Here is a 57,022-nt window from a genome sequence, read left to right as displayed (position 1 = left end):
AACATCGGGCCGATACCGCCCATCTGGAACATCACCCACTGAATGGTCTCGTAACGTCCAGCCGCGTCAAGCGGCAGGAACTGGCCGGTTTTCTCGGCCAGGTAGATCAGGATCGCGCCAGATTCGAACAGCGCCAGTGGTTTGCCGTCCGGGCCATTCGGATCGATGATCGCCGGGATCTTGTTGTTCGGGTTGAGCGACATGAATTCGGGCGTGAGCTGATCGTTGTGATCGAAGCGCACCAGGTGCGGCTCGTACGCCAGCGCGGTTTCTTCGAGCATGATCGATACCTTCACGCCATTCGGCGTTGGCAGCGAATACAGCTGGATACGCTCGGGATGGGCGGCAGGCCATTTTTTGGTAATCGGGAAGGTCGACAGGTCGTTCATAGCTCACTCCTTGAAAGCGGGTCTGGTGACGTCCCTCGTGGGGACATCCGGCCCGACAACATAGCAGAAAATTTATGTTTGCTGTTTTTGCTCCCTCCCCGCTTGCGCCCTCTCCGCACGCCAGGCGATCACCAGCGCCGTCGCCAGCAACGCGCAAGCGAGCGCGAACGTCCTGTGCATGCCCGCCGCCACCGCCTCTAACGGCGCCGCAACCGTGTCCGTCCCGGCGCCGAACGCGAACACGGCCCCCATCAGCGACGCGCCGGTGACCAGCCCCAGGTTGCGCGCCAGGTTCAGCATGCTCGCAACCACCCCGCGCTGGTTGGCGCCCGCCGTGTCCATCAGCGCCGTGTTGTTCGCCGCCTGGAACAGCGCATAGCCGATCGTCAGCACCACCAACGGCGCAACATAGCCCGGCACGCCGCTCGAAACAGGCAGCAGCGCGAACGGCACGCTCGCGCCCAGCATCAGCGCCAGGCCGGCGATGGCGACGCCCGCCGTGCCGGCGCGCTCGACCAGGCGCCCGGCCGGCACGCCCGACAAGGCCGCCACCAGCGGCCCCGCCGACAGCACCAGGCCGACGGCGGCCGGCGCCAGCCCCAGTGCGCGCGACAGATAGAACGGCCCCACCACCAGGGTCGCCATCATCACCGTCGACATCAGCGCCGTCGTGCCCAGGCGCGCGCCGAGCAGCCGGTCGCGCAGCAGCGCCAGCGGGATCAGTGGCGACGCCGCTTTCGCACCGGCCCGCACGAACAGGCAAGCCCCCACGGCTGCGGCCAGCAACAAGGCCAGGTTCGGCGCGCCGAAGCCGCCCCCGACCGTCATGGCCAGCGCATACGCGCCCAGCGTCAGCGTCAGCAACAGCGTGCCGATGGCGTCAAAACCGGTCCGCTCGCCGTCCAGGCGCGCCACATCGGCCGGCAAGCCCCGGTACGCCAGCAGCCACGTCACGATCCCGAGCGGCGTGGTGATGAAGAACAAGGCGCGCCAGCCGGCGGCCCCGATCAGCACCCCGCCCAAGGTCGGCCCCAGTGCGGTGCCGACGGCGGACATGGTTCCCAGCAGGCCCATGGCGCTGCCGCTGCCCCCTTTCGACGCGGCGCCGGCGGCAAAGCTCATGGTCAGCCCCATCATCGCCGCCGCGCCGAGTCCCTGCAACGCGCGCGCGGCGATCAACCACGGCAGCGTCGGCGCCAGCCCGCACAGGATGGACGCCGCCGTGAACAGCGCAATGCCGGCCAACAGCAGCCGGCGCCGTCCGGTCAGGTCGCCTAGCCGGCCAACCCCGACGATCAGCGTGGTAATGGCCAGCAGGTACGCCAGCACGATCCACTGCACCTGCCCGAAGCGCACGCCGAAGGCCTGCGCCAGCGCCGGCAAGCCGACGTTGGCGATGCTGGTGCCGAGCGACGAGAGCAGCATCGACAGCGCCAGCGCCCCCGCCAGCGCGCGCGGCCGGTTCACGTGAGCAGCCATACCGCTTCGCACGCCGCAAAGCGGCCTTTGAAGCCGCCCGCCACCTCGGCCTTGTCCAGCAGCGTGACCGCATACGCATGGCCGTAGCGCTGCCGCACTTCGTCGTTGCCGACCGAAAACGGTGGCCCGGCCATGAGCGCCTGGTCGTACTGGTAGCAGATCAGCAGTTGCGGCGCCCGCGCCGCCAGTGCGCCGACGTGGACCACATAGCGCGCACGCATCGCTTCCGGCAGCGCCACCAGCGCCGCCCGGTCGTAGACCGCGTCGACCTCGCCGAGCATGCTGGCCGACAGCGCAAACAGGTCGCCCACGAAGATATCGATGTGCGGCGCGCGATAGTGCAGCAGCTCCGCGGCAACGCTGACTTCCGGCGTGACGCCCAGGTCGGCAAACAGCTGGTCGACGGCGAGCTGGCTCAGTTCGACGCCTGCCACGCGATAACCTTGGGCAAGCAGCCAGTGCACGTCCAGCGACTTGCCGCACAAGGGCACGAACACCCGGCTGCCCGGCGCCAGCTCCAGCCTTCCGACATGCGCCACCATCAGCGGATTGGCGGCGCCCTCATGGAAACCGATCTCGTTGCTTGCCCACTTGCGATGCCAGAAGTCCCTGTCCATATCGATCATCCTCGGTTAAAGGCGCCGACGGCCGGCACCCAAACCCAGTCTAACCGGCCGTCACCCATGGCGGAAGACGCACCGTTTGCACTATATTGCTGCACCAGACGCCACATCACGGCCGAACTGCGCTATCGTAAGCGCATGTCCCTGCCCGACCTGAACCTGTTGATTACCCTCGACGCGCTGCTGGCCGAAGGCAGCGTGGCCCGTGCCGCCCGCCGTTTGCACCTGAGCCCCTCGGCCATGAGCCGCGCGCTGGCGCGCCTGCGCGAAGCCACCGGCGACCCCTTGTTGGTGCGCGCCGGGCGCGCTCTGGTGCCCACGCCACGCGCCATCGCCCTGCGCCAGCAGGTCAGCGATCTGGTACACGACAGCGTGGCCGTGCTGCGTCCTGTCGACAAGCTCGACCTGGCGCAGCTTGCGCGCACGTTCACCATCCGCACCAGGGAAGGGTTTGTGGAAAATTTTGGCGCACAACTCATCGAGCGCGTGCGCGCCGAAGCGCCCGGCGTGCGCCTGCGTTTCGTGCCCAAGCCCGACAAGGACAGCACGGGCCTGCGCGACGGCAGCGTCGACCTGGAAACCGGCGTCATCGGCAAGTCGACCGGCCCGGAAGTGCGCACGCAAGCCCTGTTCCGCGACCGTTTCGTGGCCGTCATGCGCGCCGGCCATGCGCTGGCCGCGGGCGCAATTACGCCCGCCAGCTATGCCGCCGGCGAGCACATCGGCGTATCGCGCCAGGGCGGCGAGAAAGGCCCGCTCGATGACGCCTTGCTCGCGCTCGGCCTGGAACGCGCGATCGTGGTCACGGTGGCCGGCTTCGCGCCCGCGCTGGCCCTGGCCCGCGAAAGCGATCTGATCGCCACCGTCCCGGAACGCCACACCGGCCTGCTGCGCGATGGCATGCACAGTGTCGCCCTGCCCTTTCCCATGCCCGAATTTACCGTGTCGATGCTGTGGCATCCCCGGCTCGATGCCGATCCGGCCCACCGCTGGCTACGCGGGCACCTGCGTGCGGTTTGCGGCGCGGACCGGGGGTAAGTGGATTACGGGATCAGGTCGCACTCGACCAGCGTGCTGCCTTTTTTCCTGGCCTCCAGATAGCTCACCTTGCCGTGCGAATCAAGGCCGATCGAAAAACTCCGGTCATCCGGGGTCGTTCCGGAATAGGAAAAACTCTTCTCAGGCTTGATGATCAGGTCTTCGTTTTCCAGCGTGCTTAAATCATAGCTTGTCGCGCCGATCGTTAATACGCCGTTTGCGATGGCATAGTCAGTCGTGTCGGACTTGCGGGTTTTCCGGTTCTGGCACGTCATCCTGGCCTTTGCATCGAGCAAACCGGCATATTGGGCATAGATGCTCCGGGTGCCGGGCCGAACCTTGGTGGCCAGCCTGCACTCGATGTCGGCAACCCCGGCGCGCTTGACACCGTCGTGAAACTCGGCGATGCCAAACATGTAGCTGTCAACGTGGACACTGACCGACAGCAACGGCTCACCGCTGACTTCGCGCGACAGGCCGATCGAGGCCACCGTGCCCCGCCTCAAATCGGCGGTGACACTACCGGCGCGCAGCGTGCCGTCCGCAGTGACGATCAACGGCCCGAGTTTTTTCGGGACCGGGTCGGGCGGGATCTTCATCGACTCGCACTGGGTGTCGTAGTTTCCTGCCGCGGCGGCCAGGATCGGCGCCCAGAGATCAATGTCCGGCAAGCCTGGCTTGCCAGCCCGCGCTGTCGGGACAGCAGGCGCTGCGCTGGCCTGGATTGCCGGCGCCATTTCCCTGGCCTTGTCACTGCATGCGGACGCTACCAACATGATGAGTAAAAACGACAGCGCACGGCGCTGACGGGGCTTGGTCATCGATTATCTCCGGAGAATCTGAAAAACGAACAAAATGACATGTGCGCCTGCCGGAATTGTAAGGGATGCCGATCGTATGATGATTTAATTAAGACTGCTATTTTGTACCTTGGGCCGGTCTCGCCGCGCCCAACTATAATGCCGCTCACGATCCGCTTTCGCCCGCATTTGCCAGCCATGCCCCTCAAACAGTACATCAACACACTCGCGGACGGCCAACCGTACCGTCACGCCTTGTTTTACAAGCTTCCCGGCGGCCTGCGTTTTTGCATGGCCGAAGGGGAACACTTTGCCCGCGTCCTGACGGCTGTGCGCAAGGGCAGCATTGTCTGTGAAGACGTGTTCGCCGACGCCGACACCATCCTCGTGCACCTGCAAAACTACGCCACGCCCAACCGGTTCGACATGCGCTTCACGCTCAGGCAGCTCGCCATGGCCGGCATCGCCATTCCGCGTGCGCGCGAAATCTGGGCCGAGCCGGTCCCGCGCCAGGATCCGGACGATGATGAAAGCTGGTGCCTCAATGCGCTGTTCGAACTGCCCAAGTCGTGCCTGGCGAGCCTGCTGTGGTGCGCGTTTGCCGCCGACTTCGGGGAATTGCGTCCCAACCCCCATTGCCAGGTCTACCTGATCAACCCGGCATCGGGGCTCATGGCCCACCCCTACGACGACCGGGGAATGGACGTGGTCGGGACCAACCGCGAGGCGCTGCGGCAGCTGTACAGCACGCATTACGCCTGGCTGCTCGAGTACGATCTCGACACGATGGACCGCACCTTCGCCCAACCCTAACGCCTGACCGCCTGCTTTTACCTCGCAAAACAACAACGCGAAAATATACATAAGCGCTTATATAATTGCTGCTAAGATAACGACATGAAACAAGGACTCGGAACGCAATTGCGACACCTGATCGAACTGCTCGATGGCGCCGTCCTGCAGGCGTACGTGGACGCCGGCCTCGATTACCGGCCGCGCTACACGCCCGTGATGCGGGTTTTGGCCCAGCAGCCCAGCGCGACCATCGGCGAACTGGCCGAACTGGCCGGCATCACCCAGCCGGCGGCGACGCAGACAGTGGCGCTGATGAAGAAGGAAGGCATCCTGCTGGTCGTTGCTGGTGGCGAAGATGGGCGGCAACGCGTGGTGCGCCTGAGCCCGCAGGGCGAGCAACTGCTGCCGCGCCTGCAGGCGTGCTGGCAGGCGACCAGGAGCGCCGCCGACAGCCTCGATGCGGAACTTGACTTTCCCTTGTCCGACTGCCTGGCGCAAGCCATCGCCGTGCTCGGGCAGCGCTCCTTCGGCGCGCGGATTGAGGAAGCCAGCAAAAACACACGTTCACCCACCTGACGAAAGCGATGATGGAACATTCCCTGAGCATGGCGACCGACAAACCAACCCTGGCAGCGCGCCTGATGGCGCATCCCCTGATCCGCATCGTGCTGGGCATCGTACTGACCTTCGCCGCGGTCCCCGTGGTGATGATCGTCGCCTCCAAACTGGTCGATAAGCCGTACCGCATTGTGTGGCCGCAATTGCTGGCGGCCGTGCTGGTGTGGTTCGGATACCGCTTCTATGTGCGCCGCATCGAACAGCGCCAGCCCGGCGAACTGGCGCTGCCCGGCATGGCGAAGGAACTCGGCATCGGCCTGCTGATCGGCGCCGCCCTGGTCGCCCTCACGTTCGCCACGCTGGCGGCGCTGGGCGTGTATCGCGTCGGCGGCGTCAATTCGCCCGGCCTGATGCCGATGCTAGTGCCGCTGGCCGAGTTGGTGCTGGTCGGCATGGCCGAAGAGATGGTATTTCGGGGCATCATCTTCGGCGTGACCGAGCGTTCGCTGGGCAGCAAGGCCGCCATCGTGATCTCGGCGCTGGTGTTCAGCCTGGCTCACCTGCCCAATGACGGCGTGTCGGTGCTGGCGATTGCGGTGATTGCCGCGTATGCCGTCATGCAGGCCGCCCTGTACATGACAACGCGGCGCCTGTGGGTGTGCATCGGCACGCATGTGGCATGGAATTATTGCGTCAGCCAGGTGTTCTCGTCGACGGTATCCGGGCACGCCGCCAGCGCCGGCTTGCTGCGCGGCGAGCTTGCGGGCAATGTGATGCTGACCGGCGGCGCTTTCGGTGTCGAAGCCTCGCTGGTGTCGCTGGCGCTCATTGCCACTGTTGCGGCGTTCTGCCTGTATTACCATGCCAAACAGCCAGGCTCGCTTCCAGCAAGCCAAACAGTTTAATCCGGGCGGCCTTGCTGGGATACCATCGTCATCGCCTGGTCGAGTTCACTCGTCAACTGCTGAGCCGTGGCTTTGTTGACCGAAACATCCTTGGGAATGACGAGCGGGGTCCCGAACGTAATACGGATGAGCGGCCTGCGGAACAGGTGGATCCAGCGAAACCGGTCTGGTCCATCGTAATGGGCTGGGACGATTTCCCCTTTGGCACGCAATGCGATCGTGGCCGCGCCCCGCTTCGCGTCGGCATTGTCTTGATTTCGCGTGCCCACAGGAAAAATCAGGACGAGCCCGCCCTGTTCGACCAGCGAAACCGCGTGTTTGATGGTCGCGGTCGACGGGCTGGCCCGGTCCACCGGAAAACCGCCGCCGGAGCGAACAAACCAGGCGCTGATCGGATTGTCGAAGAGTTCCTTTTTGGCCATTTGATGCAAGGTGCGTGGCAAAACCGCGTAGCCAACCCATAAAGGATCGACATAGCCCACGTGATTGCAGACGACGACTTTGCCGAGCGGGCCGTTGAGGTGCTCGGAACCAGTGACCGTCACTTTGCCAAGCCGCGACATCAAGCGCCTCAATACGCGAATGAAGATGGGCGGTTTTTGAGCGGCTAAAGATTTGTTGTTCATCATCGGGGAAACAGAGCAGTGGTTGCCGGGCGAACGTCAGAACGCCAACGCGATCAAGTAATCATGCCGGTCAACCCGGCGCAGATAGGACGCTTGGCTCGATTACCGCAGGGGGCTGCATTCTATCAGGTTGCGTCCCTTTTTCATCAGCTTGAGATGTTTCGGCTTGCCATGCATATCCAGATCAAGATCGAAACTGCTGTCATTATCGGTGTTTCCACTATAAGAAAAACCTTCCTCCGGCCACATAATGAGATTTTCGTCTTTTAGCGTATTCAGATCAAAACGCGTTGTTCCAATCGTCAAGACGCCTTTGGCCATCTCGTAATCGGCCTTGTCGACTTTTCGCGTCCTGACATGCCGGCACGTCATCTTGCTTGCCGCATCAAAGAAACCGGCGAATTGGACGTAAATGCTCTGCGTGCCGGGTTGGACCTTCTCGGCAAGCCGGCACTCGAACATGTTGGGCGTCCTTCCAAACGCGGCCTGCTTGGTGCCGTCATCCTGTTCTACCGCGCCGAACGATCCTGCTTTTGAAGCGATGCTCACCGACAGCAGCGGCTTACCGCTGATGTCCCGTGAACGGTTCAGCGAGGCCGTCCTGGCCGGCTTCAGGTTGCCGACCACGCTGCCAGCATGCAGCGTGCCGTCCGCAGCGATGATCAGCGGTCCGTTTTGCTTCGCTGCCGGTTGAGGCGGAATACTCAGCGATTTGCATTGCGCCGTGTAGTTTCCTGCTGCGACGGCGAGAAACGGCGCCCACAAATCGATGTCAGGCGCATCTGACGTGCCGCCGGGTGCGCTCTTGACCGCAGCCGGGGCAACGCCCTGGTCGACCGGTACAGTATTATTGGATGTAGCATTGCAGGCGGCCGAGACCAGTGCGATTGCTAAAAACGTCAACAGCGCGCGGCGTTGAGGGGGCATGGTCATCGAATATCTCCGAAAAATCTGACAGCGTGGAAGAGTGTTAAATGCAACGCTCTAACCGTATCTTGACCATGCGGATCGAGTCTTCCACCTTTTTCGCATAGCCGTCGGTTCCGCCATTGCTCGACTTCCCGCTATTGAAACCGATTGTCACGAGGGCTCTGCTGAAATCGCCCGCATCCGATATGCCGTGCAATTTTTCACCATAGCTCTCGTCAAAAGAATTACACGCTATTTTAAAGTTTGGAAACACGGCCATTTTCACCTTGGGATCGCGTAATGCCGTAATCGTGCCGATCTGAAAAGGTGCAGGCGCGTGCATCGAAAAGAAATTATTGCCTTTGTCAGCAAATCGGCCTTCCCCATGCTTGCACTCGTGCGCAGCGAGCCCAAGAATATTCTCGGTCGGCATTTTAAGTTTCCGAGCCAAGGCGCCAGCCTCGCGAGCGTGCAGGGATACGAACAAAACCGCATTATGAACATTGCACGCTTTTTCCATATTATTCCTGGTTCGAGATTATTTGTAGATGCTATTTTACCATTATAAGAAGATTAATAACGTTAGACATCGGGGATTTCCTGGTATTTTGTTTCGGACCCCGACCGCGCCGTTTTGCGAGCAATTCTGTACGACACTATACAGGACAAGGAATTCCAGTATAATGACAAGATGGATATCAATCACATCATCGCAAGCCGCATCAGTGCCCTGCGCGCCACGCACAAACTGTCGCTGGACGCGCTGGCGGCGCTCAGCGGCGTCAGCCGCTCCAACATATCGCTGATCGAACGCGGCCAAAGCAGCGCGTCGGCTACCGTTCTCGACAAACTGGCCGGCGCCCTGGGCGTCACCGTCTCCTCGCTGCTCGAGGACGGCGCTGCGCACGCTGACCCTCCATCACCCGTATCGCGCGGGTCCGACCAGCGCGTGTGGACCGATCCCGCGTCAGGATATCTACGGCGCACCCTTTCCCCGGCCGCGCCGTCGTCGCTTCAACTGGTAGAAGTTGTTTTTCCGCCCGGTCAACGCGTTATCTACGATGCCGCCCTGCGCAATGAGGGAACCGATCAACAGATCTGGATGATGGATGGTGTCATGGAAATCAGCGTCGATGAACAACACTGGCGCCTGGAAGCGGGCGATTGTCTTGTCATGCAATCGGATCAGTCGTTTGTCTATTTCAATCCGATGCAATCGGCTGCGCGTTATCTTGTCGCTTTGGCGACGCTTCCCTCCAAACCCATCAGGAGAAATGAAGCCGGGTAACGGCACCCAACTGCCCGCGATTCACAGAATGTTTTTTCAATATCGTTCTCACGCATCCAGGTAAAACAAGGACAAACGATGTTTTCTTCTTCCACCATAACGATCGGCGTTGAATCACCAGACCAGCCCGACGTGATCGCCCTTATTGCCGAGCTAGACGCTTACCAGGACAGTCTGTATCCGCCGGAAAGCAGGCATGCCCTGGACTTGGCGTCGTTAAAGCAACCCAATGTCTTGTTTGCCGTCGCGAGGGATGAGATCGGCCAGGCAATCGGCTGCGGCGCGCTGGTTTTCTTTCCCGAATTTGGTGAAATCAAACGCCTGTATGTCCATCCTCGCGGTCGAGGGAAAGGCATCGCCAGGAAACTACTGATGACGCTCGAATCACGCGCAGTGCACGCCGAGTGTAAATTACTCAAGCTCGAAACCGGCCCGTATCAAGCTGCGGCATTGGCCCTGTATGCTTCAGCCGGCTATGAGCGCCGTGGGCCGTTTGCCGATTACACCAACGACCCGCTGAGTGTCTTTATGCAGAAACATATCGCAGCATGAAAAGTGGCTTCGTCACTAAAATTGAAGGCTGATCACGATGACAGACGGGCAAAACTAATCTAACTGGCATCTTTGCGCGAACGAAAAGCGGCTACCTTCATCCTGTTTCCGCAAACCGGGAGATTGTGCAAACGCTGGCAAACCTGCCGCCACGCCGATGACAACCCCGATTACTTGCCGCGTGCAACTGTATCGCATGTCATTCTCGGCTCACGGTGCATTCGCTTGGTTAGATTGATTCAGCGAGACAGCCAAGTTCGCTGCGCGCATCCTCATCGCTTGGGAGTGGCTTGCCAGTCCGCTCCGTAACGTCTCGCACAGCCATCCCTGTCACCATTGCGCCCGCCCTGTTCCGTCATCGTGCCCATCTGATGGTCGATGGTTGCTTAAAGATGACATTTTTATCACTATGCCATCGTAAACAAGCCTATCCATTCACGGTTTTCGTGACCCTGAGGCGCTATCGCTTAACGCAGGTTGAGCGCCTCGGACAGCGACCACTTGAGCGGCGCGCCGCTGGCGTCGGTGATCGTCGTCAGGTCGCCGAAAATGCGGCCCTGCATGCTGTCCGGCAGGCGCACGAAGTTGGCGTTGCCGACAATCGCGTCACCGTGCGCAAAACCCCAGGCGAAGAATTTCAGGGTGGCGATGGTCTTTTCCGGATTGTTGCTCGCTTGCGAGGCAACAATGAAAGTACCCGACGTGATCGGCCAAGTGGTCGGGCCGACACGGTCGGTCAGCATTTCTTCGTATTTGGCCTGGGTAACCCACGGGCTGTTCTGCAGTGCGGCCGTGAAACCTTCGGCGCCCGGCGCGACGACCTTGCCATCATGGTTTTTCAGGCGCGTGAACGCCAGTTTGTCTTGCACCACGTATTGATAATCAACGTAGGCAATCGCCCCCGGTGTCTGCTTGAGCGCGCTGACAGCGCCGTTGCTGCCGTTGACCTGCGTAACGCCGTTCGCCCAGGCGACCGTAAAGTTGCGGCCGTAGGCTTGCTTCCAGGCCGGGCTGACTTTGCTCAGGTAATCACTGAAGTTATAGGTCGTACCCGAGCCATCCTGGCGCGCGATGACGCTGATGCCCAGGTCCGGCAATGCCACGCCCGGATTGGCTGCCGTCAGCTTCGGATCGTTCCATTTGGTGATCTTGCGTGAAAAGATATCGGCCAGCAGTTCGCCGGTCAGTTGCACTTCACCGCGCTTGAGACCTGGCAGATTGACCACAGGCACCACGCCCGAGACGGCGCTCGGGAAACAAATCATCTTGCCAGCCTTGAGATCGGCCTGTGATGGCGCGATGTCGGTCGCGCCGAACTCGACGGTTTTAGCCTTGACCTGCTTGATGCCTTCGCTCGAGCCGTTGGCCTGGTAGTTCAGTTTGAGGTTTTGCGACTTGCCGTACACATCGGCAAGCTTGACGTACAGCGGCTGCGCTGCGGACGAACCAGCGCCGCTGATATCGATGGCGTGGGCCGCAAAAGTGGATAAAAGTAATGACAGCGTGACAGTAGTTTTTACAGCAGAGAACATAAATTCCAGGGGTCTTAAAGTAATCGGAACCGCGCCGGCTGCAAGGCAGCCAGGAAACGAGCAACCGAAGAGAATAACAGATGTACAACACCCCGACAATCCGTGCAAATACTTAGTTTTGCTTAAAAATAGGGAAAATTCCCAAGTAAACAGTCACTTATGAGTATTGCATAAAGAATATCCCGTCCGCATGGCTAGCGGCCTCCCCCGAGCGCGCCGGCGTCGCTGCTGTTACAATCGCCCCATGCGACGTTTGTTCATTATTTTCATGCTGCTGATCTTCCCGCTCCAGGTGAGCTGGGCGGTTGCGAGCGCGTATTGCGCGCATGAACCTTCGTCGACCATATCGCATCCCGGCCATCATGAGCATGGCGGCGACGATCATGCCAGCCATGACGAATCGCCGTTCGGTATCGACCAGGATTGTGGCGACTGCCACTTCACCAGCGTCGGCATCACCACCTCCACCAGCGGCGCCATCGCGCCACCGCCCACGGCGTACGCCCACGCGGCCGACGCCGCGCGCCCTGGCACCTTGCGCCCCACCCGTCCTGAACGTCCCAAGTGGCAAGGCCCTGCCTGATCCGGCTGCCGCTGCCGCACTTCTGATACCAGCTCATCGCTAGACGTCACTGCCGTAATCGACACATGCACCGCTGGCGCGCCCGGCCGGATTCCCTTGTCTTTTCAACCAGGAGAATTCGATGTACAAACTCGTCTTGCCGTTAGCAATTGCTGCGGCATTGCCCTGCCATGCGCAGGCTCAAACTACAATGAATGCCAAGGCGCCGGCCGTCGCGGCGCCAGTCCCCGAAAAGGCCGGCTCGCCCGTCCTACCGTTGGGCGCGAAAACCACTGCGGCAAGTCCGCCCGTTGCGGCGCACGTCAATCCCGACATGCAAGCCGCTCCGCTCAGTGCGGTGATGCGTCCGGCAACCGATGCGGCCCCTACTCTGGCGCCGCTGTTGCTGGCCGGCGCGTTGGCGCGCGTGCTGCAAGCGAACCCGGACCTGCGCGCCGGCGCGCATGAAATCGGGGCCCAGTCCGGCGCCGTCATGCAGGCTGGCGTCGCCCCCAACCCGGAGCTGTCCACCTTGGTCGAAGACGCGCGCGAACCGGCCAGGACCACCACCGTCCAGCTCAACGTTCCGATCGAACTGGGCGGCAAACGCACGGCGCGCGTCAATGCCGCGCAGCTCGGGCAAGACGCCGCCGGCGCCGAACTGGCCGTCAAACGCAATGCGGTCCTGGCCTCGGCACGCGCCGCCTTCTACGACTTGCTCGCCGCGCAGCAACACCTGCGCATCGCCAACGATTCGCTGGCCCTGGCCGATGGCGCGCTCGCCGCAGCGTCCAAACGCGTCCTCGCCGGCAAGAATTCGCCGGTCGACGAAACGCGCGCCCGCATCGCCGCCGCCAGCGTCAAAGTCGACCTGGCGCAAGCCGGCGGCGAACTGGCCGGTGCGAAAAACCGCCTCGCCGCGCTCTGGGGCGGAACCGGGCGCGACATCGGCCCGGTCGCGGGACAGCTGGACCGCCTGCCGCCCCAACCCACCCTGCCCCATCTGATGGAACGACTCGGCGCGGCGCCCGCATTACAGTTGGCGCAGGTCGAACTGGCGCGCCGGCAAGCCCTGTCGCAAGTCGAACGCGCCGGTCGCGTGCCCGACCTGACCGTCAGCATCGGTGCCAAGCGCGACGGGCAAGCGGGCCGCAACCAGGCGGTGTTTGGCCTCGCCATTCCCCTGCCCCTGTTCGACCGCAACCAGGGCAAGCTGCACGAGGCGCTGCAACGCAGCGAAAAAGCACGGGTCGAACTTGACGGCGCCCGCGCGCGCCTGACCAACGAACTGGCTCAGGCGCACGAAGCTCTCGCCGTCGCCCGCGAACAAGCCCAACTACTGGGCGACGACATCTTGCCCGGTGCGCAAAGCGCCTACGAGGCCGCCCGCACCGGTTTCGAGTACGGCAAGTTCAATTTGCTCGATGTAATCGACGCCCAGCGCACCTTGTTGCAAGCGCGCACCCAGCACCTGCGCGCCCTGGCGGACGCCCATCGCGCCGCCGCCGACATCGACAGCATCCTCGGCGCCCAAGGCGCCACCCAGACAGTGGAGTAATGCATGAAAACCCCTTTGAACAGAAAACAAGTTATCGTCATCATCGTCGCCCTGCTGATCGGCGCCCTGCTCGCGGCGCTGATCGTGACGCGCAAAAGCGCACAGCCGCAGCACGACGACCATGAGGAGCACGGCGGCCATGCCGAAACAGGCCAGGTCGACCACGGCGGCAAGCCGCACCAGGAAGACGCAGTCCCGGCACGCGGCCCCCACGGCGGCAAGCTGTTCGTCAGCCAGGGCTACGGCCTGGAAGCTACTATCTTCGACCACAGCGCCGGCCCGCAGTTCCGTATTTATACTTACCAGGACGGCAAAGCGCTCGATCCCACGGCCAGCAAGGTCCAGGTGACGCTCGAACGCCTGGGGCGGCCAGCCCAGACCATGCGTTTCGCACGCGAAGAAGACTACCTGCGCGGCGACGCCGTGGTCGGCGAGCCGCACTCGTTCAAGGTTGGCGTGCTGGCGGAGCACGGCGGCAAGACTTACCGCTTCGCCTACGACCAGGTCGAGGCGCGGGTGACGATGTCGGAAACCCAGGTCGCCCAGAACGGCATCGACATCCACACCGCCGGTCCGGCGCGCATCAAGAGCGTGCTTAAACTCAATGGCGAGATCGCCCTCAACGCCGATCGCACGGTGCACGTGGCCCCGCGCCTGGCCGGCATGGTCGAGTCGGTCAGCGCCAATGCGGGCCAGACGGTGCGCAAGGGCCAGGTGCTGGCGGTGCTGTCGAGCCAGGCCCTGGCCGGCGAGCGCAGCGCCTTGCTGGCCGCGCAACAGCGCCTGGTGCTGGCGCGCAGCGTGTTCGAGCGCGAGCGCACCTTGTGGCAACAAAAAATCACAGCGGAACAGGATTATCAGCAAGCCCGCGCCGCCATGCAGGAAGCCGAGATCGCCACCCAGGGCGCGCGCCAGAAACTCGACGCGCTCGGCGTCGGCGCCGGCAGCCTCGGGCAGCTGGCGCGCTATGAAGTACGGGCCCCGATCGATGGCGTGATCACGCAAAAAACCGTGGCCGCGGGCGAATCGGTGAAGGAAGAAGCCAGCTTGTTCGTGGTGGCCGACATGTCCACCGTCTGGGCCGAGCTCTCCGTGAGCGCGCGCGACCTGGAAACCATCCGCCAGGGCCAGAACGCCACCGTGCGCGCGGCCGACGCCAGCGCCAGCGGCACCATTTCCTATGTCAGCCCCCTGGTCGGCGAGCAAACCCGGGCCGCCAAGGCGCGCGTGGTCTTGCCCAACCTCAAGGGTGTATGGCGTCCCGGACTGCCGGTGACGGTGGACGTGGTTGCCGCCGAGGTCACCGTGCCGGTCGCGGTGCTGCTCGAAGCGGTGCAGAACGTCAATGAATTGCCCTCGGTATTCGGCCGTTACGGCGACCATTTCGAAGCGCGCCCGCTGGTGCTTGGGCGCAGCGATGGCGAGTCGGTCGAGGTGCTCAGTGGCCTGCTGGCGGGCGAGAAATATGCCGCCAAGAACAGCTTTTTGATCAAGGCCGACCTCGGCAAAGCCGGCGCCAGCCACGACCATTAAGGACCGCCATGTTCGATACTCTTATCCGTTTTTCCATCGAACGCCGGTGGCTGGTGCTGATGCTGGCCGCTTTCATGGCCGCGCTCGGCATCTATAGTTATCGCCAGTTGCCGATCGATGCCGTGCCCGACATCACCAACGTCCAGGTCCAGGTCAACACGTCCCTGCCCGGCTATTCGCCGCTGGAAGCCGAGCAGCGCATCACCTTCCCGGTCGAAACGGCGATGGCCGGCCTGCCCGGCCTGGAACAGACCCGTTCGCTCTCGCGTTACGGCCTGTCGCAAGTGACCGTGATTTTCAAGGATGGCACCGACATCTATTTCGCCCGTCAACTGGTCAACGAACGCCTGCAACAGGCGCGCGCCGGCTTGCCCGCCGGCGCCTCGCCGGAGATGGGGCCGATGTCCACCGGCCTGGGCGAGATCTATATGTGGACCGTGGAAGCCAAGCCCGGCGCGCTGAAAACCGACGGCACGCCATTCAATTCCACCGACCTGCGCCAGATCCAGGACTGGATCGTCAAGCCGCAACTGCGCAATGTGCCGGGGGTAACTGAAATCAACACCATCGGCGGCTACGCCCGCGAAATGCACGTGGCCCCGAATCCCGGCCAGATGGTGGCGCACGGGCTGGCCCTGTCCGACATCGTCGAAGCGCTGGAACGCAACAACAGCAACGTCGGCGCCGGCTATATCGAACGTGGCGGCGAGCAATACCTGGTGCGCGTGCCGGGCCAGGTCGGATCGAGCGAGGATATCGGCGGCATCATTTTGCGCTCGTCGCAGGGCGTGCCGCTGTACATCCGCGACGTGGCCGAGGTGGGCGTGGGCAAGGAATTGCGCACCGGCGCCGCCTCCGAGAATGGCCAGGAAGTCGTGCTCGGCACGGTCTTCATGCTGATCGGCGAAAACAGCCGGGCCGTCTCGGCCGCGGTGGACAAGAAACTCGGCGAGATCAACAAAACCTTGCCGGCCGGCGTGATCGCGCGCACCGTCTACGACCGTACCGACCTGGTCGACAAGGCGATCGGCACCGTGCGCCAGAACCTGCTCGAAGGCGCGGCGCTGGTGATCATCGTGCTGTTCCTGTTCCTCGGGAACATCCGCGCCGCGCTGATCACCGCGCTGGTCATTCCCCTGGCCATGCTGGCCACCTTCAGCGGCATGGTTGCCAATGGCGTCAGCGCCAACCTGATGAGCCTGGGCGCGCTTGACTTCGGCATCATCATCGACGGCGCCGTGGTAATCGTGGAAAACTGCGTGCGCCGCCTGGCCCACGCCCAGGCCGCCGCCGGCCGCCCCCTCACGCGCGAAGAGCGCCTGCGCGAAGTATTCGCCGCCGCAGGCGAAGCGCGCCGCCCGCTACTGTTCGGCCAGCTCATCATCCTGGTGGTGTACCTGCCGATCTTCGCCCTGACTGGCGTCGAGGGCAAGATGTTCCATCCGATGGCGTTCACGGTCGTGGCCGCGCTGGTGGCGGCGATGGTGCTATCGGTCACCTTCATTCCGGCCGCCGTGGCGCTCATGATCGGCAACAAGGTCAGCGAGCACGACAGTCGCCTGATGGCCTGGGCACGCCGCGCCTACCTGCCCCTGCTGCGCCGCTCGAGCGCCAACAAGGCGCCGGTGCTGGTCATCGTCGGCGTGGTCATCGGCCTGTCGGCGCTGCTGGCCACGCGCCTGGGCAGCGAATTCGTGCCCAGCCTGAACGAAGGCGACATCACCATGCACGCGCTGCGCATTCCCGGCACCAGCCTGACCCAGGCGGTCGAGATGCAACTGGCGCTGGAACGCACGATCAAGCAACTGCCCGAGGTCGATACCGTGTTTTCCAAGATGGGCACGGCGGAAGTGGCGACCGATCCCATGCCGCCCAGCGTGGCCGACACCTTCATCATGCTCAAACCCGAGTCCGAGTGGCCCAGGCCGAAACGCAGCAAGGAAGAGTTACTTGCTGCGCTGGAACAGGCGGTTGGCAAGGTTCCGGGCAACAACTACGAGTTCACCCAGCCGATCCAGATGCGCTTCAACGAGTTGCTGTCCGGGGTGCGCAGCGACGTGGCGATCAAGGTGTTCGGCGACGACAGCGCCGTCATGGGGCGCAGCGCCGAACAGATCGCCGCCGTGCTCGAAACCATCCCCGGCGCGGCCGATGTGAAGGTCGAGCAGACTACCGGCCTGCCGATGCTCACCATCCGCATCGACCGCGCCCGCACCGCGCGCGTGGGCGTGAACGTGGGCGACGTGCAGCAGGCGATCGCCACCGCCATCGGCGGGACCGGCGCCGGTTCGCTGTTCGAAGGCGACCGCCGGGTCGACATCGTGGTGCGCCTGCCCGAGAACCTGCGCGCCGACCTGGACGCCATCCGGCGCCTGCCGATCCGCGTGGCGGCGCGCGAGGGCGACCGGGCGGCCGCCTATGTGCCGCTAGGCGACGTAGCGCAGCTGGACATGGCGCCCGGGCCGAACCAGATCAGCCGCGAAAATGGCAAGCGCCTGGTGGTCGTCACCGCCAACGTGCGCGGGCGCGACATCGGCTCGTTCGTGGCGGACGCGGGCGCGGCCATCGGCCAGCAGGTCAAGATTCCGCCAGGGTACTGGATTACCTGGGGCGGCACCTTCGAGCAGTTGCAATCGGCCACCAGCCGCCTGCAGTTGGTGGTGCCGGCCACCCTGGCGCTGGTGTTCATGCTGCTGTTCGTCATGTTCGGCAATATGCGCGATGGCTTGCTGGTGTTTACCGGCGTGCCGTTTGCGCTGACCGGCGGCATCGTGGCGCTGTGGATGCGTGGCATTCCGATGTCGATCTCGGCGGCGGTCGGGTTTATCGCATTGTCCGGCGTGGCGGTGCTCAATGGACTGGTGATGATTTCGTTCATTCGCGGCTTGCGGGCGGAAGGCATGCCCTTGGCGCAAGCGGTCGAAACCGGGGCGATGACGCGCTTGCGGCCGGTGCTGATGACGGCGCTGGTGGCCTCGCTCGGCTTCGTGCCGATGGCGCTGGCGACCGGCACCGGGGCGGAAGTGCAGCGACCGCTGGCGACCGTGGTGATCGGCGGGGTGCTGTCATCGACCTTGCTGACACTGCTGGTGCTGCCGCTGCTGTATCAGTGGGCGCACCGGCGCGATGCCTGAGCCGAGATGCGGGCGGCGACGCCGCCCGCATTCACTCCCTCATTCATGCCGGCGCATATACTATGGCGATATAGGAAGCGCAACTGGAAATTGAATGCCTTACGATATTACATGCTGGGTTGAAGTGGGCACGGAGCCGATGAAATCGGCCTCGCCCAGGGTGGCGCCGGCATCATGGGTGGCTATAAAGGAGTTGAGTCATATCAATTTTCGTCCAGACTGTTTTTCCGCGGACGTGTTTGCACTTGCCAAACATGCCGACGAGGGAATGGGTATCTTCGCTGATCGCGGGATACCCGACAATCCCAGTGGGGCGGTGGCTGATTTTTTGGCCGCAATCGAGCTGGAAACAATAGCCGACGGGTGCGACCTGGGTTTTATGGGACACACCTACGTCACCCTGCTTGAGCTGAAACGGATTGCGTTGCCGTCGAGTGGTCAATGGCATGTACTGCAGCAAAAAGTTGCGGCGTTTCAGCGAGAATCAGGGCATGCCGATTCCGAGGTGAGGCTTGTATTGATCGGCGATTGGTGAGAACGTCAAATCGGGCCCATGGGCTAACACCGGGACGCATTGACAAGCCGCCCGCAACGACAAGTCCCGGACAGTCGCACATCACGGAGCTGGCCCGGTTCAGAACCGACAACGTCCTGCGGAAAACGCGATGAACAAAGAACGAATGAAAATCGACCTGACCTATGCCCGCTCGCCACTTTACGTGCGGCAGACCGTTGCACTTGCGTTTGGCATCCCCCTCGGCCAGGAATTCACCTGGCACATCCTGCGCGACCGCATTTGCGCACTGCCCGCATCGGAGCTGCCGAAGAGCATTACATTCACAGGCTTGAGTCAAATGAGCATGATCATCCGGGAGGAGTCGGAAAACCTGAGCGCCTTCTTACGTGAGCTTCGGCGATATCATCCTCATATTGAAGTCTGGATTACCATTCTTGATTGACGTTGCAACGACGGTCGAAAAACCCACATTGCACGCTTATGGTGGCGAATCTGGTGATCACGGCAAGGGCGTGCATTCGATCAGCCCGCCTTTTTTTGCTCAGCTCGAGAAGTTTCCGCTTGCCATGGGCATTTAGGCGAAGATTGAAACTGCGGTCGTCTTCGGTGTTTCCGCTATAAAAACTGGACCATGCGGGTTGGGCCTTCCACAAGTTTTGCATAGCCGTCGGCCCCGCCATTGCGTTTCTTCCCGGTATTGAAACATGCGAGCAGCGTGATGCTGCGCGGCTTTTCCTTTTTGGGATGCCAAAATACGACAACCCAATTATCTTTTTTCAGTCATATTCCTGCCCTGATTATGTTCCACCATCAACGTTGATTGCTCGTGACATCATATGCATTGCATGGTGAAACTATCTATGCAATTTAGAGCAACAAGTAATTTCGCATTACCAAGTTTGCGATTGAAATTGAAACTATAGTATCCTAGAAACAATTCTCAGTTCGCCATTGTATTGATAAATGAAAGTTAATCAATTTTATCAATGTATTAATAAGTTCATTTCCCTCCATACTTGGATCGCCATTTGGCCTACATCTTTGGAGATCGTCATGACGTCGTACATGAACAAGCTATTGACCGCACTCACCGTTGCAGCACTCAGTTTGCCTCTCTCTGCGGCAGCGGCCACCTTTACGCTCAGCGCCTCCCAGACCGACCAATCCTGGATGTCCAGCCCGGGAAATTTTGAAATCGGTCGTTTTTCCCTCCAGTCGAATGTGGGCGACATCATCAGCCTCAACTCATCTGTCACGCTGATCGACCAGGGCTGGGGCGGCGAGAATCCGGACAACGGCGTCTCCGTCCGCCTGTTTGCCGGAGAAACGTCAATCTACACGCTGCATGTGGCCGGCGCCAACCACAGCTGGAAGACCGACACGTACTCCCTGGCCTCGAACGCCGCCGACTTTGCCGGCATCAATGCCGCTCTCGACAATGCCGATTGGGGCGCCGGCGTCACCGTGCGCATGTACACCAACGCATGGGGATATCCGGGATGGGAGTTGCACACGCGCAATTCCAGCCTCGACATGACCACGGGCGTCATCGCCGTTCCGGAGCCGTCGAGCTATGCCATGCTGCTGGGCGGCCTGACCCTGCTCGGCGGGGCCGCGTGGCGCCGCCGGGACAAAACGACGACGTGATACCGTCGCGCCGCCGCATGGGCCCTACCGTGGCGGCACTGGCACCCCGGAATGGCGACGGGCCGCTACCAAGTCGGTAAGGTTCCATCCGCACTGCCCGGCGCGGTGAGCGGCTATGTCGATAGCCCGGACAAGGCCGCCACCAAATCCCGCCACCGCACCAATGCGAGACCTGGAAGTCACGCGTGTCGAAGCTTGCCTCAATACCCTGGACAAACGCAGCATCGACGCATGCCGCGCATCCCGGAGCCAGCGCGCAAGCGTATCAGGCAACAGCATCTTCCCACCGAGCCGATTAGGTAAGATGGGGCCCGACAACTCACGCCCGATGTTTCCACCATGCCGACCCTGATCCTCACGCCCCGCTACACCGACGACGCCCAAGCCCTGTGGAAAGCCGCCGCCGGCCTCGGCTGGCAAGTCGAACGCCTGACCAGCTGGCGCGTGCCGGCCCCTTTGCAGGCATTGCCCGATCCGGTGCTGTACGGCGAAGCGCTGTTCGGCCCCACGCTGGCGGCGGAACTGGGCCTGGAGCTGCTCAACCCGGCCGAAGACTGGCTGGTGCGGCTGCCGTTCGACTACCGCAAGCGCGCCATTTCCTTGAGCACGCTGGGCCAGGCGCGCCAGCTGGCGGCGCCAGCCTTCGTCAAGCCGCCCAACGACAAGAGCTTTCCGGCCGCCGTCTACCGCGGCGCCGACCTGCCCGCGGAGTATGACGAGGACATGCCGGTGCTGGTGTCCGAGGTCGTTACCTGGGAAAAGGAATTTCGCTGCTTCATCCTCGATCGCACCCTGCGCACCTGGTCGGTCTATTCGCGCGCGGGCCACTTGCAGCGCGACGCCGGTTTCCACAGCACCCTTGAAGAAGATACGCAAGTTCAAGAGTTCATCGCGCGCCTGCTGGCCGACCCGGCCATCGACCTGCCGGCCGCCACCGTGGTCGACATCGGCACGATTGCCGGCTTGGGCTGGGCCTGCGTGGAGCAAAATGCGGCCTGGGGCGCGGGCATCTATGGCTGCGACCCCGGCCAGGTGCTGGCGGTGTTGCAGCGTGCCTCGATCCGGACGAGCACCGTCAAAAACATATGAAGTGTCGCGAATCAAAGACGTTCCGCACTGGCCTTTGATGCCGCGCAAAGTCGGTGCACTTGATGCAAGGCGCGTGAAAGGTGCTGCCTATACTTCCAACAACAGCCAGCCTCAGCATTAGCGCCGAGGCCGTGCTGTCGGGGAAATGCGCCGCATTTTCGAGGGGACAATCACACATCACACAGGAGCGTCACATCATGGATACCAACGCCGTCGATCTGCGTACCACCCTGGCCACACAACCTATCGACCGGGCCGTCAGCGTTTCGCTGCCGAGCCAGGTCTATTTCGACCTGGACCAGTTCCAGCGCGTCCAGAAAGAGCTGCTCGGCCAACTCGGCTGCCCGGCCTGCACCTCGGGCTTCGATATCCGCTACGATATCCAGCGCCGCTTCATCGTCGACGCCAACCTGGCGCTGCAAGCGACCGGGCTGGCGCAAAACCAGCTCTCGCCCTGACATGCGCAACCTGCCCGAAACCGGCGTCGGCATGGTGTGCCTGCCTGGCCTCGAAGCGTTCATCGAGGCCGCGCACGACCTGATCGACGTCATCGAAATCGAACCCCAGCCGCTATGGTTCAAGTCGGCCGCCGCCGGGGTGCCGTACGCGGTCAATGCCGATGTCCTGGCGCAGCTGTGCGCCGATCCGCATCCGAAACTGGTGCATGGCGTCGGTTTTCCGGTCGGCGGCAGCGTGCCACCCGAACCAGACCAGGTGGCGCTGTTTGTCGATGTGGTCAAGGCGCTGGGCGCGTCCTGGGCCAGCGAGCACCTGAGTTTTTCGCGGGTCGACGGCGCCGACGGCGTTTTCAATACCGGCTTTTTGCTCCCTCCCGTGCAAAGCGCGCAAACCGTGGCGCTGGCCGCAGCCAATATCCGCGCCCTGAGCGCGCAATTGCCGGTCCCGTTTGCGTTCGAAACCGGCGTCAACTACTTGCGCCCGATGCACGGCGAAATGTCGGACGGCGCCTTTTTTGGCGCGATTGCCGAAGAAGCCGATTGCGCCATCCTGCTCGACCTGCATAATCTGTGGTGCAACGAGAAGAATGGCCGCCAGGGCGTGCTGGCGGCGCTCGATGAAATGCCCTTGGAGCGCGTGTGCGAAGTGCACCTTGCCGGCGGCGACCATCTCGACGGGTATTATCTCGACGCCCACTCCGGGCTGGTGCCGCCCGAGCTGATGCAGCTGGCGCACACGGTGCTGCCACGGCTGCCGAACCTGAAGGCCCTCATTTTCGAGATCGTGCCCGCCTACATGCCGGCGCGCGCCATCGCCCAGCGCGAGCTGCGGGCGCAGTTGCTCGACCTGCGCCAGCTGTGGGACGAGCGCACCAGGCGCCTTCAAGTCGCCGGCGGCGCGCCGCGCGCCAAGGCCCGCAACATCACGGCCGCCGACAGCGCCTTGCCCTCGCCGACCGAGTGGGAGCGCGCCCTGGCCGGGCGCGTGCTCGAATCGGATGCCGACGCGCCCTTTGCGCAAGTGTTCGACGCCGACAATGGCGTGGCCGTCCTGCGCCAGCTGGTGGCGGCGGTGCGCAGCGGGACCATCGTCGATTCGATGACGCTCAGTTACCGCCTCATTGTGCTCAGTCTCGGCGAGCCGGCGTTTCTGGCGCTGCTGCGGGCGTTCTGGAAAACCCGCCCGCCCGAACCGTTTGCCACCGAAGAAGCGCTCAATTTCGCCGAATTCCTGCGCACGCAGGCGCTCGCCATTCCGCATCTGGACGAGGTGCTGGCGTTCGAACTGGCGTCGCACCAGGTGCGCATGTACGCGCAGCATAAGACCGTGCGCTTTACCTGCTCGCCACTGCCGCTGCTGATGGCCTTGCGCCAGGCGCGCATGCCCGATTTTGCCGACCAGGGCGATTTTGCGCTGACCATCGAGCCATGAATGCGTGCAATCGCCAAAACAATGCTTGAACCCTGGTTCCCGATATCTTACGATGCCGGGAGTGTCGATCATCAAAGGTTCCAATGCAATCGAAACGCATGCCGATGTTGTCGGCCCTGCCCCTCCCTGTCCTGCTGATAGCGCTATGTTTGTCGGGATGCGCTTCTTCCCACCGGCCCGATCTGGCGTCGCTGAACATGCGCGACACCTTGCAGGTTCTCGCCGAACAGCACCATGTGTGCGGTGTGGCCGTGGCGGTCATCAGGCAACGCCAGCTTGCGTCGATCGATTCCGCGAGCGGCTGCACGCCGGCGCCCAAGGTCGATGCCAACAGCGTTTTCCAGGCGGCCTCGCTCAGCAAGCCGGTCTTCGCGTATGCGGTACTGAAGCTGGCGGCGCAAGGGAAACTGGAACTCGACGCGCCGCTCATGCGCTATTTGCCGCAAGGTTACCGGCACCAGTTCGATCCGCTGAAAGCGCAGCCTTCCGAACTGGTGACCGATCCGCGACTTGCGGCCATTACCGTGCGCATGGTGCTGAACCACACCTCGGGATTGCCGAATTGGGCGTCGGGACCACTGCGTTTCGAGGCCGCTCCCGGAACCGCATGGCATTATTCGGGCGAAGGCTACGTGCTGCTGCAGCGCGCTGTGGAGGCGGTCAGCGGCCAGCGGCTCGATCAATTCATGCGCGCGCAGGTATTCACGCCCTTGGGCATGACCCACAGCGACTATGCATGGAGCGAACGCATCGCCCCGAACCTGATGCCGGGAAGCAAGGCGAATGGCGCGCCGAGGGCGGGCCTGGCGCTCAATGAGCCGAATGCCGCTTTTTCTCTCCACACTTCGGCGGCCGATTATGGAAAATTCCTCGTCGCGCTGCTCGGCGATGACGAGATCCTGGCGCAGTTGAGCGCATCGCCGGTGCCTGTCGATGCGGGCCTGGGCCTGGATTGGGGCTTGCAATGGGGAATCGAGCGCGATCGGGACGCGTCCTATATTTGGCATTGGGGAAACAACACCGGCTACCGCGCCTTCGTGATGGCCTCCGTCCGGACCGGTGACGGTTTTGTGATGCTCACCAACAGCGAAAACGGCCTGGAACTGGCGCAACCACTGGCACAAAAAATCGTGCCGGGCGAGCACAAGCTGTTCCAGTCACCGATCCTGGGAACGGATATGTTGAACGTGCTCTGCAACACCCTGCATATCTGCCTGTAGCGCTCAGCGCGGCTGGCGTCGCACCAGTTCGATCTCGAATAGCTTTGGCCACAGTTTGCCGGTGACGAACAGGCGCTTTTTCTTGCCGTCGTAGGCGATGCCGTTCAGCACATCGACCGTCCCGCTCGCACGGCTCTTTTCATCGAGCAAGCCGGCCAGGTCGATCCAGCCGACCACCTTGCCGCTGGCCGGGTCGATCCGCGCGATCACGTCCGATCCCCACACATTGGCATACAGTTCGCCGTCGACCCACTCCATCTCGTTGAGTCGGTCGATCGGCTTGCCCTCGGCGGTGACCTGGATGCGCCTTACTTCGGCCAGGGTCTTGGGATTGAGCACGCGAATGACGGCGGTGCCGTCGCTCATGAACACATCGCTGCCGTTATTGGCCAGGCCCCACCCTTCGCCGGGATACGAAAAGGTCTGCTTCATCTTCAGCGTGGCCTTGTCGAACACAAAGCCGACGTGCGAAGTCCACGTCAGCCCGACGATGGTGTTGCCGACATCGGTGATGCCTTCGCCGAAGTAGTCGGAGGCGATGTCGGTCTTCATCAGCACCTTGCCGGTCTTCAGGTCGGTCTTGCGGACCGAGGACTTGCCGTTCAAGCCAGTGCTTTCGTACAAAATGCCATCGGTATAAAACAGGCCCTGGGTAAATGCGTCCGGATCGTGCGGGTACGTATTTTTGACCAGGAAGCCGTACACGGGAATGGCCGCCTGCGCGGCGGCGGCGGCGCCGGCCAGCAGCGCAGCGGCGGCCAATAGGATCAATCTCTTCAAATAACACCTCGGGTCGGAGCCATGAAACGGACGTCATGCCGTTTCTCAAGGCATGAATACTAATACAATTGAGCAGGAACGGCGTCGCAAGCGCGGGCGCTGCCGAAAAATTGATCACTCACCATGGGAGTCCTGCTTGAATATTCGCGATGCCGCAGCCGGCGATGCCGCCGAAATTGTTTCGATCTACAACCACTTCATCCTCACCACCAGCATTTCATTCGAAGAAGAAAGCGTCAGCGAGCAAGCCATGGCCAGCCGCATCGCCGACATCCAGGGCGGCGCGCTGCCGTTCCTGGTGCTTACCGACGGCGACACCATCACCGGCTATGCCTACGCCACCAAATGGCGCGTGCGCCACGCCTACCGCTTCGCCGCCGAAACCTCGATCTACCTGCTGCCCGGCCACGGCGGCAAAGGCCACGGGGCGGCGCTGTACACCGCCTTGCTGGCGCGCCTGGCCGAGGCCGGCATTCACATGGCAATCGGCGGCATCGCGCTGCCCAATCCCGCCAGCGTGGCCTTGCACGAAAAATTCGGCTTCAACAAAGTCGCCCACTTCAGCGAGGTCGGCTTCAAGTTCGGGCGCTGGATCGACGTCGGGTACTGGGAGCTGAAACTCGAAGGCGCTTAAAAAGCCACTTGCAATCTATCAGTCGCGGTTTCTCTTTGGAATGATAATATGCAAAATTGCCTAGTTTGCAAGCCAAGGAAAATTGATGGAAGTATTCTTATTGTTGCTGGTGGTGGCGTCTTACGCGCACTTCCTCAGTGTGAGCAAGGATGCTCGACGGCGTACCGACGCGCTGGAAAAAAAGCTGGCGGAACTGAAAGCGGAAGTTGTCGTGCTCAGGGACGAAACGGGGCGGCGCACCGTCGCCGACTCGGCGGCGACGGCAATGGCCGCGACGGTCCAGGGCGCGCTGGCGCGCAACGAGGCTGCCAGGGCGGCCAGGACGGCGGCCAGGACGGCGCGCATGGCGCCGGATATCGACACTGCCGCCACTGCCGCGAAAGCTGTGGACGCTGTAGACGTTCCGCGGCAGTTACCACCACAGGCAACGTCGCAGCCGATTGCGCCGGCAGCGCCAACGCCGCCGAAGGCGCCACCCGTCCTCCGGGCTGCCGCCCCCGTTCCTGTCGCCCCCGTTCCTGCGGCGCCAGCCCCCGTGCCGACCACACCCGTCGCGCCCGCCTCTGCGCCGCAGCGCCCCGCAGCATATGGGCAGCGCGGCGATACCACCCCGGCCTGGGTCACGGCGGCAAAAAACTGGATGTTCAGCGGTAACCTGGTCGCCAAGCTCGGCCTGATGATCCTGTTCATCGGCGTCAGCTTCCTGCTCAAATACGCGGTCGAACGCAACATTGTGCCGATCGAGTTGCGCCTGGCCGGCATCGTCATCGCCGATATCGCCCTGCTGGTCTGGGGCTGGCGCATCCGCGAGAGCCGGCGCGGCATCAGCCTGCCGGTGCAGGGCGCGGCGCTCGGCATCCTGATGCTGGTCACCTTCGGCGCCTTCCGCATGTACCACCTGATCCCGGGTGGCCTGGCGTTCGGCCTGCTGTTCGCGCTGACCTTCTTTACCTGCCTGCTGGCGGTGCTGCAGAACGCCTTCTGGCTGGCCGTGTTCGGCATTACCGGCGGTTTCCTGGCGCCGATCATGACGTCCACCGGCCAGGGCAGCCATATCGGGCTGTTCTCTTACTACGCCTTGTTAAACGCCGGCATCCTCGGCATCGCGCTCAAGCGCGCCTGGCGCACGCTCAACCTGATCGGCTTCGCGTTCACCTTCGTCATCGGCACCGCATGGGGCGTGTTGCGCTACGTACCCGAAAACTATCTGTCCACCCAGCTGTTCCTGATCGTCTTCGTGCTGTTCTACGTCGCCATCGCGATCGCTTACGCACAGCGCCAGGCGCCCGCGCTGAAGAACTATGTCGACGCCACCCTGGTGTTCGGCGTGCCGCTGGTGGCCTTCGGCCTGCAGTACGGCCTGCTCAAGGACACCCGCTTCGGCGTGGCCTTCTCGGCGCTTGGCCTGGGCCTGTTCTACACCTCGGTCGCGCTGGTCATGTGGCGGCGCGGCGCGCAGAACTTCCGGCTGCTGGTCGAATCGTTCCTGGCCATGGGCCTGGTGTTCGGCACGCTGGCCCTGCCGTTCGCGCTGGACGGCCGCTGGACCTCGGCCGCCTGGGCGCTGGAAGGCGCCGGCGTGGTCTGGGTCGGCCTGCGCCAGCGCCAGGCGCTCACCTGCGGCTTTGGCTTGCTGGTGCAAGCCGGCGCGTGGATCTCCTTCCTGGCGGCGATCGCCGGCATCGGCGGCGCCGACGCGGCCAATGCCAACCTGTGGCTCGGCTTCCTGCTGTTGACCGGCACCGCCTTCCTGATGGCCACCAACTTCCGCTCGCGCGAAGCCGACCTGCCGTCGCCGTTGCCGCGCGGGCTGGGCGGCGCTTTCCTGACGGTGGCGGCGATCTGGCTGGTCGCCGGCGCCTGGACCGAAGCCATCCTGCGCAGCAGTGGCGGCGTCCAGGCCACCCTGATGGCGGCCAGCGCCCTGGTGTCCTCAATGATCCTGGCCTTGATCGCCAGGCGCATGCAGTGGCCGCTGGCGCGCGCGCTCGCGCTGGCCGTGCAGGTGGTGGCCGGCGCGGTCCTCGCGCTGCTGATCTGCGCCATGCTGCTGCTCGCGTTCGACCCCGACGTCCAGCTGTTCCGGACCCCGTTCCTGGCCGCGCTGCTGATCTTTGCAGGGGCCATCTTCAGTAGCTGGGCCATGCAACGCGGACCCCAGCCGCAACAGCCAAAGCTGTCGCACATCATGCTGCTCTGGTCGGCTGCGTGGTGGTTCGTTCCGGTCCTGATGCTGTTCTGCGTGTGGCTGACCCGTCACTATCAGTTGATCGCCGGCGGCTATTCGCACGACACCGCATCCTTGTACGCCTATGGCGTGGCACTGTCGCTGTCGGCGATCGCGTTCGCGGCGGCGGCCAAGCGCCTGGCCTGGCCGGCACTGCGCTGGTTCAGCGGCGCGGCCTGGGCCGGCCTGGTGGTGGCCACCGCCTGGACCCTGTCGGTGCTGTACGGCGGCGACACGGTGGCGGTCGAAGCGGCCGTGGCGCTGGCCTGCCTGTGGCTGACCTCGGAGTACATGCTCAAGCGCTGGCCGGCCAACGGCTGGGCCGTGGCCACGCCCTGGCTGGAGCTGCTGCACACGGTCCGCACCGCCGGTCCGTGGCTGATGATCTGGCCGGTCGCCTCGATCGCGGTATCGCGCTGGCTGTTCGGCGTCGATAACGCCGATGCGGTGCTGCTCAGCCAGGCTGGCTGGCAAACCAGCGGCAGCTGGGCGCGCTTCATCCCGGCCTGGCTGATGATGCTCGCCATCGTCTGGCTGATCGGCCGCGCGCGCGCCGACAAGTGGCCGGCGGCGCCGGTCGCCAGTTGGCACCGCAGCACCCTGATCCCGCTGGCGACCGGCTGGTCGCTGATGCTCGCCGCCGTCTGGAACCTGACCCAGGATGGCGCCATGGCGCCCCTGCCCTACCTGCCGGTTCTCAATCCGCTCGACCTGACCACCGGCTTCGCGGTGGTGCTGGCGGTGGCCTGCTACCGCATGCGCCTGGTTGATGCGCGCAGCGACGAGGATCGCGCGCTGCTGGCGCGCGTGCCCTCGGTGCTGGCCTGGGCCGGCTACGCCTGGTTCAACCTGATGCTGCTGCGCACGGCGGCGCATTATCTGCACATCCCGTACACCGGGACGCAGTTGTACGACTCGCAGTTCATCCAGGCCATGCTGTCGCTGGTTTGGAGCATTTCGGCCCTGCTGCTGATGTGGCGCGCGGCCAAGCACGCCTCGCGCAAGCAGTGGGTGATCGGTGCGGTGCTGCTCGGCCTGGTGGTCGGCAAGCTGTTCCTGGTCGACCTGTCGAACGTCGGCGGGGTGGCGCGCATCGTCAGCTTTGTCGGGGTCGGCCTGCTGATGGTCATGATCGGCTATATTGCACCGTTCCCAACGCAACAAGAAAGCGCGCCGGAAGCACCGGCGCCATGAACCAAGGATCCACGTTGATGTCAAATATTCCCAAGGCTTCGCTGTACCTGGCGGCGCTGGCCGCGGCCAGTTCTCCCCTGGCGCTGGCCGAGGCCCCGCCCAGCGACCTGCCGGGCGACTACCGCCACGCCTTGCCGCTGACGGTCAGCGGCAAGGAATCGGTGGTCCAGCTGCGCCTGCCCAAGGACGTGTACCTGCACGCCCGCACGGCGGACTTGCGCGACCTGCGCCTGTTCGATGCGCAAGGCAACAAGCTGGCGTTCAGCTTGCAGGAACCGGTGCCGCGCGCCGAGCGCTCGCGGCGCGACCTGCCGGTGCGCCTGTTCGGCGTGCAAACGGCGCGCCCGGCCGGCTCCCTCGCCGACACCGACATCGAAGTGCAGCGCTCCGGCGACGGCACGGTGCTGTCGGTCAGCGCGCGCACGCGGCCGGTGACGGGCGCTGCCGATGGCGGCATGGACACGCTCGTGCTCGACCTCGGCGCCAGCGCCGCGGCCGCCACCATCGATGCGCTGCGCTTCACCCTGCCCGCCGGCGTGAGCCGCTACAACGCGCGCGTGGTGCTGGAAGTGAGCGACGATCTTAAGCACTGGGATACGGCCGGCGAGACCGACCTGTCCTGGCTGGTCAACGAGCGCAACGAAACCCTGGCCAGCGACCGCATGGACTTCGAAGCGCGCGCCTTCCGCTATGCGCGCCTGAGCTGGCGCCAGGGCAAGCCGCTGCAGTTCGCCGGCATCACCGCCGAGTCGCCCCTGAACACGGCGCTGGCGCCGCAGGTGGAACGCCTGCTGATCCAGCCCAAGCCGGGGCGCTTTGCCAACGACCATGTGTATCCGGCCTCGGTGGCCATTCCGGTGCAGCGCATCGGGGTCGACCTGGGCGAGCAGAACGTGGTCATGCCGGCCCAGCTTGGTCATTACGTGGAATTGCCCGACCGCGAAGGCGGCAAGACCAGCACCTGGCACTTCGAACCGCTGGCGGCGGCCACCTTCTACCAGTTGACCCAGCGCGGCAAGCGACGCGCCTCGGGCGACATCGGCATCACCCCGGCGCACCAGGCCGAGTGGGTGCTGCGCACGGAAAACGCCGGGGCGGCGGCGCCGGCCCTGCGCCTGGCCTGGACCCCATCGACAGTGGTATTTCTCGCCAACGGCAAGCCGCCCTACCGGCTGGCCTTCGGGCGCGCCGACGCCAAACCGGGCGCCAGTTCGCTGGCGCAGGTGGCGCCCGGTTTTACGCCCGCCGAAATCGCCGTCCTCGAAAGCGCGGTGGCCGGGCCGCTGCAAACATCCCAGGCTGCTGTGACCGAAGGTCCCGGCGCGGCCGACAAGGCGGCCGACGCCGCGCGCATGCGCATGTTCGCCCTGTGGGGCGCGCTGCTGGCGGGCGTGGGCGTACTGAGCTTTATGGCGTGGCGCCTGATCAAGCAGATGAAATAGCAAGACCGGCGTGCGGCGTCAGGTGAACAAGAGGGACACGCAATGCAGCGCCAGCCCCACCAGCCCGCCGACGATGGTGCCGTTGATGCGGATATATTGCAGGTCGCGCCCCACGTGCAGTTCGAATTTGCGCGCGATGGTGTCGGCATCCCAGCTGCGGATCACGCGCCGCACCAGGGCGATGATCAGTTCGCGCCTGGACACGATGGTCTGCGCCGCGAAGGTGCGCAGCCAGTCGTTGATGCGCTGCTGGATCGCCGGATTGCGCTCGAGCGCGCGGCTGAACGCCTGCAAGGCCGATTGCAGGTGCGCCGACAGTTGCGAATCATCCGATTCGGCATCGGCCAGCAAGCGGTCGCGCACGTCTTCCCACACCTGGCCCACATAAGTGCGGAACAGTGGATGGTTCAGGCTGCTCTCTAACAGGCCGCGCAACTTTTCTTCGTATTCCGGCGAGTGTGCCAGGTTCTCGATCAGCTCTTCGGTGGCAGCCTGGAAGCGCACCCGCCATTCGCTGTCTTCGCCCCGGATCTCTTCCAGCGTATTTTGCACCGCTTCCATCAGGCGCTCGTAGAATTTTTCGTCTATGGCGCGCGGCAACCAGCGCGGGCTGTGCTCGTGTACTTTCTGGCGGATGTAGGGGCGATGCGCTTCCAGCGCGCCTGAAACGAGCCCGAGCAGGCGTTCCAGCAGCACATGATGCTGGCGTCCCGCCACCAGCACCGACAACACTTGCGACAGGATCGGCGCCAGCTTGACGTCCTGCAGCGCGCCGGACAGCGCCTCGCGCAGGAAAGCGGCGGCGTCCTTGTCGTCGATCATGCGCAGCAGCACCGGCACCGCGCTGACGGCCTGGTCGGCCACGGCGCGGTTGTTGGCGCTCTGCGCCAGCCAGTGCGCGGCCGAGCCGGCGAAGTCGATGCGCACCAGTTCGGCGTGCACTACATCGTAGCTCATGAAATTTGTTTCGAGAAAATTGCCCAGGTTTTCGCCGATCTTTTCCTTATTCGTGGGAATGATGGCGGTATGCGGGATGGGCAAGCCCAGCGGATGGCGGAACAAGGCGGTCACGGCGAACCAGTCGGCGATCGCGCCGACCATCGCCGCTTCCGCGAACGCGGCCACGAAGGCAAACGCCGCATGACGCGGTTCGAGCAGGCGGGCGGCAACGAACACCAGCGCCATCGCCACCAGCAAGCCGGTGGCGATCCGACGCATGCGCGTCAGCCCTGCCTGCTGTTCGCTTTCGCGCACGGAGCGAGGCGTAATCAGAGCTTGATCGTGCCGTGTTCGCCCGGATCGACGTCGGGCGTGGTGCCGGTCAGGACGGCCTTGGCCATTTCGAACAGGCTGACCACCTTGCCGCCGGTCGAATCCCAGTACTCGGCGCTGCTCGAGACCACGCGCACCAGCACCACATGCGCATCATCCGGGCCGTGCGGGTACCAGGCCTGGACCGCCGGGTTCCACATGGCCTTGATCTTGGCGCGGTCGACGATGCGCTCGGCGCGGCCGCTGACCGACACATAGGTATGGTCTTCCGGCTCGGCGAAGCTGACGTTAACGTCGGGGTGGGCGACGATGTCTTCCCACAGTTCGCTATCGGTCGAGGTGTAGAACCACAGGTTGCCTTCGTTGTCGGTTTCCTGGTTGGTCATCGGACGGCTCACCAGGCGGCCCTGGGCGTTGACGGTGGTGAACATGGCGAAGCGAATCGACTTGATCTTGGACTTCAACTCAGCCACTTGATCGGAATGGTTATATGCTGACATGGGCTTTTCCTTCACGCGGTTCTAGGTTATTAAGAAACTGTATCGTAATCGCAATGGTCGAGCCCTTCTGTGCGCAAGCGAACTTATTGCGCAGCATGGCCGGATGAGCCGGGTCGCGCGGACCGATCAGCGGGTGTTCACCCGCCGTTCACCACATCAGCTCGAAAAACTCCCCATTGGTTCAATTGCGCACATTGATGCGTATCAGTTTGCGCATTGAGCGCGCGCTGATACTGAAAGAAGACCAACCAGGAGCAAACGTGAGTAACCCCGGCGACGAGCAAGCGACCATCCTGCACGACCCGCATGCCTCTTTCATCGAGAGCCTGGCGGTATTCACGCGCCAGCACCGGGCCGGGCACTGGTCGGGCACCTTCGCGCAGTTCATGGAACAGGTGCTGCAGCGCACGCCTCAACAGGTCGCGCGCAGCTCGCACCAATATATATGGGACATGATCCGCGCCACCTGCACCGATGGTGGCGACGGCCATTTCCGCTGCCGCCTGTTCGGGGAAGACCTGTTCGGCATCGACGACGCCATCGACCGCGTGGTCGACTACTTCAAGGCCGCCGCCGCCGGGTCCGAGGTCGGGCGTCGCCTGTTGCTGCTGCTCGGGCCTCCCTCGGGCGGCAAGTCGACCCTGGTCATCCTGCTCAAGCGCGGGCTGGAAGAATACAGCTACACCGACGACGGCGCACTGTACGCCATCGGCGGCTGCCCGGTGCGCGAGTCGCCCCTGCACCTGATTCCGCACACCCTGCGCGCCAGTTGCCGCAACACCTATGGCATCGATATCAGCGGCGACATCTGTCCGCATTGCCGCGCCCGTCTTGAAGACCAGTACGCGGGCGACTTCATGCAGATGCCGGTCGAGCGCTTCTTCGTGTCCGAAGCGGGGCGCAGCGCGATCGGCACCTACGCCCCGCACGACCCCACCACGGCCGACCTGGCCGACCTGGTCGGCTCGGTCGACCTGTCCAAGGTGGCGCAATACGGCGACGAGGGCGATCCGCGCGCGTGGTCGTGGTCGGGCGCGGTGTACGCGGCCAGCCGGGGCGTGCTGGAGATGATCGAAATTCTCAAGGTCAAACGCGAATTCCTGTACCTGCTGCTCACGCTCACGCAAGAAAAGAACGTCAAGGTGTCGCGCTTTCCGCTGATCTACCTGGACGAAACGATCCTGGCGCACACCAACCTGGCCGAATTCCGCCGCTTCCTGCAAGAAAGCGAGAACGAGGCGCTGCTCGACCGCATGGTGATCATCCAGGTGCCGTACACCCTCAACTACAAGGAGGAGGCGCGCATCTACAAAAAGCTCATTTCCTCGGCCGCGCCGGCGTTTCGCGACGTGCACCTCGACCCGCACGTGCTGCACGCGGCGGCCGTGTTCGCGATCCTGAGCCGCAGCCAGGACGGCGACGACAAGGAGGTTGAACTGGTCAGGAAGGTGCGCATTCACGCCAACGAAGAAGTCGACGGCATGAACCGCGCCGACGTGCGGCGCATCAAAGAAAAGGACAAGACGCCCGACGAAGGCCTGGCCGGCGTGTCGCCACGGTTTGTGATCAATGCCTTGTCGAACGCCATCATCAGCTCCAACCGCAAGAGCCTGTCCACCATGGACGTGCTGCTGGCCCTGAAAGACGGGATCGAGAGCGACGCCCGCATCGACCCCAAGAAGAAGCGCAAATGGGTCGATTACCTGGTGCTGACGCGCAAGGATTTCTACAACCGCTGGGTCAAGGAAGACGTGCACAAGGCGTTGTTCGTCTCCTTCGAACAGGAGGCCCAGGACTTGCTCAACAAATACCTGGACGAGGTCGAAGCCATGCTCGACAACCGCCAGATCAAGGACCCCATCACCAACGAAGAAAGGCGGCCCGACGAACGCTTTTTGCGGGCGGTGGAAGAAAAAATCCATATTTCGGAGTCGGGCAAGCAATCGTTCCGCCAGGAAGTGGTGCGCAAGGCGATGGGCGCCTACAAGCGCGGCGCCAGGTTCGGCCTCGACAGCCATCTCCAGCTCAACGACGCGGTACAGCATTACCTGTTCGACCAGCGGCGCGATGTGCTGCGCCTGGTCGGCTCGGCCAAACGGCCGGACGACGAGATCCGCACCAAGATTTCCGCCGTCGAGAAACGGCTGGTCGACGAATACGGCTACGACAGCCACAGCGCGCGCGAAGCGCTGAACTATGTCACCACCTTGCTGGCCCAGGAATAGCGCGGAGAAACGGCGTGAGCACTTCAATCGACACGGCATGGTACGACCTGTTCTCGCGCGGGGCGCGCGACTGGCTGCGCCACAACGACAAGGTGCGCGAGGCCGTGCAACACCACCTGCCCGAGATCATTGCCGGCCCCGACCTGATCACCGGCCCGCAAGAGCGCACCGTGCAAGTGCCCGTGCGCATGCTCGAACACGCCCGTTTTCGCCTGGCCGACGCCCGCAGCGCGACCGGCGCCGGCCAGGGCGCCGGTAAACCAGGCGATGTGCTGCTGCCCGGCACGCCGGAGCAAGACGGCGGCGACGCCCAGGACGGTGGCGGCAACGACAATGGCGAGGTGACCTTGCTGCTCGAACTGTCGATCGACGAGGTCATGGACTGGGTGTGGGAAGAACTCAAGCTGCCTGAGCTCACACCGAGGAACAGCGCCCGCATCGACGAGGTGGAACTGGTGCGCGAAGGCTGGGACAAGCGCGGCGCCCGCGCGCGCCTGGACCGGCGCCGCACCGTCAAGGAGGCGATCAAGCGGCGCGCCGTGCAAGCCGACGCCTTGCCATTCACCAACGACGACCTGCGCTTCCGGCAACTGGTGACGCGTCCGCGCCCGAGCACCAGCGCGACCATGTTGTTCGTGCTCGACGTGTCGGCCAGCATGAGCCGGGTCGAACGCAAGCTGGCCAAGTCCTTCTTTTTCTTCGCGCTGCAAGGCATCCGGCGCCAGTACGCCAAGGTCGATACGCGCTTTATCGCCCACACCACCCACGCCTGGGAGTTCTCGGAGCGCGAGTTTTTCCAGGTGTCGGGCATGGGCGGCACCATCGCGTCGAGCGCATTCCGGCTGGTGCTCGACCTGATTCGTACCGAGCTCGACCCTGCGCAACACAATCTGTACATGTTTTACGCGTCGGACGGCGAAAACTTTTCCGAAGACCGCGCCGCCGCCAGCGCGGCGCTGACCGAACTGGGCAAACTGTTGAATTACACAGGCTATATCGAAACCCTGCCCGGCGTGCCGCGCGCGCTGGAGACCGAAACGCGGCGCCTGTGCAACGAGCTGGAGCGGCGTGGCGTCCACATCGGTAGCACGGTGCTGCGCACGCCGGACGATGTCTGGAGCGCGCTGCGCAAGTTCTTCACCAGCGAAGGCGCGCACGCGTCGGCGCAGGCGGCCAGATGAACACGCCGGCCGCCGTCCTGGCCGACTACACGGCCCGCCTGGAAGCGCTGGCGCTCGACCTGGGCATGGATTTCTTCCCGGTCAACTTCGACCTCGTCCCAAGCACCTTCATGGTCGAGATCGCCGTGTACGGATTACCGGTGCGCATGCGGCACTGGTCCTTCGGCGTGCGCTACATCCACCAACTGGTGCGCCAGCACATGGGGCACTCGAAGATATTCGAAGTCATGTTCCCGGGCGACCCGTGCCACGCCTTCATGCTTGAGCAAAATTCGCTGGCGGAAAACACCCTGGTGACCGCCCACGTGCTCGGCCACGCCGATTTTGCCAAGAACAATCAGTTGTTTGCACGCTTCATGGCCATGGCCGGCAGCCATATCCTCGAACAGAGCGCCGCCCGCGCGCACCGGCTCGAACGCGCGCTTGCCGCGCACGGGCAGGCGCGGGTCGAAGCGGTGCTCGATGCCGCGCTGGCGCTCGAAACGCATATCGACATCAACCAGCCCTTGCACCGGCCACGCTATCCCGAATTCCTGGCGCCGCGCGCCGGCCCTGCGCCCGATCAGTTCCGCGACCGTTTCGCGCGCTTGCCCGGCGAGCACGCCGAGCCGCCGCGCAACGATGCGCCGCAACGCGCGCCGCTGCCACCCCAGCCCGAATACGACCTGCTGTGGTTCATCGCCCAGTACGCGCCCGACCTGGAAGACTGGGAGCGCGACGTCTTCCTGGCCGTGCGCGAAGAAGCCTACTATTTTCATCCCATCCACGCCTGCCAGATCATGAACGAAGGCTGGGCCTCGTACTGGCATGCGCGCTTGCTGCGCGAAGCCACCTTTTTGCCGCATGAGCTGTATGTGTCGGCGGTCAAGTCGCATTCCGACGTGGTGCGCCCGTTCGCCAGCGGCCAGCAGCTGGCCCTGTCGCTCAACCCCTACCACCTCGGCTTTTCGCTGTGGGAGCACATCATCGACAAACACGGGCTGGAGCGGGCGCGCCAGATCTGCCGCGAAGAAGACGATTTCGGTTTCGTGCGCAACTACCTGGACCAGGAACTGGCGGACAAACTCGACCTGTTTGTGTACGAGGCGCGCCAGGACGGCGACGCCAAAATTGCCAGCCGCGACATCCATCAGATCCGCGAAGCGATCCTGGCGCCCAAGTTCAATTTCGGCGCCCCCTGCATCGCGGCCGCACAGGTCGGCGCCGACGGTGCGCTCACGCTGCAGCACGACTACCTGCGCGACGGCCGCGGGCTCGACTTGCCGCAGGCCGAAAAAGTGATGGACTACGTGGGACGGGTGTGGCGCCGCCCGCTGACCTTGCGCACGGTCGACTTTCGCGGCATCGTGCGCGTACTGCCGGCGCGCACATCATGACAGTCAACGCGCCGCCATGCCGCACGCTGCGACTGCGTGCGCCGACTGGGCCGGCTACGAGCGCGACGTGCCCAGATGCGCCACATACCAGTCCAGCGCTTCCCGCAAGCCCTGTTCCAGGCGGTGCGTGGGCTGATACCCAAGCAGGCGCCCCGCCTTGGAAATATCGGCTTGCGAATGCCGCACGTCGCCCACCCGGAATTCGCCGTACTCCGGCTGGTAATCTTCCAGGTGGGCGAAGCGTCCGGCCAGCAGCGCATGCATCATCGCGTACAGTTCGTTCAGGCTGGTGCGCGCGTTCACCGCCACGTTGTAGACCTGGTTGACGGCCGCCGGATCGTCGACCAGGCTCGCCAGCAGATTGGCCTGCACCACGTTATCGACAAAGCAAAAATCACGACTGCTGTCGCCGTCGCCATTGATGCGTAGCGGCCGGTTGTGGATCATGGCGTAAAACCACTGGGGAATCACGGCCGCGTACTCGCCGCGCGGGTCCTGGCGCGGACCGAACACATTAAAGTAGCGCAAACCAACGGCGTCAAGCGCGTAGCAGCGCGCAAACATGTCGGCATACACTTCATTGACGTGCTTGGTGAGCGCGTACGGCGAGAGCGGCCGCCCGATGTGTTCCTCCACCTTGGGCAGGTCGGGATGGTCGCCGTAGGTCGCACTCGAGGCTGCATACACGACGCGCCGCACCCTGGCGTCGCGCGCAGCCACCAGCACGTTCAGGAAGCCGATCAGGTTGACGTCGCTGGTGAGGATGGGGTCGGCAATCGAGCGGCCGACCGAGCCCAGCGCAGCCTGGTGGAGCACGAAATCGACGTCCTGGCAGGCGCGCCGGCAACTGTCCAGGCAGCGGATATCGCCCTCGATAAAGTGGAAATTCGCCCAGGCCGATGCCGGCACCACGGCGCGCACTTGCGCCAGGTTGGCGCGATAGCCAGTCATCAGGTTGTCCAGGCCGGTCACGCGCTGGCCGAGCTTGAGCAAGGTTTCCAGCAAATTCGACCCAACAAAACCGGCCACGCCGGTGATGAGCCAATGATGGCGCGTCTGGCGCAAGCCCGACAGGACCTGCTGGTAAGGGCTATTTTCGGGGGTGCTCAGCATCAATATCTCCAGGCAGGGCGGACTGCACCAGCGCCGCACCTGCACACACTGCGGCAACGCGTCGGCCAGGACCGACGAGGCGCCAATGATAGGGAAACCGGCGTCCAGCAGGCCGGCAACAGCGGTACGTCACAACGCCGGAGAAGCCGACGCCCTGCCCGGCGGCCACACGAGAGCGTCTCAGGAAATTCTACGGAGCAGCGCTTGTTAACTTTTGATTTAGAGCAACTTCATGCCGATCAGGCCGTCATTTGCGCAAACGTAAAATATTGACGCAACACAATGACTTGCCGCGCCGACTCCCTACCCTAGGCAAGATGCCAGCACGCTGGCGCGTCAGGAGAAGCCCATGTCCCATTCCATTTCCCGCTGGCCGCGTCCGCTTGCCGCCATCGCCATCGCCTTTGCCCTTCTGTTGGCAGCCGTGCTCGGCGGATGCAAGCCGAGCGACCCCGCAGCCCTGGTGGCCGAGGCCAGGCAACATCGCACCAAGGGCGACTTACGGGCAGCAGTGATCGTGCTGAAAAATGCGATCCAAAAAAATGGCGCCGACCGGAATGCCCGCCTTTTGCTCGGCGAGGTGTATCTGGAGCAAGGCGATGCGCCCTCGGCCGAGAAGGAATTGCGGCGCGCACGCGAACTGGGCGCAAACGCGCACGCTCTGCAACTCCTGCTGGGCCGGGCCATGTTAATGCAGGGCCAGCATGAACGCCTGCTGGCCGAGATCGGACCCACCGCCGCGCCGGCCGAGCCTCCCGCCCTCCTGGCCTTGCGCGCGAACGCCCTGCTCGGCAACGGCGACAGCGCCCAGGCCGGCGCGCTGTTTGCGCAAGCGCTCAGCATGCAACCGGACTTGCCCGACGCCCTGCTCGGCATGGCGCGCATGGCACTGGCAGGCAAGCAAGACGCCGAGGCAGCCACGCTGATCAAGCGCGCACTGGCCGCCCATCCGGACAACGTCGATTGCCTGCGTTTTCATGCCGATTTGCAGCGCGCAGCCGGCAAGCCGGCAGAGGCGCTGGCCGCGCACCAGCGCATCCTCGCCTTGCAACCCTATAACGTCCAAGCGTTGCTGGATGTGGCAAACCTGCACCTCGACGCCGGCCAATTCGGTCCGGCGCGTCAATCGATCGCCGCCGCGCGCAAACTGGCCGGCGCTTCGCTGCCGGTGGTGTACGCCGAGGCCATGGCCGACTTCCGCGAGCACAAGCTGAATGCCTCCCTGGCATCGCTGCAACAAGTGCTGCGCGTTGCGCCCGACTACTATCCCGCCATCTTGCTCGCCGGCGCGGTGCAATCGGGCCTGGGGGCGACCGGACAGGCCGAGGGACTTTTGCTGAAATTTCTCACCGCCTATCCGGGCGATGTGTACGCCACCAAACTGATGAGTGCCTTGCACGTGCGCGCGAATGCCCCCCAGGCAGCGCTCGACCTGCTGACGCCCTTGCTCGAGAAATACCCCGCCGATGTCGAACTGCTGACCCTGGCCGGCGAAGCGAGCCTGCGCGCCCACAAGTTCGGACCCGCCACCGGCTTCTTCGAACAGGCCCTCGCGCTCGATCCGAAAGCCACCTCGCTGCACACCTCGCTGGCATTAAGTCGCCTGGGCAGCGGCGACACCGGGCGTGCGGCGGCCGAACTGGAGCGCGCTGCCGCGCTCGACGGCGGCGCGCCCAGCACCGGCGTACTGCTGGTGATGACCCATCTGCGGGCCAACAACACCGACAAGGCGCTCGCCACCATCCTGGACATGGAGCGGCGCGGTGACAATCCCCTGGTCCAGAACTTGAAGGGCGGCATTTACCTGGCGCAGCGCGACGCTGGCCTGGCACGCGCTAGTTTCGACAAAGCGCTGGCGCTCGAACCGCTGTACCTGCCCGCGCTGGCGAATCTGGCCCAGCTCGATCTGATCGAAGGCAAGCCGGCCGACGCCCGCAAGCGCTATGAAGCGGCGCTGCAAAAAGCGCCGCGCAACGGCGCCCTGCTCGAAGCGCTGGCCGGCCTCGCGCAACGTGAAGGAAAGCCTGGCGACGCCGTCGCGTGGCTGGAGCGCGCGCGCAACATCGAGCCCGAGGCCGTGCCGCTGGCGCTGCGCCTTGCCGACATGTACGCCCGCGCCGGCAGCAAGGACAAAGCCCTGCGGCTTGCGCGCACGCTCCAGAGCGCCAATCCCGCCAACCCGCAAGCTGCCGAGACGCTCGCCCGGATATACGTGCTCAACAACGACCTGACTGCGGCCATCGAAGCCTACGGGCGCCTGGCGGCCCTGGTTCCAACCTCACCCGTGCCCCTGTTACGAATGGCTAACTTGCACGTGGAGAAGAAAGACGACAGTGCCGCGCTCGCGCTGCTGCGCCAGTCGCTTGCCATCGAACCGACCTCGTTCGACGCGCAGATCACCTTGATCAACCTCCTGCTCAGGCAACAAAAATTTTCCGACGCGCGCGCCGTTGCGCTCGACGCGCAGCAACGCAAACCGGATTCCGCAAACGGACACAAACTTGAAGGTGACGTGCATGCCGCCCAGGCACAGTACGCGGCCGCGCTCGCCGCATGGGAGCGCGCCTTCGCCCGCAAGGCCGACGGCGCCTTGCTGATCCAGATGCACGGCGCCCTGAACAAGCTCGGCCGCGCGGCGGAGGCCGATGCGCGCATGGTCCAGTGGTTCAAGGAGCATCCGGCCGACGTGCCGGCGCGCCTTTACTACGCCAGCAGCAAGCTGGTCGCGAACGATCACAAGGGCGCCATCGGACAACTGGAAGCCATCCTCAAGGCCGATCCGGACAACATCATCGCGCTCAACGACATCGCGTGGGCCTGCCAGCAGAGCGGCGATGCGCGCGCACAAGCGTTCGCCGAGCGCGCGCATGCGCTGGCGCCCGGCAATCCGGCCGTGCTCGACACGCTCGGCTGGATTGACGTCGAGCGCGGCAACCTGGCGCGCGCCGTGCCCCTCCTGCGCAAAGCCAATGCCTTGGCACCGGCGGCGGGCAATATCCACTTCCACCTGGGCACGGCGCTGGCGCGCTCGGGCGACAAACGGGCCGCGCGCCGCGAGCTCGAACGCCTGCTCGCGCAGCCGCAACGCTCCGCCCATCATGAAGAGGCCGCCGCCCTACTGCGCACCTTGTAGTGCGGCGCCTTGCTGCATACCTTGCAGGCCGGTGCCGTCGGTAAGCGAACCGGCCCGGAACCTGGCCCGTCCGCTACGGCTGGCAGGCCCGCCTGCAACAGCCACGCCGGGACGCCCAGGGATGCGCGTCGACCGCCAACGCACGCCGCCGCGCGGCAGTGCCGGCACACCACGCCCCGCCGTCGACCGCTGTCGCACGACGTCGCACGACGCCGCATTGCAGTGCCGCCGTGCCACGCCGCCGGCATCTGCTGACCGGCGGCGCCACAAGCCTTACGTCCTTCCCGGCTCGTAACGTCCCGGCGCGATGATCCCGGCCGGGTCGAGCGCCTTCTTGATCCGGGCCACTGTCTCCCAATACACATCGCCATGCGGATCGAGTTGCGCCATCGACTGATTGCCCACCCGATAAGGAATATAGCCAGCGTTCATCACGCTGTCGAAGACCGCCTGATAGCACTTTTTTGCACGTATCACTTCATCCGCATCCTCCTTGTCATAGGCAATTGTCAGCACCGCACCCAGCGCGCGTTCGTTGATCATGCTAAATGTCACAAACAAATCGAAACCGTGCGCGGCGAACAGCGGTTCGACCAGCGCATGCAACTCCAGCACGTCGGCGCCGCGCATCGGCAGCACCGGCGAGATCCACAACATGCCGCAGTTGTCCTGCGCCGGATCGGCCCGCAGCGGAAAGCCGGCCGGCAAGGCCGCGCGCCGTCGCCAGTAGGCGCCCGCGAGAAAGCGCCCGTTCGGCTTGCCCCGGTTCATCGCGAACAGCGCTTCGCCCAGCCCAAGCTGCGCGCGCAGGCGCTGTCCGGCCCGCGACGAACCCAGCACACGCGCAAACACGGCCCCCCAGCGTAGCTTGCGCTCGCTCAAGAACGCGGTCTGCGCGCGCGTGCCGCGCAAGGCCTTTTTGATCGCCGCGCGCGCCGCCGCCACCTGCGCGGCGCTGCCATACAGCGCGCCCGATACGGTCCAGGCGCCAACCGCCGCCGCCTCGCGCATGGCGCCACGCACCGCCGGCGGCAAACAGGATTGGTCGGGCGCCAGCGAACGCGGAAACACGCGCCCGCCGGAAATCACGCGCAAGTCATTGCCAATATGGACAATGCTGCGCAAGGTACCGTTCATGCGCAACGGCCGCAGCGCATCGACCACCGCCGCGATATCCACATGATCAGACACCGTGCACAGAAAATGGTTCACGCATGCGGCGGCGGGCACCAGCCAGATGCCGATCCGCGTGACGATGCCGAAGTTCGACTGGGTGAACATGCCATCGATGAACGGCCCCACGCCGTAGGGAAACAGGTGGGTCGCGCGCGCGCCCGGATAGTGGCCGAAGCCGGTGTCGAGCACGGCGCCGCTGGCCAGCACGACGCGCATGCCGGAAACGTGCTGCAGCCGGTTGCCGTACGGCGAGTGACCGAAACCCCGTTCCAGGATGTTGCCCATGAAGCTGGTATCGGGACCGGCGCCGGTGCAATCGATCCACCAGTCCAGTTTTTCGGCCTGTAAATAATCCGACAACTGCTGCTGGGTCACGCCCGGCTCGATCACGGCGTAGCCGAGTTCGGCGTCGACGGTGACGATCCTGTTCATCCGGCCCAGGTCGACGATCAGTTGCGCCTCGCCCACCGCGCAGGCGTCGCCATAGCCCCAGTTGCGCCCGGTACTGAGCGGATACAGCGGCAAGCCCAGCTCCGCTCCCAGCCGCACCACGGCCACCACCTCGGCCTGGGTGGCGGGCGCCACCACCGCCAGCGGTGTAGTGGCGCGCGCGGCGGTGCTGCAACTGTAGCGCCTGAGCGCGTCGAGCTCGGCGCTCGCATGGTCCGCTCCGACGATCGCGCGCAGCGCCGCCAGCACCCGGTCCTGCCCGGCCGTGGCCCCATCCGGCCCGGTTTGTCGGAATTTTTGCTCATCGAAAATGTGCATCGCGCCCCCGTCTCAGTGATGCCCGCCGTTCAGGCGCGCGGTGATGCCCGCTTCGTCCCACACCGGGAAAAAATAGGGGTAGAAAGAGCGCTCGTCGCCATGCTGCTCCATCAGCCCTCCCCATTTGCGGATCTGCACTCCCATTTCTTCCAGCGGCAGGCGCAGCAAAACCGCCGGGGCCCCGACCCGGCTGCACGGACGTTCTTCGCCGAAGTCGCTGAAACCGAGCATGCGCTTATAGAACATCACGTGGCGGGGATTGACTTCGATCACGTAATCGCTGAATCCGTGCAGCTTGTGCGAATACAAATACGAAATATGGATCAGCGCGGCGAAGACGCGCTTGGTAACGCCCTTGTCGATCGCCAGGCGCGACGGCTCGCACAAGCGCCGGCCCTGGCTGCGCAGCGCATCGAGCTTGTCGCGAAAATTGTCATCGGCCGGCAGCCCGAATGCGCTGTCGAGGCACAGGCTCATGGTGCCGACCAGTACTCCACCGGTCTCGGCATACAGCGTCACCTTGTTCGGATCGTGCTGCAGGCTGGGCTCGAAGGCATAGCCGCGCCAGCCGTACATCTTCCGGATCAGGAGGCTGGCAGCCTCGCGCCGTCCGGCCGAATTGGCCAGGCGGATATGGAAAACCTGTAGCTGTTGCCCGGTATCGGGCGCCGCCGGCGGCGCCTCGCTCGGTTCCGGCGCGCGTAAGCCCGCCGGCATCTCGAAGGTTGCAATCGGTAGATCGTCTTGAAACATGGCTCTCTTCCTTCCACGTGATCGCACGGTCCGCCTGCCGGTCCGCGCGCAAAGTTGTGTAGGTCAGACAGGGCCATCAGTAAGGAAGTTCACGCTGTGCGCCGAGACATTGTTCTGCAACAAACATGGACAGTCGGGAAATTTTCCATCCCGCCGGGAAATACGAGAAACTGCTCAGCCATATTCAACAACTCATTGATAACAAAGGAAAAGGTGAGCTGGCACGCTTGCTGCATAGATGGTTGGCACGGCGGCGCCGCAAGCTGTCGACGCTTCCCCACCTGATCCCACCGGAGAGTCAATTATGAAACTAGTCCCGACATCCCTGATGAAACATGCGGCGATTGCCGGTCTCTGCCTGGCCGCAATGAACGGCGCGCGCGCCGATGCATTCGCCCAGTCCGTCCTCCTGATCGACAATTTCCGCCTGCTTCATTCCAGCGGTGACGCCTTCAAATCGACAGATTTCACCACGCTCGTCGACAGCGTCAGCGCCCGCGCCACCGCGTCTCTCAACGGCGTGAGCTCCACCGCTACGCTCGACGGCAGCACGCCAGACGTGGCGCACCAGTTCGTCGGCCTGCCGACGGCTCCGCGCGCCGAAAACGACTTTGCCCACTTTTCAGCACTGCCAAGCCTGCCCGGTACCTTCGGCTATGCCGACCAGAACATGACCGGCAGCGCCATGACCATCGGTTCGCAACAGGCCGGGGCCCGGGTCGACACGCGCGCCGACGCTTCCCTGGGCAGCGACGGCAAGGCCGGCGGCGAGTCCGACGTCGGTACCTTGGCCTTATTCAAATTCACTCTCGGCACGAGCGAGACCATGTCCATCTCCTTCGACGCCAGGCCGATGACGCAGGCCTATGCCAGCAACGGCAGCGGGAGCGGGACCAACGCCATCGCCCGCCTGGCATGGAGCGTGAATATCAAGAATGTGGAAACCGGCCAACTCATGCTCGACTACTCGCCCGGCAAACTCAACGGCGAGAGCTTGTCAAGCCGCAATGGCCAGGCCTTTGGCACTTCCACCTTCGACCCGGGCTGGCTGAACTTTTCGGCCAAGTCGCTCCAGCTCAACGCCAACGATACGTATATGTTGACCATCAACCAGGGCACGTTTGCCAACGCCATGCAGAAGACGGCGGTGCCGGAACCGGGCAGCCTGGCGCTCTTCGGCCTCGGCCTGCTGGGAATGTCGCTGATGGCGCGGCGTCGCAAATAGGACGGCCATGCAGACAAGAAGAACAAGGTGGCCACGCTGTTTGCGGCCATTCCAGGGCCCGCAGCCGGTGCTGCGCGGTCGGCGCCGGCTGGGGATGCGGGTGTCGGACCGCCCCGCCGGGCCCTGATGCACGGCTCGCTGTCAGCCGGCATTTTTCCGGTCAGGAGCGCGCCTGACCGGGCAATTTTTTTGGCAGGGACAGGCTGCGGGCGCATGCTCTTTTTACGCTTGACGCGAATCAACGCGCCCGTGATCAGCGGAAACTTACAGTTTCCACGGACATATAATCGAACGAGTAGTGAAGCTGGCAGTGTCGCTTCCCATCGCCGCCCGACTTACGGAGACCCACACGATATGGAGGACTTCATCAGCCAGTTGCTGCTGCATGTAAGAGGCATCTGGAAATATCGCTGGCTCGCCATCGGCACCATGTGGGTCGTGGCATCGCTGGGCTGGGTGGTGGTGCTGCGCCTGCCGAACGACTACCAGAGCTCTGCCCGCGTGTTTGTCGATACCCAGAGCATCCTCAAGCCGCTCATGGCCAGCATGACCAGCATGCCGAACGTGCAGCAACAAGTATCGATCATGAGCCGCACCCTGCTCAGCCGACCGAACCTGGAGCGCGTGTTGCGCATGGTCGACCTCGATGTGGACGCCACCACGCCGCGCCAGCGCGAACACCAAATCGACGAACTGGCCACGCGCCTGAAAATTTCCGGCACCACCACCAACGATATCTATTCGATCACCTACGGCGGCGACAATCCCAAGCAGGTGCGCGACGTGGTGCAAGCCTTGCTGACCATCTTTTTGGAAGGCAGCTTCAAGGGCAAGAAGGCCGATTCCCAGCACGCCATCCGTTTCATCGACGACCAGATCAAAAACTACGAGCAGCGCCTGGTGGCGGCCGAAAACACGGTCAAGGAATTCAAGCTGCGCAACAGCGCGCTGCTGCCGCGCCAGGGCGTCGATTACAGCGCCCAACTGGCCATCGCCAGCGATGCCCTCAGCACCGCGCGCATCGACCTGCTCGAAGCCGAGCAGGCGCGCATTGCGATCCAGGCGCGCATCAATGGCGACCCGCTGCCGGCCGGGGCCGATCCGCGCCCGCGCGCCATCGTCAATCCCGACATCGACGCCCGCATCGCCGCCATCAACAAGAACCTCGACACCTTGCGCCTGCAATACACCGACCTGCACCCGGACGTGGTCAGCGCGCGCCGCCTGCTGGCCCAGCTCGAAGCGCGCAAGATCGAGGAAAGCAAGCTGGCCCAGCGCGATGGCGACCCCGGCCGCTTTTACAGCCCCATGCTGCAGCAGCTCAAGGTGGCCCTGACCGAGGCCGACGCCAAGGTGGCGGCGATGCGGGTGCGGGTGCACGAATACAGCGTGCGCCACGAGCGCCTGCGCGAACAGAGCAATGCCGTGCCGGAAGTCGAATCGCAACTGGCCCAGCTCAACCGCGATTATGAAATCAACAAGGACAACTACGAAAAGCTGATCGCACGGCGCGAGTCGGCCAGGCTCTCGGGCGACCTGAGCTCCTCGACCGAGATGATGACGTTCCGCATCATCGATCCGCCCACCATGCCGATCTCGCCGGTCGGCCCCAACCGGCGCCTGTTCCACACCGGCGTGCTCTTGATCGCCCTGTGCGCCGGGATGGGCGCGGCGCTCCTGATCAGCCAGGTCCGTCCGACGTTTGTGAGCCCCAGCGCGCTGCGCGAGATCACCGGACTGAACGTGCTCGGTACGGTATCGATGACCTGGAACGATGCCGAACGCACCAAGCTGCGCCGGGGGCAATACCTGCTCGGCGCGGCCTTCACCGCCTTGCTCGGCCTGTACGGCGCGATCATGGCATCCGGATTTCTCACGGGCTAAGCCCCAGGGAGTACAACGTGGACAGTTCCCCTATTCCGGCCGCTGCGCCGCACGGCCCCGACGCGCCCGCCGGCGCCCACAACGCCGAGCAGTTGCGCGAAGTCGACATCAACCTGGCGCGCCTGCAGCAGATGGGCATGGTGACCCATGACGGCGGGCGCACCAGCGTGGCTGAAGATTTTCGCATCATCAAGCGCCCGCTGCTGCGCAATGCGCGCGCGGCGGTGTCCGGCGGGGTCCGGCACGGCAACCTGATCGTCGTCACCAGCGCCCTGCCGGGCGAAGGCAAGACCTACTGTGCGATCAACCTGGCGATGAGCATCGCCATGGAAAAAGACCACACCGTGCTGCTGGTCGACGCCGACGTCGCGCGTCCCTCGGTGCTGCGCACGCTCGGCCTGGCGCCGGGACTGGGGCTGATGGATATCTTGCTCAATGGCGACCTGAGCCTGTCGGACGTGATCCTCAAGACCAATATCCCGACCCTGAGCCTATTGCCGGCGGGGCGCAACAACAAGCACGCCACCGAACTGCTGGCCAGCCACGCGATGAGCAAGCTGCTCTCGGAAATTGCCAACCGCTACCCGGACCGGATCGTGATTTTCGACTCGCCGCCCTTGCTGCTGACCACCGAAGCGGCGGTGCTGGCGGCGCAGATGGGCCAGGTGGTGATGGTGGTCGAGTCCGAGACGACGACCCAGCGCGAAGTCAAGGAAGCGCTGCTGCGGCTCGACAACTGTGCCCACGTCGACCTGATCTGCAACAAGGCGCGCGCCTTCAACGGCGGCGACTACCACGGCTACTACGACTAGCCGATGCCAAACAACAAGCTGGTGTCAGGTCTGACATTCGGACACGGGCTCGGCAGCGATGCAGTTGAGTTCGTGTCCGAATGTCAGACCTGACACCGATGTGTAGTTGAGGGCGGCGCTATCCGCGCCATCCTGTTTGTTCCCGTTCGCCCGATTAACCTTTGGAGTCGACCATGACTACTTCCCTTGAACCGCCGCGCCTCGTGGTGCATCTGATCCACCAGCTCGACATCGGCGGCCTCGAAAACGGCCTGATCAACCTGATCAAGCACATGCCGCCCGAACGCTATCGGCATGCCATCGTCTGCCTCAAGGATTATTCGGAGTACCACGCGCACATCAAGCAGCGCGGCGTCGAGATTATCAGCCTGAACAAGCGCGAAGGCAAGGACTGGGGCCATTACCTGCGCCTGTTCCGCGCCCTGCGCGCGCTGCAGCCGGACTTGATCCACACGCGCAACCTGTGCGGCATCGAAGGCCAGCTGGTGGCCGCCCTCGCCGGCGTCAAGCTGCGCGTGCACGGCGAGCATGGCCGCGATATGAGCGACCTGTACGGCAAACGCCTGAAATACAAGCTGCTGCGCCGCCTGCTGCGTCCGCTGATCGGCCACTTCATCGCCGTCAGCGCCGACCTCGAGCATTGGCTGATCGACAGCGTCGGCGCCGAGCCCGAAAAAGTGTCGCAGATTTCCAACGGGGTCGACAGCATCCAGTTCCACCCGCGCCTCGGCCCGCCGGCGGCGATCGGTCCGGCCGGCTTCATGCAGGATAACGCCTTCGTCATCGGCAGCGTCGGGCGCATGGAGGAAATCAAGGATTACGCCACCCTGGTCGAAGCCTTCCTGCGCCTGATCGCCTCGCCCCATCCAGCCCACCAGCGCATGCGCCTCCTGATCGTGGGCGACGGCCCGCAACGCGCCGCCTGCCTCGACACCCTCACGCGCGCCGGCGCCGCCCACCGCGCCTGGCTGCCGGGCGAGCGCACCGACATCGCCCAGCTGCTGCGCGCCATGGACCTGTTCGTGCTGCCGTCGCTGGCCGAAGGCAGTTCCAACACCATCCTCGAAGCCATGGCGACCGGGCTGCCGGTGGTGGCCACCGCCGTCGGCGGCAATCCGGTGCTGGTGCATCCCGGTTTTACCGGCATCCTGGTGCCGCCCCGTGCGCCCGACCTGATGGCCGCCGCCATCGCCGACTACTGCCGCATTCCGGACATGGCGGCGCGCCACGGCATGCGCGCGCGCGGCCAGGTCATCGCCAGGCACAGCCTGCCCGAAATGGCGCGCGGCTATCTGCGCGTGTACGATGCGCTGGCGCACCCGGACGGCGGTTGCCCTGGGCCGGCCGCGCACTCGTAGCAGGCGTCATGTTCATGTAGCAGGCGTCACGGGCAGGCCAGCGCGCCCTGGCGCGCCTCGTGCAGTTGCGCGTAACAGGCCGCCAGTTGCCGCGCCACCCGCTCCCAGCTGTCGCCGCGCACCAGCGCGCGCACCTGTTCGCGCGGCGGCGGCGACACCAGCAGGCGCAGCACCGCGCGCTGCTGGGCGTCGGTATCGTTCCAGTCCACCCGCGCCAGCGCGAACCCGGCCCCGGCCAGGCTCAAGGGCGAGTCGCGCGCGATCAGCATCGGGCAGCCGGCCGCCAGCGCCTCGCGCAGCGCCAGCGCCGTTCCCTGGCCGTCGCCCGGCGCGATGCACAGCGCCGCCGCCGCGTAGGTACTGGCCAGCATCGCTTCATCCTGGCGCAGCGCGCCCAGGCACGTCAGGCCGCGCACCGTGCGCAGCGCGCGCAGATAGTCCTGGTCGCGTTCGCCGGCCTCGCCCACCAGCACCAGCGGCAGCGACAGCGCCGCCATGGCCTGCGCCATCGCCAGCTGGTTCTGGTAGGGCGAAATCGGGCCGGCCATCAGCGCAAACGGCCCGAGCATGCCGGTGCGTTTGCGAAACAGCTCGCCATCGGCCGCCAGCAAGGCCGGGTTGACGCCGTTCGGCAGCACCCGCACCCGCTCGCTGTCGATCAGGAAACCGGCGCCGATGGCTTGCTTCTCGGCTTCGCCGAGCGCCACGATCAGGCTGGCCTGCTGCAAGGCGCGCCGGGTCTGCGCGTAACCGGACTGCACATTCCACGAGGTCAGGTTGCCCAGCCGATGGTCGGCGGCGCGCGCGCTGGTGCCGCTGGCGCGGTTCCAGCCCGGCGCGATCAGCGGGGTCAGCACCACCGGCACGCCTTGCTCCACGGCCGCTTCCACCAGGCGCTGGTTGCCGTGAGTGGCCGAGAACACGTGGATCAGGTCGAACTGCTCAAGTCGGCTGGCGTAGGGATTGACCAGTTCCACCGCGATCCCGGACCCCTCCTGCGCGCCCAGCCGCACCAGCGCACGGATGGTTTCGCGGACCTGCTGCTGGACGCCGTCTTCGCGTTCGAACAACATGGGATAAGACAAAATTCCGATACGCATGCACGCCTCCATTGTCAACACGGGCCGGTCGCCAGGGACCAGCAAGGCGGGCGGCATGAGAATACTCAACAAGTGGCCACCCGCGCTGATTTAGTATTGCCTCAACTTAAGAGTTTCAGTGTACCGACGGGCACAGGCGCATCATTGAGGCAAGTCAAGTAGTTTCACCGAAGAAAATCCCATGCGCGTTCCGCTTTCGATTCTCATTTACCAGCGCGTGCTGGCCACGCCCGACCCCTTGTTTCCCGAGTGCCTGCACGCGCGCCGCTTCGAGCAGCAGTTGCGCCTGTTGCGCCGCTGGTTCCGCCTGATGCCGCTCTCGCGCGCCGTCACCCACCTGGCCGAAGGCACCTTGCCGGCGCGCGCCGCCTGCCTGACCTTCGACAATGGCTACGCCGAGCACGCCTCGGTCGCCCTGCCCCTGTTGCAGCGCTATGGCGTGCCGGCCACGTTTTTTGTCGCCGCCGGCTACCTCGACGGCGGCTGCACCTGGAGCGACATCGTTACCGAAGTGGTGCGCAACGCGCCGGGCGAGCGCCTCAACCTCGGGCGCAGCGGCTTTGCCAGCTACGACATCGGCTGCCCGGTGCGGCGCCGCGCCGTGATCGAGATGCTGCTGGCCGCGCTGCGCCTGCTGCCGCCGGCCGAACGCCTGGCGCGCACCCTGTCGATGGCGCGCCGCCCGACCCCGACCATGATGAGTTCCGACCAGTTGCTGGCCCTGCACCGCGCCGGCATGGACATCGGCGCCCATCCCTTGCATCACACGGTGCTCTCGAGCCTGTCGAACGCCGCCGCGCGCGCCGAAATCGCCGAGGGCCAGCGCCGCATCGAAGAGCTGATCCGGGCGCGCGTGAAGCTGTTCGCCTACCCGAGCGGCAAGCCGGGCGAGGATTTCGAGCAGCGCCACGGCTTGATGCTGCGCGCCCAGGGCTTCGAGGCCGCCGTCGGCAGCGCGCGCGGCGCGGCGCGCAGCGGCAGCGACCTGTTCGCCCTGCCGCGCTTCACACCCTGCGAGCAGGGCAGTGGCGGTTTTCTGCTGCGCATGGCCGGCAATCTGTTTACGCGCGCATAAAGCGCGCGCCGGCGCTACCCGCCAATCAGGCCGCGCCCGCCATCTGCGCGGCCAGCAGGCGCCGGTCGAAGGCGCCGTCGGGACTGCGCGGCAAGGCCGCCGCGCGCACTTGCGCCAGCAGCGGCATCATGTAGAAAGGCAATTTTGCGCGGCAGGCGGCCAGCACCGCCGCCGGGTCCAGCAGGCATCCCGAGCGCGCCGTGACCGCCAGCGCGATCGACTGTCCCAGTACCGGATGATCCAGCCCCAGCGCCGCCGCTTCCTCCACCATCCCGGTCGCGTACAGGACTTCCTCGATCTCGCTCGGGCTGACCCGGTAGCCGCCGGTCTTGATGGTTTCGTCGCTGCGCCCGATAAAGTACAAGAACCCCTCCTCATCGATGCGCACCGTGTCGCCCGACCACAACGCCAGCTCCGCCAGCGGCAGCCCGTCGCGGGACGGCAGCGGGCGGAAGCGCTCGGCCGTGCGCGCCGCGTCGTTCCAGTAGCCGAGCGCCACCAGCGGGCCGCGGTGCACCAGCTCGCCCGGCTCGCCCGGTGCGCACGGCTGGCCGTCGGGCCGCAGCACCAGCACTTCGGCGTTCGGAATGGCCTTGCCGATCGAATCCGGGCGCAGCGCGAGCTGCTCCGGCCCCAGGCAAGTCGAGCGGAACGCCTCGGTCATCCCGAACATCTGGTACAGGCGCGCCTGCGGCAGGCCCCGGCGCAGCGCGTCCAGGGTCGCGCGCGGCAGCACCCCGCCCGAACTGGTCAGGTAACGCAGGCTGCACGGCGCGCTCCAGTGCAAGTCGGCCAGCTGGATCCACAAGGGCGGCAGCGCGGCCAGGCCGGTGATGCGTTCGCACGCCACCAGCTCGGGTATATCGCGCGTCAACAGCGGATTCATCAGCACCACGGCGGCGCCGGCCGCGAACGCGCTGGTCAGCTGGCTCAGGCCGTACGCCAGGCTGAGCGGTAAAAGCGCCAGGATGCGGTCTTGCGCCGTGTGCCCGAGCTCGGCGGCCGCACTGGCCGCGCCCGCCACAAGGTTGCGGTGCGACATCACCACGCCCTTGGGCGCGCCGCTCTCGCCCGAGGTGTACAGCAGCGCCGCGATGTCGGTCTCGATGCGCCGGTGCGCGGGGAGCACGGGCGCGGCGGCGGCGCGCCGCATCCAGCCATCCCAGCCGAGCACGCCCAGCCCGGGCAGCATGCCATCCTCGCGCCCGGTCTGCAGCACGCAGCGCAGCGCCGGGCACTGGCCCAGTTCCAGGTCGAGCGCCGCCAGCCGTCCCGGCGAGGTGAGCAGTACGCGGGCGCCGCAGTCGCGCAGCAGATGGCCGACCTGGGCCGGTTTCAGCAAGGGATTGACCGGCACGAACACCAGCCCGGCGGCGGCCGCGCCGAACAGGGCCAGCACCGTCTCCTCGCATTTGTCGAGAAACACGGCGACCCGTTCGCCGCGCGCCAGTCCCAGGCCCAGCAAGCCCTGCGCCGCCACGTCGATACAGCGCGCCAGCTGGGCATAGCCAAGGCTGTTGTCGAGATAGCGCAAGGCCAGCGCCTGCGGCGTGCGGCGCGCGGCCTCGGTGATCAGTTCGTGTACAAGCTGGGCCATATAGTTTCCTCATAAATTGTTTCTCAATGGAATCAATGATTGAGAAAAACGGCCACGCTGTCCTTGACGCGGGTCAAACAAGCGCATGGCACTCTTGAGCTTGTGCGCGCTCAAGAGGCGCGCAATTTGCGGGGTGTTTAATGAAACCGGTTCCGCGGACACGACCGGGGCGAGGGAACCGACCATTTCAACCGCAGCGCGCCCGAAATACTGGGTCCCGACCGGCTGCCGGGGACCGTACAGGAGATCCGAACACCATGAATGCGCCCCTGTTGCCGCTACCGCGCGTGTATCCGTTTTTTTTCGATGTCGATCCCGGCACGCGTTTGAGCCTGTATCACGCGCCCGCGCCCCAGGTACGCGCGCGCGGGGCGATCCTGTACGTGCATCCCTTCGCGGACGAACTGAACAAGGCGCGCCGCATGGCCACCTTGCAAGCGCGCCGGTTCGCGGCGGCCGGCTACGCGGTGCTGCAGATCGACCTGTTCGGCTGCGGCGACAGTTGCGGCGACCTCAGCCTGGCGCGCTGGGACATCTGGAAGCGCGACCTGGCCATCGCGGGCGCCTGGCTGAGCGAGCGCGCCGGCGGCGGCCCGATGCACCTGTGGGGCTTGCGCCTGGGCGGCCTGCTGGCCCTGGACGCGGCCTGCACCATGGCGGTCGACGGCGTCATCCTGTGGCAGCCTTTCCTCAACGGGCGCACCTGCATCAACCAGTTTTTGCGCCAGGACCTGGCCGCGCGCATGCGCAGCGCCGACCTGGCCGATCCGTCCCTGCTGGGCACCACCGGCCAACTGCGCGCCGAGCTGGGCACGCGCGGCATGCTCGAAGTGGGCGGCTACGAACTGGTCGCGCCGCTGGCGTGCGCCATCGACGCCTGCGACGCCGCCGCGCTGCCGCTGCCGCCCTGCCAGGTGCACTGGTTCGCCAGCGGCTCGCCGGCGCCGGCGCGCCTGGCCGCAAGCGCCGAGCGCATCGCGCGGCGCTGGAGCGCGCGCGGGACCACCCTGCACTTCCACGCGCTCGAGGGGCTGCCGTTCTGGGGCCCCAACGACATCGCCGAGTGCCCGGCCCTGCTGGCCGCCACCAGTGCAGTCTTTACGGGGGATGACTAATGTTTGCCGAACAACGCGTCGTGCAGTTCACCTGCCAGGGCAGTTCCCTGATCGGCATCCTCGACCTGCCCGAACGCCCGCTCTCGCGCGGCGTGCTGGTCGTCACCAGCGGCCCGCAATACCGGATCGGCCATCACCGCCATTTCACCTTGCTGGCGCGGGTGCTGGCCGGGCGCGGCATCCCGGTGCTGCGCTTCGACCATCGCGGCATGGGCGACAGCGAGGGCGAGGCGCGCTCCCTCGACGCCGTGGGCGAGGACATGCATGCCGCCGCCCGCGCCTTCTTCGCCCAGGTGCCCGAGATGCGCGAACTGGTGCTGTGGGGCTTGGGCGACGCCGCCATGGCCGCCCTGCGCTACGCCCAGGCCGACCAGCGCGTCTCGGGCGTGGTGCTGCTCAATCCCCGGCTGGCGCCGCGCGCGGGCGAAGCCGAAGCCGAAGCCGAAGCCGGGCCGGGCGCGCTGGCGCAGCGCGTGCTGGCGGGACTGGTTGGCTTCGACGGCGCGGCGCTGGTGATCCTCGGCGGCGCCGACCCGGCCGCGCAGCAGTTGCCGGCCCTGGTCGCGCGCCACGAGCTGCGCTGCAAGTGCGTCACCATCGCCGGCGCCGGCCGCACCTTCGCCAGCCGTGCGTGGCGTGACGAAGTGGCGGAGATCAGCGCGAACTGGATCGCGTCGTGGTGATACGGATGGGGAACGTCACGGCGAGATCCTGATGCCGTGATGGTGCATCAGGTCGTACAGGGTCGGGCGGCTCACGCCGAGCAGCTCGGCCGCCTTGACGATCGACCCGTTGGTGCGCGCCAGCGCGGTGACCATCACCTTGTATTCGGCGGCGTCGCGCACCTGGCGCAGGTTGACCGGCGCGTCCGGCTGCGGCACGCCGCCCAGGCCCAGGTCGCGCGCGCCGATCTGCGGCCCTTCGGCCATGATCACCGCGCGCCGGATGCAGTTTTCCAGCTCGCGCACGTTACCCGGCCAGCCATACTGCTCGATCGCCAGCACCGCATCTTCGGTAAACGCCGGCACGCTGCGCCGCTCCATCAGGCTGGCCTGGTGCTTGAAATGGTGCGCCAGCAGCACTGCGTCGCCGACCCGTTCGCGCAATGGCGGAATGGCCAGCACCACTTCGCTCAGGCGGTAGTACAGATCCTCGCGAAAGCGGCCCTCGCGCACCAGTTTGGGCAAGTCCTGGTGGGTGGCGCAGACGATGCGCGCGTCGATCGCGATTTCGCTGCGCCCGCCGATGCGCTCGATCACGCGTTCCTGCACGAAGCGCAGCAGCTTCGCTTGCAGCGCCATCGCCATGTCGCCGATTTCGTCCAGAAAGAACGTGCCGCCCTGCGCCATCTCGATCTTGCCCAGGGTTTGCTGGCCGGCCCCGGTAAACGCACCCTTTTCGTGGCCGAACAATTCGCTCTCTAGCAGGTCGGCCGGAATGGCGGCGCAGTTGATCGCGACAAAACGCTTGTCGTGGCGCGCCGACAGGTCGTGCAGGCCGCGCGCGAACAGCTCCTTGCCGCTGCCTGAGTCCCCCAGCAGCATCACCGTGGCCGACGACGGCGCCAGTTTTTCGACGCTGCGGCACAGGCGCAACATGCCCGGATCGCGTGTGACGATGCGCGCCAGCGGCGAGTCGGACCCGATCTGCAGCATGCGCTGGTTCTCTTCCTGCATCGCGTGCAGGTAGTAGGCCCGCTCCACCACCAGCTTGAGGGTGTCGGGGTCGAACGGCTTCTGGTGGAAGTCGTAGGCGCCCATGCCGATCGCCTTGAGCGCGTGAACGCGCTCCTGGTTACCCGACAAGACGATCACCTTGGTGTCGGGCGCCTCGGCCAGCAGCGCCTGCAAGGTGCCCAGGCCCTCGGTGGCGCCGTCCGGATCGGGCGGCAGGCCCAGGTCGAGCGTCACCACGGCGGGCCGGTGCCGGCGCAACTGCGCCAGGGCGCTCTCGCGGTCCTCGGCGATCAAGACATCGTAGCCGTCGAAGCTCCAGCGCAGCTGCTTTTGCAGGCCCTTGTCATCCTCGACTACCAACAGCTTCTTTTTGCCCATGATGCAGCTCCTTGTAAGAGATGGGTCGCCTTCAGCGGCTTCCCTTGCCCAGCAAAACCACCTGCACCGTATCGATCAGGATCAGCAGATCGAGGAACAGGCTATTGTTCTTGACGTAATAGAGGTCGTATTGCAGTTTCTGGATCGCGTCTTCGACCGAGGCGCCGTACTGATAGCGCACCTGGGCCAGGCCGGTCACGCCCGGCTTGATGCTGTGGCGTACGTTGTAGTAAGGGATATCGCGCGCCAGCTGGTCGACGAAGAACGCGCGTTCCGGGCGCGGGCCGACGAAACTCATCTCGCCCTTGAAGACGTTGAGCATTTGCGGCAGCTCGTCGATGCGCAACATGCGCAGGTAATGGCCGACCCGGGTGACGCGCGGAT

Annotated in this window: 51 protein-coding genes (2 of these 51 cut by a window edge); 33 read left to right on the top strand and 18 right to left on the bottom strand. The window is 64.7% G+C overall.

Going from position 1 to position 57,022, the window contains the following annotated elements:
- From F0185_RS20730 to tmpT, 3 genes are all read right to left on the bottom strand, one after another.
- Positions 1–389 carry the 5' portion of a glutathione binding-like protein gene (locus F0185_RS20730; protein ID WP_167227640.1) on the bottom strand. Its footprint begins 328 nt before the window's first position, so the window shows 389 of its 717 coding nt (coding positions 1–389); its start codon is at positions 387–389; its stop codon lies beyond the left edge, outside the window.
- Positions 390–461: 72 nt separating this feature from the next.
- Entirely contained in the window at positions 462–1,868 is a 1,407-nt protein-coding gene (locus F0185_RS20725) for an MFS transporter (protein WP_229477110.1), read from the bottom strand.
- Complete coding sequence (gene tmpT, locus F0185_RS20720; RefSeq protein WP_167227638.1) at positions 1,853–2,485, bottom strand: thiopurine S-methyltransferase; 633 nt, start codon at positions 2,483–2,485, stop codon at positions 1,853–1,855. The genes F0185_RS20725 and tmpT overlap by 16 nt, the downstream gene beginning before the upstream one ends.
- A gap of 144 nt (positions 2,486–2,629) precedes the next feature.
- Between tmpT and F0185_RS20715 the strand changes: the two genes are divergently transcribed.
- Positions 2,630–3,529, top strand: a complete 900-nt coding sequence (locus F0185_RS20715) for a LysR family transcriptional regulator (protein WP_167227637.1) — start codon at positions 2,630–2,632, stop codon at positions 3,527–3,529.
- A gap of 5 nt (positions 3,530–3,534) precedes the next feature.
- Here F0185_RS20715 and F0185_RS20710 read toward each other — a convergent pair whose 3' ends face one another.
- Positions 3,535–4,350, bottom strand: coding sequence for a hypothetical protein (locus tag F0185_RS20710; protein ID WP_167227635.1), 816 nt, complete (start codon positions 4,348–4,350; stop codon positions 3,535–3,537).
- Positions 4,351–4,527: 177 nt separating this feature from the next.
- Between F0185_RS20710 and F0185_RS20705 the strand changes: the two genes are divergently transcribed.
- The 3 genes from F0185_RS20705 (at position 4,528) to F0185_RS20695 (ending at position 6,587) form a co-directional block, all read left to right on the top strand.
- On the top strand, positions 4,528–5,142 hold the full coding sequence (locus F0185_RS20705) for a DUF3885 domain-containing protein (protein WP_167227633.1): 615 nt from the start codon (positions 4,528–4,530) through the stop codon (positions 5,140–5,142).
- An 84-nt stretch (positions 5,143–5,226) separates the two neighbouring features.
- Positions 5,227–5,700 (top strand): MarR family winged helix-turn-helix transcriptional regulator, encoded by a 474-nt coding sequence (locus F0185_RS20700; RefSeq protein WP_167227632.1) that lies wholly within the window; start codon positions 5,227–5,229, stop codon positions 5,698–5,700.
- A gap of 11 nt (positions 5,701–5,711) precedes the next feature.
- A complete protein-coding gene (locus F0185_RS20695; RefSeq protein WP_167227630.1) occupies positions 5,712–6,587 on the top strand; it encodes a CPBP family intramembrane glutamic endopeptidase in 876 nt (291 codons plus the stop codon).
- On the opposite strand, the gene F0185_RS20690 is transcribed toward F0185_RS20695, so the two are convergent.
- The 3 genes from F0185_RS20690 to F0185_RS20680 form a co-directional block, all read right to left on the bottom strand.
- The gene (locus F0185_RS20690) at positions 6,584–7,216 is read right to left on the bottom strand and encodes a lysophospholipid acyltransferase family protein (RefSeq protein ID WP_167227628.1); all 633 of its coding nucleotides are present in this window, start codon (positions 7,214–7,216) and stop codon (positions 6,584–6,586) included. The genes F0185_RS20695 and F0185_RS20690 overlap by 4 nt on opposite strands.
- 99 nt (positions 7,217–7,315) lie before the next feature.
- Positions 7,316–8,146: a hypothetical protein gene (locus F0185_RS20685; protein ID WP_167227626.1), complete on the bottom strand. Its 831-nt coding sequence runs from the start codon at positions 8,144–8,146 to the stop codon at positions 7,316–7,318.
- A gap of 37 nt (positions 8,147–8,183) precedes the next feature.
- Complete coding sequence (locus F0185_RS20680; protein WP_167227624.1) at positions 8,184–8,642, bottom strand: glucosaminidase domain-containing protein; 459 nt, start codon at positions 8,640–8,642, stop codon at positions 8,184–8,186.
- A 171-nt stretch (positions 8,643–8,813) separates the two neighbouring features.
- Here F0185_RS20680 and F0185_RS20675 point away from each other — a divergent pair, with 171 nt between their 5' ends.
- Complete coding sequence (locus tag F0185_RS20675; protein WP_167227622.1) at positions 8,814–9,410, top strand: helix-turn-helix domain-containing protein; 597 nt, start codon at positions 8,814–8,816, stop codon at positions 9,408–9,410.
- Between the two features lie 78 nt (positions 9,411–9,488).
- Positions 9,489–9,962 (top strand): GNAT family N-acetyltransferase, encoded by a 474-nt coding sequence (locus tag F0185_RS20670; RefSeq protein WP_187362599.1) that lies wholly within the window; start codon positions 9,489–9,491, stop codon positions 9,960–9,962.
- Positions 9,963–10,429: 467 nt separating this feature from the next.
- On the opposite strand, the gene pstS is transcribed toward F0185_RS20670, so the two are convergent.
- Positions 10,430–11,494 (bottom strand): phosphate ABC transporter substrate-binding protein PstS, encoded by a 1,065-nt coding sequence (pstS, locus tag F0185_RS20665; RefSeq protein WP_167227620.1) that lies wholly within the window; start codon positions 11,492–11,494, stop codon positions 10,430–10,432.
- A gap of 244 nt (positions 11,495–11,738) precedes the next feature.
- Between pstS and F0185_RS20660 the strand changes: the two genes are divergently transcribed.
- From F0185_RS20660 to F0185_RS20605, 12 genes are all read left to right on the top strand, one after another.
- Positions 11,739–12,077, top strand: coding sequence for a cobalt-zinc-cadmium resistance protein (locus F0185_RS20660; RefSeq protein ID WP_167227618.1), 339 nt, complete (start codon positions 11,739–11,741; stop codon positions 12,075–12,077).
- A gap of 190 nt (positions 12,078–12,267) precedes the next feature.
- A complete protein-coding gene (locus F0185_RS20655; RefSeq protein ID WP_167227616.1) occupies positions 12,268–13,614 on the top strand; it encodes a TolC family protein in 1,347 nt (448 codons plus the stop codon).
- Between the two features lie 3 nt (positions 13,615–13,617).
- Positions 13,618–15,147, top strand: coding sequence for an efflux RND transporter periplasmic adaptor subunit (locus F0185_RS20650; RefSeq protein ID WP_167227614.1), 1,530 nt, complete (start codon positions 13,618–13,620; stop codon positions 15,145–15,147).
- An 8-nt stretch (positions 15,148–15,155) separates the two neighbouring features.
- Positions 15,156–18,281, top strand: a complete 3,126-nt coding sequence (locus F0185_RS20645) for an efflux RND transporter permease subunit (protein WP_167227612.1) — start codon at positions 15,156–15,158, stop codon at positions 18,279–18,281.
- Between the two features lie 94 nt (positions 18,282–18,375).
- Complete coding sequence (locus F0185_RS20640) at positions 18,376–18,816, top strand: hypothetical protein (protein ID WP_167227610.1); 441 nt, start codon at positions 18,376–18,378, stop codon at positions 18,814–18,816.
- Positions 18,817–18,946: 130 nt separating this feature from the next.
- Positions 18,947–19,240 (top strand): hypothetical protein, encoded by a 294-nt coding sequence (locus F0185_RS20635; RefSeq protein WP_167227608.1) that lies wholly within the window; start codon positions 18,947–18,949, stop codon positions 19,238–19,240.
- Positions 19,233–19,376 (top strand): hypothetical protein, encoded by a 144-nt coding sequence (locus tag F0185_RS20630; protein WP_167227606.1) that lies wholly within the window; start codon positions 19,233–19,235, stop codon positions 19,374–19,376. The genes F0185_RS20635 and F0185_RS20630 overlap by 8 nt, the downstream gene beginning before the upstream one ends.
- Positions 19,377–19,851: 475 nt before the next feature.
- Positions 19,852–20,445 (top strand): PEP-CTERM sorting domain-containing protein, encoded by a 594-nt coding sequence (locus F0185_RS20625; RefSeq protein WP_229477109.1) that lies wholly within the window; start codon positions 19,852–19,854, stop codon positions 20,443–20,445.
- A gap of 339 nt (positions 20,446–20,784) precedes the next feature.
- Positions 20,785–21,534, top strand: a complete 750-nt coding sequence (locus tag F0185_RS20620) for an ATP-grasp domain-containing protein (protein ID WP_167227602.1) — start codon at positions 20,785–20,787, stop codon at positions 21,532–21,534.
- A gap of 197 nt (positions 21,535–21,731) precedes the next feature.
- Positions 21,732–21,992 (top strand): hypothetical protein, encoded by a 261-nt coding sequence (locus tag F0185_RS20615; protein WP_167227600.1) that lies wholly within the window; start codon positions 21,732–21,734, stop codon positions 21,990–21,992.
- A gap of 1 nt (position 21,993) precedes the next feature.
- Entirely contained in the window at positions 21,994–23,424 is a 1,431-nt protein-coding gene (locus F0185_RS20610) for an MbnB/TglH/ChrH family RiPP precursor modification enzyme (RefSeq protein WP_167227598.1), read from the top strand.
- Between the two features lie 98 nt (positions 23,425–23,522).
- Positions 23,523–24,644 (top strand): serine hydrolase domain-containing protein, encoded by a 1,122-nt coding sequence (locus F0185_RS20605; RefSeq protein WP_167227596.1) that lies wholly within the window; start codon positions 23,523–23,525, stop codon positions 24,642–24,644.
- A gap of 3 nt (positions 24,645–24,647) precedes the next feature.
- Here the strand turns inward: F0185_RS20605 and F0185_RS20600 are convergent, their stop codons facing one another.
- Positions 24,648–25,424, bottom strand: coding sequence for a glutaminyl-peptide cyclotransferase (locus F0185_RS20600; protein ID WP_167227594.1), 777 nt, complete (start codon positions 25,422–25,424; stop codon positions 24,648–24,650).
- Between the two features lie 136 nt (positions 25,425–25,560).
- Between F0185_RS20600 and F0185_RS20595 the strand changes: the two genes are divergently transcribed.
- From F0185_RS20595 to F0185_RS20585, 3 genes are all read left to right on the top strand, one after another.
- Complete coding sequence (locus F0185_RS20595) at positions 25,561–26,058, top strand: arsinothricin resistance N-acetyltransferase ArsN1 family B (RefSeq protein ID WP_229477108.1); 498 nt, start codon at positions 25,561–25,563, stop codon at positions 26,056–26,058.
- A gap of 85 nt (positions 26,059–26,143) precedes the next feature.
- Positions 26,144–29,479 carry a DUF2339 domain-containing protein gene (locus F0185_RS20590; protein ID WP_167227590.1) on the top strand — a complete coding sequence of 1,112 codons (3,336 nt, stop codon included), beginning with the start codon at positions 26,144–26,146 and terminating at the stop codon, positions 29,477–29,479.
- Positions 29,480–29,496: 17 nt separating this feature from the next.
- A complete protein-coding gene (locus F0185_RS20585) occupies positions 29,497–30,921 on the top strand; it encodes a DUF3999 family protein (protein ID WP_167227588.1) in 1,425 nt (474 codons plus the stop codon).
- An 18-nt stretch (positions 30,922–30,939) separates the two neighbouring features.
- Here the strand turns inward: F0185_RS20585 and F0185_RS20580 are convergent, their stop codons facing one another.
- Both F0185_RS20580 and F0185_RS20575 read right to left on the bottom strand, forming a co-directional pair.
- Positions 30,940–32,175 (bottom strand): DUF445 domain-containing protein, encoded by a 1,236-nt coding sequence (locus F0185_RS20580; RefSeq protein WP_370664045.1) that lies wholly within the window; start codon positions 32,173–32,175, stop codon positions 30,940–30,942.
- Positions 32,176–32,189: 14 nt separating this feature from the next.
- A complete protein-coding gene (locus F0185_RS20575) occupies positions 32,190–32,693 on the bottom strand; it encodes a pyridoxamine 5'-phosphate oxidase family protein (protein WP_167227586.1) in 504 nt (167 codons plus the stop codon).
- A 260-nt stretch (positions 32,694–32,953) separates the two neighbouring features.
- On the opposite strand from F0185_RS20575, the gene F0185_RS20570 reads away from it, so the two are divergent.
- The 3 genes from F0185_RS20570 to F0185_RS20560 are packed head-to-tail and all read left to right on the top strand — an operon-like array spanning position 32,954 to position 37,475.
- On the top strand, positions 32,954–34,918 hold the full coding sequence (locus F0185_RS20570) for a serine protein kinase (RefSeq protein WP_370664044.1): 1,965 nt from the start codon (positions 32,954–32,956) through the stop codon (positions 34,916–34,918).
- A gap of 14 nt (positions 34,919–34,932) precedes the next feature.
- Positions 34,933–36,099 (top strand): DUF444 family protein, encoded by a 1,167-nt coding sequence (locus tag F0185_RS20565; protein ID WP_370664043.1) that lies wholly within the window; start codon positions 34,933–34,935, stop codon positions 36,097–36,099.
- The gene (locus F0185_RS20560; protein WP_167227583.1) at positions 36,096–37,475 is read left to right on the top strand and encodes a SpoVR family protein; all 1,380 of its coding nucleotides are present in this window, start codon (positions 36,096–36,098) and stop codon (positions 37,473–37,475) included. The genes F0185_RS20565 and F0185_RS20560 overlap by 4 nt, the downstream gene beginning before the upstream one ends.
- Before the next feature lie 54 nt (positions 37,476–37,529).
- Here F0185_RS20560 and F0185_RS20555 read toward each other — a convergent pair whose 3' ends face one another.
- The gene (locus F0185_RS20555) at positions 37,530–38,588 is read right to left on the bottom strand and encodes an SDR family oxidoreductase (protein WP_167227581.1); all 1,059 of its coding nucleotides are present in this window, start codon (positions 38,586–38,588) and stop codon (positions 37,530–37,532) included.
- Between the two features lie 349 nt (positions 38,589–38,937).
- On the opposite strand from F0185_RS20555, the gene prsT reads away from it, so the two are divergent.
- Entirely contained in the window at positions 38,938–41,721 is a 2,784-nt protein-coding gene (gene prsT / locus F0185_RS20550) for an XrtA/PEP-CTERM system TPR-repeat protein PrsT (RefSeq protein ID WP_167227579.1), read from the top strand.
- A 273-nt stretch (positions 41,722–41,994) separates the two neighbouring features.
- On the opposite strand, the gene F0185_RS20545 is transcribed toward prsT, so the two are convergent.
- Together F0185_RS20545 and F0185_RS20540 are read right to left on the bottom strand one after the other, a co-directional pair.
- On the bottom strand, positions 41,995–43,665 hold the full coding sequence (locus tag F0185_RS20545; RefSeq protein WP_167227577.1) for an FAD-binding oxidoreductase: 1,671 nt from the start codon (positions 43,663–43,665) through the stop codon (positions 41,995–41,997).
- Positions 43,666–43,677: 12 nt separating this feature from the next.
- Positions 43,678–44,418 carry an N-acyl amino acid synthase FeeM domain-containing protein gene (locus tag F0185_RS20540; RefSeq protein ID WP_167227575.1) on the bottom strand — a complete coding sequence of 247 codons (741 nt, stop codon included), beginning with the start codon at positions 44,416–44,418 and terminating at the stop codon, positions 43,678–43,680.
- Between the two features lie 125 nt (positions 44,419–44,543).
- Between F0185_RS20540 and F0185_RS20535 the strand changes: the two genes are divergently transcribed.
- From F0185_RS20535 to F0185_RS20515, 5 genes are all read left to right on the top strand, one after another.
- The gene (locus tag F0185_RS20535; RefSeq protein WP_167227574.1) at positions 44,544–44,726 is read left to right on the top strand and encodes a hypothetical protein; all 183 of its coding nucleotides are present in this window, start codon (positions 44,544–44,546) and stop codon (positions 44,724–44,726) included.
- The gene (locus F0185_RS34475) at positions 44,723–45,643 is read left to right on the top strand and encodes an EDSAP-1 family PEP-CTERM protein (protein WP_223164543.1); all 921 of its coding nucleotides are present in this window, start codon (positions 44,723–44,725) and stop codon (positions 45,641–45,643) included. The genes F0185_RS20535 and F0185_RS34475 overlap by 4 nt, the downstream gene beginning before the upstream one ends.
- A 354-nt stretch (positions 45,644–45,997) precedes the next feature.
- The gene (locus F0185_RS20525) at positions 45,998–47,527 is read left to right on the top strand and encodes an XrtA system polysaccharide chain length determinant (protein WP_167227572.1); all 1,530 of its coding nucleotides are present in this window, start codon (positions 45,998–46,000) and stop codon (positions 47,525–47,527) included.
- A 17-nt stretch (positions 47,528–47,544) separates the two neighbouring features.
- Positions 47,545–48,339: an XrtA-associated tyrosine autokinase gene (locus tag F0185_RS20520; RefSeq protein WP_370664042.1), complete on the top strand. Its 795-nt coding sequence runs from the start codon at positions 47,545–47,547 to the stop codon at positions 48,337–48,339.
- 173 nt (positions 48,340–48,512) lie between these two features.
- The gene (locus tag F0185_RS20515; protein ID WP_167227571.1) at positions 48,513–49,697 is read left to right on the top strand and encodes a TIGR03088 family PEP-CTERM/XrtA system glycosyltransferase; all 1,185 of its coding nucleotides are present in this window, start codon (positions 48,513–48,515) and stop codon (positions 49,695–49,697) included.
- 26 nt (positions 49,698–49,723) lie between these two features.
- Here the strand turns inward: F0185_RS20515 and F0185_RS20510 are convergent, their stop codons facing one another.
- On the bottom strand, positions 49,724–50,797 hold the full coding sequence (locus F0185_RS20510) for a glycosyltransferase (RefSeq protein WP_167227569.1): 1,074 nt from the start codon (positions 50,795–50,797) through the stop codon (positions 49,724–49,726).
- A 181-nt stretch (positions 50,798–50,978) separates the two neighbouring features.
- On the opposite strand from F0185_RS20510, the gene F0185_RS20505 reads away from it, so the two are divergent.
- Positions 50,979–51,872, top strand: a complete 894-nt coding sequence (locus F0185_RS20505) for a polysaccharide deacetylase family protein (protein WP_167227567.1) — start codon at positions 50,979–50,981, stop codon at positions 51,870–51,872.
- A 25-nt stretch (positions 51,873–51,897) separates the two neighbouring features.
- Here F0185_RS20505 and F0185_RS20500 read toward each other — a convergent pair whose 3' ends face one another.
- Entirely contained in the window at positions 51,898–53,469 is a 1,572-nt protein-coding gene (locus F0185_RS20500; protein WP_167227566.1) for an acyl-CoA ligase (AMP-forming), exosortase A system-associated, read from the bottom strand.
- A gap of 257 nt (positions 53,470–53,726) precedes the next feature.
- On the opposite strand from F0185_RS20500, the gene F0185_RS20495 reads away from it, so the two are divergent.
- Together F0185_RS20495 and F0185_RS20490 are read left to right on the top strand one after the other, a co-directional pair.
- A complete protein-coding gene (locus F0185_RS20495; protein WP_167227564.1) occupies positions 53,727–54,584 on the top strand; it encodes a hydrolase 2, exosortase A system-associated in 858 nt (285 codons plus the stop codon).
- On the top strand, positions 54,584–55,267 hold the full coding sequence (locus F0185_RS20490) for a hydrolase 1, exosortase A system-associated (RefSeq protein ID WP_167227562.1): 684 nt from the start codon (positions 54,584–54,586) through the stop codon (positions 55,265–55,267). Before F0185_RS20495 ends, F0185_RS20490 begins: the two co-directional genes overlap by 1 nt.
- 15 nt (positions 55,268–55,282) lie before the next feature.
- On the opposite strand, the gene prsR is transcribed toward F0185_RS20490, so the two are convergent.
- The gene (prsR, locus tag F0185_RS20485; protein ID WP_167227560.1) at positions 55,283–56,638 is read right to left on the bottom strand and encodes a PEP-CTERM-box response regulator transcription factor; all 1,356 of its coding nucleotides are present in this window, start codon (positions 56,636–56,638) and stop codon (positions 55,283–55,285) included.
- Positions 56,639–56,669: 31 nt separating this feature from the next.
- Positions 56,670–57,022, bottom strand: the end of a protein-coding gene (locus tag F0185_RS20480) for a TIGR03013 family XrtA/PEP-CTERM system glycosyltransferase (RefSeq protein ID WP_167227558.1). The gene runs 1,039 nt beyond the window's last position; 353 of the gene's 1,392 nt are visible here — the last part of the coding sequence; its start codon lies beyond the right edge, outside the window; the stop codon is at positions 56,670–56,672.

The sequence above is a fragment of the Massilia rubra genome (assembly GCF_011682065.1).
Lineage (GTDB): Bacteria > Pseudomonadota > Gammaproteobacteria > Burkholderiales > Burkholderiaceae_D > Telluria_A > Telluria_A rubra.
Note: the sequence above shows the minus strand (reverse complement) of the source record. Positions and strands in the feature narration are given on the sequence as shown.

Coding starts and splice junctions, on each gene's coding strand:
- F0185_RS20545 (WP_167227577.1), bottom strand. CDS start 43,665: ATGCACATTTTCGATGAGCAAAAATTCCGACAAACCGGGCCGGATGGG.
- F0185_RS20605 (WP_167227596.1), top strand. CDS start 23,523: ATGCCGATGTTGTCGGCCCTGCCCCTCCCTGTCCTGCTGATAGCGCTA.
- F0185_RS20575 (WP_167227586.1), bottom strand. CDS start 32,693: ATGTCAGCATATAACCATTCCGATCAAGTGGCTGAGTTGAAGTCCAAG.
- F0185_RS20525 (WP_167227572.1), top strand. CDS start 45,998: ATGGAGGACTTCATCAGCCAGTTGCTGCTGCATGTAAGAGGCATCTGG.
- prsR (WP_167227560.1), bottom strand. CDS start 56,638: ATGGGCAAAAAGAAGCTGTTGGTAGTCGAGGATGACAAGGGCCTGCAA.
- F0185_RS20640 (WP_167227610.1), top strand. CDS start 18,376: ATGCCTTACGATATTACATGCTGGGTTGAAGTGGGCACGGAGCCGATG.
- F0185_RS20560 (WP_167227583.1), top strand. CDS start 36,096: ATGAACACGCCGGCCGCCGTCCTGGCCGACTACACGGCCCGCCTGGAA.
- F0185_RS20725 (WP_229477110.1), bottom strand. CDS start 1,868: ATGGCTGCTCACGTGAACCGGCCGCGCGCGCTGGCGGGGGCGCTGGCG.
- F0185_RS20510 (WP_167227569.1), bottom strand. CDS start 50,797: ATGCGTATCGGAATTTTGTCTTATCCCATGTTGTTCGAACGCGAAGAC.
- F0185_RS20615 (WP_167227600.1), top strand. CDS start 21,732: ATGGATACCAACGCCGTCGATCTGCGTACCACCCTGGCCACACAACCT.
- F0185_RS20655 (WP_167227616.1), top strand. CDS start 12,268: ATGAATGCCAAGGCGCCGGCCGTCGCGGCGCCAGTCCCCGAAAAGGCC.
- F0185_RS20610 (WP_167227598.1), top strand. CDS start 21,994: ATGCGCAACCTGCCCGAAACCGGCGTCGGCATGGTGTGCCTGCCTGGC.
- pstS (WP_167227620.1), bottom strand. CDS start 11,494: ATGTTCTCTGCTGTAAAAACTACTGTCACGCTGTCATTACTTTTATCC.
- F0185_RS20515 (WP_167227571.1), top strand. CDS start 48,513: ATGACTACTTCCCTTGAACCGCCGCGCCTCGTGGTGCATCTGATCCAC.
- F0185_RS20685 (WP_167227626.1), bottom strand. CDS start 8,146: ATGACCATGCCCCCTCAACGCCGCGCGCTGTTGACGTTTTTAGCAATC.
- F0185_RS20650 (WP_167227614.1), top strand. CDS start 13,618: ATGAAAACCCCTTTGAACAGAAAACAAGTTATCGTCATCATCGTCGCC.
- F0185_RS20585 (WP_167227588.1), top strand. CDS start 29,497: ATGTCAAATATTCCCAAGGCTTCGCTGTACCTGGCGGCGCTGGCCGCG.
- F0185_RS20620 (WP_167227602.1), top strand. CDS start 20,785: ATGCCGACCCTGATCCTCACGCCCCGCTACACCGACGACGCCCAAGCC.
- F0185_RS20670 (WP_187362599.1), top strand. CDS start 9,489: ATGTTTTCTTCTTCCACCATAACGATCGGCGTTGAATCACCAGACCAG.
- F0185_RS34475 (WP_223164543.1), top strand. CDS start 44,723: ATGAAACTAGTCCCGACATCCCTGATGAAACATGCGGCGATTGCCGGT.
- F0185_RS20710 (WP_167227635.1), bottom strand. CDS start 4,350: ATGACCAAGCCCCGTCAGCGCCGTGCGCTGTCGTTTTTACTCATCATG.
- F0185_RS20495 (WP_167227564.1), top strand. CDS start 53,727: ATGAATGCGCCCCTGTTGCCGCTACCGCGCGTGTATCCGTTTTTTTTC.
- F0185_RS20680 (WP_167227624.1), bottom strand. CDS start 8,642: ATGGAAAAAGCGTGCAATGTTCATAATGCGGTTTTGTTCGTATCCCTG.
- F0185_RS20660 (WP_167227618.1), top strand. CDS start 11,739: ATGCGACGTTTGTTCATTATTTTCATGCTGCTGATCTTCCCGCTCCAG.
- F0185_RS20590 (WP_167227590.1), top strand. CDS start 26,144: ATGGAAGTATTCTTATTGTTGCTGGTGGTGGCGTCTTACGCGCACTTC.
- F0185_RS20490 (WP_167227562.1), top strand. CDS start 54,584: ATGTTTGCCGAACAACGCGTCGTGCAGTTCACCTGCCAGGGCAGTTCC.
- F0185_RS20535 (WP_167227574.1), top strand. CDS start 44,544: ATGGACAGTCGGGAAATTTTCCATCCCGCCGGGAAATACGAGAAACTG.
- F0185_RS20540 (WP_167227575.1), bottom strand. CDS start 44,418: ATGTTTCAAGACGATCTACCGATTGCAACCTTCGAGATGCCGGCGGGC.
- F0185_RS20505 (WP_167227567.1), top strand. CDS start 50,979: ATGCGCGTTCCGCTTTCGATTCTCATTTACCAGCGCGTGCTGGCCACG.
- F0185_RS20555 (WP_167227581.1), bottom strand. CDS start 38,588: ATGCTGAGCACCCCCGAAAATAGCCCTTACCAGCAGGTCCTGTCGGGC.
- F0185_RS20690 (WP_167227628.1), bottom strand. CDS start 7,216: ATGATGAACAACAAATCTTTAGCCGCTCAAAAACCGCCCATCTTCATT.
- F0185_RS20675 (WP_167227622.1), top strand. CDS start 8,814: ATGGATATCAATCACATCATCGCAAGCCGCATCAGTGCCCTGCGCGCC.
- F0185_RS20695 (WP_167227630.1), top strand. CDS start 5,712: ATGGAACATTCCCTGAGCATGGCGACCGACAAACCAACCCTGGCAGCG.
- prsT (WP_167227579.1), top strand. CDS start 38,938: ATGTCCCATTCCATTTCCCGCTGGCCGCGTCCGCTTGCCGCCATCGCC.
- F0185_RS20705 (WP_167227633.1), top strand. CDS start 4,528: ATGCCCCTCAAACAGTACATCAACACACTCGCGGACGGCCAACCGTAC.
- F0185_RS20700 (WP_167227632.1), top strand. CDS start 5,227: ATGAAACAAGGACTCGGAACGCAATTGCGACACCTGATCGAACTGCTC.
- F0185_RS20715 (WP_167227637.1), top strand. CDS start 2,630: ATGTCCCTGCCCGACCTGAACCTGTTGATTACCCTCGACGCGCTGCTG.
- F0185_RS20625 (WP_229477109.1), top strand. CDS start 19,852: ATGACGTCGTACATGAACAAGCTATTGACCGCACTCACCGTTGCAGCA.
- F0185_RS20645 (WP_167227612.1), top strand. CDS start 15,156: ATGTTCGATACTCTTATCCGTTTTTCCATCGAACGCCGGTGGCTGGTG.
- F0185_RS20635 (WP_167227608.1), top strand. CDS start 18,947: ATGAACAAAGAACGAATGAAAATCGACCTGACCTATGCCCGCTCGCCA.
- tmpT (WP_167227638.1), bottom strand. CDS start 2,485: ATGGACAGGGACTTCTGGCATCGCAAGTGGGCAAGCAACGAGATCGGT.
- F0185_RS20500 (WP_167227566.1), bottom strand. CDS start 53,469: ATGGCCCAGCTTGTACACGAACTGATCACCGAGGCCGCGCGCCGCACG.